A 57,671-nucleotide genomic window follows, 5' to 3' on the forward strand; every position below is an offset into this window, starting at 1 on the left:
TAAGCTAAAGAAGGAGCTACTCTAGCCAGTTCGGCTAAATATTTAAACATGCAAGCGAAGAAGCGAAAAATAGCTTCTCTTCTTAAAGTTGGTCAGAAATAAATCAAAACTTGGTGCAGAGTGGGAGCATTGACAGTTTCGTTCATATCAGGAGGCCCCCCGGCATGCCCGCGGAAAGCGAAGCACCCGGAGCGGAAAGCAACAGGCCAGTTAGCAGGTACAAATATTTAATGAAAAAGCGGTAGTTTAGATTCAGACATAATAAAAAATTGCCGAGAAAATACCCTTTCTCGACAATCTGAGACCTTTTTAAAAGTCTCTTTTCTCTTTCATTACTATTACTGTTTTACAATTTTCGAGGGGTTATTAATTTTATATAGCACGGCTACATCCACGATGAATTCTTCCTCAACGTCTTTTCCTTTTGGCAATTTTTTGTGTGCAACCTTTCCGTAAAATTCGAGCTTGTCCCCTGCTGCCAGCTCAAATTTTTTGAGGGTCTTGCTATGGCTGCACCAAGCAAAATCAAGCACAAGAGGTGACTCCTGAACAATCGTTACATTCTCTAAAATGACCACTTCATCATTTTCTTCGGTGAATCCATTGTAGGTCATGGCAAACTGTTTAACGGTTGCAGTGAAATGAACCTTATCTGCTGGTAGATCAAGCTTCTTTGCCTTCTCTTTTTTCGGTTTCTTTGGTTCTTTCGCTTTTTTCGGCTCTGGAGCTATAGGAGCCTCAGCAGCCGGTTCAGCTTTATCTTCAGATTCAGTTACCAGAATCTCTTCCAAAGTGGAATTTTCCGTTTGCGTATCTTGGGAAACAGCTCTTTCTCCTTCTTTTTCTTCAACCGTAAACATACTCTCTTTTCCAAAACTCCCTTGCTGCATTTCCTTTAAATATGCGGGATGGATACAGCTTAAATTGCCATCCTGAAATTCTATAACAAGGGTATTCAAATCATTTTCACGACCATGAATCTCATAACCTTTAATGGATACAAGCCGCTGATAGTTACGCTCCTTGTACCAAAACTCTTCCTTTGAAGCAGATAACCCCCACTCCCGAAGCTTTTCCCTAAAATGCTCATCATCGCGGAAAGTTTCAAATTCCCCTTTCGGAGGAATATAATGAGTTAATTCTGATTGTTCCATTTGCGGGCGTTGGATAACCATCGTTCCACTTCCTTCTTCTGCATTAAGTAATTAAATTATATCATGTTCTGGGAATAACATTGAAGATTAGAACGTGGACGGCTCTCTACCCTCTTTCCCTTGAAAAAAAATCAATACCGCTTAACCATTCCGAATGCAATGCTGACAAAATAAACAAGACATCACTGTGTCACTGCCTTTTCACAAAGTCTCCTATTTCGGCGATGGCTTGTTTAGCCTCGGGAAGGAGGTCTCCGGTTAGCTGCCAGACATGCCACATGCCTTGCCAAACTTTAAAACGCACCGGAACTCCATACCTTTTTGCTTGTGCCGCGAGCATTTCTGCATCGCTTAGTAATAATTCCTCACTGCCCACTTGAATAAACAAGGGTGGAAGACCAGTTAAGTCCGCATATACAGGGGAAATAAACGGGCTTGTTAGGGGTTCATCTCCTGCATAAACCCGTGCTGCTTTTTTAATGCCATTCGGTGTAAACAGAGGATCTTCTTGTACCTTTTTCGTATAACTGCCCCCGCTGCTCGTCAAATCGACCCAAGGAGACAGACAAATGATCGAAGCCGGGCAACTGATCCCCTCTTCCCTTAAAACAAGAGCTAATGCAAGACTTAATCCCCCACCGGCAGAATCCCCTGCAACGAAAACATTCCCAGATTCAAACCCCTGCTCTAACAACCATTTATAGATCTTCACCGCATCCTCAATCGCTGCTGGGTATGGATTTTCGGGTGCCAACCGGTATTCAGGGAGCAACACCCTCACCCCTGCTGCCTTTCCAATTTTCCCGGCTAATGCCCGATGGGAATCCGCTGAGCCATAGGTATAAGCACCGCCGTGAAAATAAAGCAGTACCTTATCCTCAGCTACAAGCTTATTTGAAAGCCATTCCGCTTTTGTTCCCTCTATATACACTTTTTTCACCTTACAATTCCTCGGAACCCTTGTCCACATTAAGGAAGCCCGGTCCATGGTGCGGCGCTTTTCTTCAATGCTTGTTCCGACCGTTCTAAGAATCGCACGGTTCATGATCTTTTTAAAAATAACACTGCGAAAACTTGCCATTTTTGCTCTCCCCTATTATAAATCCAGTCCTACCCTTCATTTTGTCCATTCCGGACTTTTCTTAAAATCCGCAATCCCGGCAACAAAAAAGCACACCACTAAAAAAGCAGTATGCCTTCCTCCATTTATTTATCTACAATTCTGCCATCCTCTGTTATAAAAAATACTTTATCCTTTTCATTCCGTTTTTTTTCATAATAGGTGACTTGTATAAGAACAGGAAAATGAACCGATTTTAAATAGTAGCTTAGCCTTTTCATTTTTTCGAGCTCAGCAGCTTGTTTCACTTTTTCCCATTTGGCTTTCATAAAAATGGTAATCGAGCAGCCAAGCTGGGATGAATGCATTTCTTGATAGGTCGGAATATTGGGACCTATAGATTCTCCTCGATCAACAATTCGCTCAGCGGTAAAAGTTGTTTTGTCTAAACGGGGAAATAGTCCTTTAATGGTTTTCTTCAGATTGTTTGATAATTCACTTTCCCAAAAAACTTTCGGGAACGAATCTGAATAGCCAGAAGCAGCATCTATATCCTCTTCCACTGTAAAGACCAGTTCAGGATGTCCCTTTGGATAGGAATAGGCCTGATACGTTTTACTTAAAAAATTATAATCAATATTTTTCATAATAAATGCAGTATGATATTTTTGGGTCAAATAGGTGTCCATATTCTTTCTTTGATGATGCTTCTCCCACGGTGTTCCATTGAACCCGGCATAAACAAAAAGACTAAGCATAACAATAAGAAATGAAATGATCCTTAAAAGAACTCTGCTGAACCTTATATGCACCACCTCTATAATTCAGAATATTTATAATATTTTATTCAATTTTGAAACTCATTATTCCTTCTAACTTTTTTAGAAAAATTGTCTTTTTTATGACATTGTTTAAAAGTAAAATAGATATATAAGATTCCTCATCAAAGGAGGCTCATATGACTAAAGTTCTTTTTTATATCTTATGCCTGATTTCCCTTACCGCCTGCAGTCTTTTTTCAAATGATGATTCAAAACCTGTTAAAGAACACACTGGTAAAAAAATCGAAGAACACCAAGTAGCCCCACCGGATCATAAAGAACCGCAGTCCTCGTTATTAGAAAAAATCATTACACTTGCCAAAGAAGGTAAAATACCATCAAGTCATTTTGCCGTACACACGAATTCAATAAACGATGTTAAAAAACAATGGGGGCCTGCTGCAAATACCGATCGTGTCGGAGGAATTTATTATGCCAATTACCCTGCAAAACACAGCGTATTTGGGTATAATGTAAAAAATATATTGGTAGATATCCGTTCTTACGATGAGCAGCTTCATCAGTTAACGTACGCGGAAATCGTTAAAACAGTAGGGGAACCTGATTATCACAAAACAAACCAAACCGACCAAATCTATGGCTATAAAATCACACAACAATTCGAGCTTCGCTTTATCATTCCGAATAAAACCGGAAAGGTTGATCATATTTCTGTTTTAAGTCCAAATGATACAGGAATAACCACCGCTCCTTACATCCTTCCGATAAAAGGAGTATCGAAAAACTTATCAGAGACTGCCTGGCAAAATATGCAGGAATGGCGAAATGAAATGATTCCCATTGCAAAAACCCATCAAAATTCCGTATTCCTTAATGGCCCTAATCGAAAAAGAGTTGCGCTAACATTTGATGATGGTCCTGATAACCTGAATACACCCCGCATCATTGAAACACTGGCAAACTACCATGTGAAGGGGAATTTCTTTTTTATTGGGGAGAAAGTGAAAAAGTATCCTGAGGTCGTCAAAAAAGCCTACACCAATGGAAATCTTGTGCTAAGCCATAGTTATTATCATCATGATTTAAGCAAACGTTCTGCTGCTGATATTAAAGCCGATTTAGCACAAACCGAAACTGCGATAGATGAGGTAATTGGGAAGAGACCGGCCCTTTTACGTCCGCCTTATGGTGCTGTCAATAATACCGTTATCACCACTGCAACCCAAAACGGGTATAAACTTGTTCTATGGTCAATTGATACACTTGATTGGTCACAAATGGAAAGCAGCAATATTGAAAACAATGTCTTGAAAAATATTCGAAATGGCGACATTATTCTCATGCATTCGGACGATGATAAAATACAAACAGCTAAAGCCTTGCCACACATCATTGAAGAACTAACTCAAAGAGGCTTCGAAATCGTCGACCTCCAAACACTACTTGGACAAAAGGCTTATAAATGAAAAAGCGTCTCACCTTTTAGGGTGAGACGCTTTAAATTTGATAAAACGAAACCGTATTTTCCCGTAATTTTTCTGAAACCTCACCAACGGAAAATCCTTTCATTCCTGCAATCACACGAATCGATTCTTCCATCATGTTCGGATGGGTCAGCTTCCCTGTGAATGGTCCTTCAAATGGCCATGGCCCATCGGTTTCAATCATCATTTGTTCCAACGGATAGACGGAAACTAATTGCTGGATTTCTGCTTCATAAACAACATCCGGCGTCACCGAGATATAATAGCCGTTTTCGATCATCCTGGCAATTGTCTTTTTGTCGCCTTTAAACCAATGAAAATGAGCTTTTTTCAATGAATACTTTTCTAACAGATCACAAACAATCGGAGCATCATCATAGACTGCATGAAGAACAATCGGTTTCTCCCATTCTTTCGCCCTTTGTATAAAATCCTCTAATAATTCGATATACTGCTGATAGTCTTGAGGCGAAATTTTTCCATCAAGTCTCCTATAATAAGGAAGTCCAACCTCCCCAACTGCAATCATTTCCGTTCGATGCTCGTCCATCCACTGAAAAAGCCTTTTCCGCTCCTCGACACCTGGAAGCGGCTGTTCAGGATGAAATCCGAAGGCAGGTCTAACCTTATCAAACTCTCCAGCCAATTGAAGATTTCTTTTACAAGAATCAAGATCAAACGAAACGGAAACAAAAGCATCGATCAAACCAGACTCACCCATGATAACTTTAATTTCTTCGTCTTTATAGTGATCCAAATGAATATGGGCATCGATCATTTTCATCGCAATTCCCCCTGCCCCGTTAACGTAAAATGAACCTTCCGTTTCCACTGCAAAAATGGCTCTTCCAGCAGGATGCTCGCGTCCCGAGGTCTGGCAAAAGGCACTTCCATTTCACTGATCACCTTCGAAGGCTTTTGCGATAACACAAGAATCCGGTCGGAAAGATACAAGGCTTCCTCAATATTATGGGTAATAAACAGAACCGTGCGTTTGTGGGACTCCCAAACAGACAACAGCCATTTTTGCATCTCAAAACGTGTCAGTTCATCCAGTGCTGAAAAAGGTTCATCCAAGCAAATCACTGCTTGCGGACTTAATAATGCACGGATAAAAGCAGCACGCTGTTTCATCCCACCAGAAAGCTCATGCGGATAAGCTTTTTCATAATCGGCAAGACCGGCAATCTCAAGCATATCCTTCGCCTTATCAATCTCTTTCTTTCCTTGAAGCTCCTGCCCAAGTACGACATTATCGAGGATGGTCCTCCACGGAAGCAGCGATGGAGTCTGCGGCATATAACTAATCAAACCGCGTTTTCCGTTAATAACCTTATTTTCCAGCAGGATTTGACCATGATCCGGTGCCAGCATCCCGCCAATTAAATTAAAAATCGTACTTTTTCCGCTGCCGGAAGGACCAATGATGGAAACAAACTCATCTTTTTTGATGGAAAAATCCATCCCTGTCATCACTTCATTTTCACCAAAGCTTTTCGAAACATCTTTTAGCATAAGATGGCTCATTTTCCTTCATCCCCTTTCACCTGCCAGCGCACAACACGGCGTTCCACCAGCACAATTAGTAGAAAAAATAATAGACTTAATAGCATGATCGCAAAAATCGCAACAAACACACGATCGGTGCGAAACGATGAGGAAGCCATCGTCATATAGACACCAATTCCTTGTTTAGCCCCCAGCCATTCAGATATGACAGCCCCCATCACACTATAGGTTGCCGAAATTTTCAAACCGGAAAAAATCGATGGCAGGCCAAAGGGAAACTCCAGTTTCCAAAAAACCTGCGTTTTCGACGCACCCGCCATCATCATGTAATGCCTTAGTTCTGCAGGCGTCTGTCTAAACCCGTCCAAAGCCGCAACGGTAATGGGAAAAAAGCAAACAAGTGTAATCACAATCATTTTCGGCAGCAGCCCAAATCCGAACCAAATCACTAAAAGCGGGGCAAGCACAATGGTCGGGACATTTTGGGAAAGAATGAGCAGCGGGTAGAATGAATCTCTTAAAACCGGTATTAAATAAAGAACCACCGCTACCACAAGACCAATAACCGCACCGATTACAAAACCGAATAAAGCAATTTTAGTTGTCGAGAATAAATCCGGGTAAAATTCACTCCAGCCGCGGAAGGCTTCAGAAAAAATCTTTGTTGGTGCCGGCAGCAACCATTCCTCAATCTTTGCGGTTTTCACAACAATTTCCCATATCACGAACAAAAGGAGGAGAACCAAAACTGGTCTCCACCCTTTTAAAAGCAGTTTTTTCATATTAGCGATACTTCTCCGTTAATTGATCCATCGTGATTCCTGATGGCTGATACAATACCTTGATTTGAGAAATTACGTTTTTGCTGCCAATCTCCATCATGCGCTCATTCATTTTCGTAATAATACTAAAAAGTTGCTCCAGTTCTCCCTCCATTGTCGTCTCCAATGGGTGGACTTCATATTTTACTCCCGACTCCTCAATGACGCGAATCGCTTCATCCACATATGGAATGACGTCTTCTCCATCTTTTGTTTTTGGCAAGATTTGAATGCTGACTAAGGCATTGCCCATCTGAAACCCCTCCATTATTTAGGTAAAAATTCATTCGTAAATGCTTTATCCGCATCTAGTTTTTTATCAAGAAGTTTGTGGTCATACATCCATGTAGCATAGTTTTCCCAAACTATCTTTTTCTGTAATCCCCACTGTGCGGCATCATCCTGGTACTTAGGAGATAACCATTTCTGACTTGCTTTGACAAGTTTTGGATCTAAATCCGGTGCCGCTTTGATGAGCATGTCTGCTGCTTGATCAGGATTTTTAATTGCAAACTGATAGCCTTGTGATGCTGCCTTTAAAAATGCCTTAACGGTATCAGGATTATTAGCAATCATCTTTTCGTTTGTTTCTAGAACTGGTGTGTAATAGTCAAGCTTTTTGGAATAATCGGTTAAATAAATCATGTTGATTTTTTGATGGCGAAGTTCTGCTTCGACACCTGTCCAGCCATAATAAATCCAAGCAAAATCAACATCTCTTTTCACCGCAGTGAAAAAGTCAGTATCTCCCATATTAATAATTTTCACTTTATTTGCATCTGCATGTTCTTTATCCATTAAAGAAGTGATGACGGACTTTTCAACAGGAGAACCCCAGCCGCCATAAGTCTTCCCTTCAAAATCTTTTGGTGTCTTAATATTTTTGGCAACAGGTGACGCAAAACCGGATGTATTATGTTGAATGATGGCTGCAATCGAAACTAGCGGAACTCCTTGGACGCGTGCCTGTGTAATGCCTTCTTGGTAGCCTACGCCAAAATCTGCTTTTCCTGATGCGACAAGCTGATCGGCACCTGTTTCTCCCGGTTGAATAATATCAACATCTAAGCCTTGATCTTTAAAATATCCCTTTGCTTTTGCCACATAAAGCCCTGTATGGTTCGTATTTGGCGTCCAGTCAAGAACGACAGTAATCTTTTTCAGCTTTTTCGTATTTTCCTTAGCCGTATCTGTTTCTTTTTTGCTGCTGCAGCCGGCAATTAGGAAAACGGTTAATAGTAGAACAAGCCACTTCTTCATTTTTTAAAGCCCCCATATGTAAAATTTCTATCAAGAAATAAACAAAATCGAAAACGCCCATCTAGCTGCTATATGCATCATAGAACAAATTTTCTCTGAAAACAAATAAAGCACCCAGGTTAAAGCACCCGAGTGCATATTGGCAAACAATTTATTTGTTTAAGAATATGTTCCCTCCGCCGGTCCTAACCAGATCAGGTTCCAAGGGTTATCGTTTTAGAACGAACTCTCAACCAGCAACACCGGCTCCCCTACATTTCACTGTATGAAGTTTATTTCCATACTCATTATAACAGAAGTGTTTTCATTTGCTAGTATTATTTTTAAATGACATCATATCCTTGATCATCGATGGTTTCTTTAATTTTGCCAAGATTAACGACATTTTGATCGAATTCAACATCAACTGTGCCTTTATCTAGATGAACTTTTACCTTTTTAACACCTTGCAGCTCACTAACGCTGCCTTCTACAGCATTCACACAATGGCCGCAAGACATGCCTTTAACATTTAAGGTAATATTTGCCATTAAGAAAACCTCCATTATTTTTTCATTAACTTTTGAATCGTTACGAGAACCTCATCAAGAACTTCCATATCTCCTTCTTGAATCCTTTCCAGTACACAGCTTTTCAAATGTCCCTCTAGTAAAATTTTTGCTACACTATTTAAGGCAGATTGGGTTGCGGAAATTTGTGTGATCACATCATCGCAATACGTATCTTTTTCAATCAAGCCTTTAATTCCACGAATCTGTCCTTCAATCCGATTGAGACGTGTTACGAGATTGTTTTTCACTTTATCCGAATGATGGCTTTTTCGGTGACTGCCATCTGAATTGCAGCAGGCGTCATGCATTATTTCTTCTTCATGATTATTGTGGTTAACAGACATCCGCACGCCCTCCTTTTCCTTATTATATCATACCCTGGTATCGTAATAGCGTAACAGATGATTTACTTTCGGTCCCCGATTTTTTCCATAAATGTCTCTAGCATTGGAAGGGAAAATTGGCCATTAACAAGGTTAAGGATGCTCGTCTCTTCTTTCCTTTTGTTCTCCTCTTTGATGACCGCTATTTCTTTATGGAGCCGTTCCATTTTCTGATCCAAATGAGCAGCCATTGTCGCGGCTTCCTTTAACTCAACAATCATCCTTTCAGGAACCTCTTCATTGTATTTATAATAAATTTTATGCTCTAGACTTGCCCAGAAATCCATCGCAATCGTCCGAATTTGTACTTCAATATATACATGTTCCTCCCGGTCAGACATAAAAATTGGGATTTCCAAAATTAGATGCAGACTTTGATACCCATTTGGTTTAGGGTTTTGAATGTAATCCTTATATTCCACAATCCTAACGTCTTTTTGACCAGCGATCATCTTACTAATTTCATAAATATCGGGGAGGAAGGAACAAGTAATCCTTATTCCTGCAATATCCTTAATATTTTCCTTGATGCTGGCAAACGTAAAATCTAAGCCTTTACGATACATCTTTTTCATAATGCTTTCAGGTGATTTTAAACGCGATTTAACATGTTCAATTGGGTTATAATCATGAATAAAATTAAATTCATCCTGAAGAATATTTATTTTAGTATTCATTTCATCTAAGGCAAATTTATAGGCCATCATAAACCTGGTTAATTCAACCTTTAAATCTTTAATCTCTTTTATATTTAGGAATTGTTCAATTTCCAACCGAAAACTCCCTCTCTCTCCAAACTTTAGATAGTTTCATTCTTGTCGTTCGTTTGTAATCTCTTCAATATGTCTGGCGGAAAAACCAAACGGCAGATGATTTTGGCAATTTCACGATATTCAGCAGGATTTCCTGAGTGCTCTACTTTCGCAGTTGCATTCTCAGCCAGCAGCATAATGGACCATGTGAGGGTATTTAAATCTAAATCCTTCCATGTAAGCCCCAGCTCACTTGCCTTTTGCAGCCCGGTATAGATTCGATTATGAATTTTCACCTTCGCAGCAGCGATAACCTCTGAAAGCCCGGGATCCTTTAACAGCAATTCTGGTAATACTCGGTGCAACCCAAGATGATTCAACCGAATACCATAAGATTCTAGGAGTTCAGCCAACCGGGCTTCCGGATTGCCGTTCTCCCAGCTTGGTTCAGGCGGCAAAAGCTTTTCAATTTTATCCTCTAGGAGTGACATTAATAATTGGCGTTTATCCAAAAAATACCGATAAAAAGTCCCAGTGGCGACCCCCGCATTGGCAGCGATTTCCTTTGCGGTTGTTTGTTCGTATCCCTTCGAAATAAACAATGCATGCCCACTTTCCAGTAAAGCATTCCTTTTTTGCTGGGCCCGCTCCTGTTTTGGGATAAATGGAAAATCACCAACCAATTGGTCTTCACGGTCTGACATTTTAACACCTCAATTCCTATCATAACATAAATTCCAAAAAAGTGAACCGAGGTTCACATTTCCATTGACAGTTATTTTCATTCATGTAATACTTGAACCATAGTTCATGTTGTATCTGATTCTTAGTTGGCACCCCTTGACTAAATGAGAGTGGATATGACATGAACATAATTTTTTAAAAATTTTTTTGAAGAAAAGGATTTTTTAAATTTCTAACGAATTATTTAATAAAATTACTTTAGGATTGGAATGTATAGGCACCTGTCGGAATGATTTCCATATGATGAGAAAAATCATAAATTTCCGATGCTTCTGCCTAGTGTTTTCTGGTTTTCATCCTATATAATATCACCATACTACCTTGGAAGGTGTGAATAATTTGGCAGCCAATTCTGAACCGAAAAAAATTGATATTAATTCAACCATTTCCTTAAAAGGAATCGTGAAAGCTATCTTTAATGATACCATTCATGTGCAAATTGGTGGAAAGATTATTACCTTACCAAAAGGAGATTTCCTGCTGGATAAATCAATGAGTTAAATAGTCATTCTTTTTAATAAGCCCATTACTTCCCATTGAAGTGATGGGCTTATTCTTGTTTTTGCTGTGTTAAAAGACAAACCATTCAAATTCTATTATTTGGAACTTCAGATGATTTTATTGCTAAAACATGCTCATATTGGAAGAAATCTGCCATTATTTTAAGCATTACCGAGTTAACCTCCTGACAATCAGAAAAGGCGCTCCATACCATGGCATACACTGCTATATCCACTTTGTGAATACAAATACATAGATGGTAAGATGAATTTGTTCAATAAAAAACCTAACGGAGGGGATTTTTTATCAATCCATTAGAATTGAATTACACGAGTGAAATGGAAAAAGCCATGCACAAAGCCCATGGAGTTGGCTATCAAGTTTATAGCCAAAAACATTCAGTGAGAATTAAAGTTGAACATAAGCGGGAGCAAAATTACCGGGAAAGTAAAAGATTGCTTGCAGAAATCAATAGCAAACTTCATGTATTCGCAAACGAATGAATAGGAAAAGGGAGCCGGTTTAAAATATACCTGTTCCCTTTTGTGTTTTATTCATTCCTTCTTATAACAATCACATGTCATCACATGATCATTGACCATTCCCACGGCTTGCATAAAGGCGTAACAAATCGTTGGGCCGACAAATTTAAAGCCGCGCTTTTTTAGATCTTTACTTAATCTTTCACTAATTTCGGTTGTGGCAGGGACTTCTGATAAATCCTTGAAGTGATTTTGAATCGGTTTTCCATCGACAAATGACCAGATATAGGCACTGAACAAGCCAAATTCCTCCACCACTTTTATAAACGCTTTCGCGTTCGAAATCACGGCATTTATCTTAAGTTTATTTCTGACAATCCCTTCATTTTGTAAAAGCTCTTCCATTTTTCGCTCATCATAGTGAACAATTTTCTCAGCCTCGAAGTTGTCAAATGCCTTCCGGTAAGATTTTCGCTTTTTTAAAATCGTATACCAGCTTAACCCTGCTTGAGCTCCTTCAAGGTTCAAATATTCAAAAAGCAGGCGATCATCATAGACTGGGATCCCCCATTCATGGTCATGGTATTCGATATATAATGGATCCTGATTTACCCAGCCGCATCGATTCATTCTTATCCCCCTCTTCATTATCCAAATCACTATTAAAAATAACACAAATTCATTTTTTATTAAGGCTATTTTCGCATAGATTGTTGTTTTTCGTATAAGTTCATCAACCCGTATAACTATATGCTTCGTGGCATCTTTTCGTATGAATATTTGCGAAAATTGCCTACAAACTTAGTAAATGAACCTTATTAAGCTCCAAAAGCAACAAAGTTTACGAAAAGAGCCTTTATTAAAAAAGTCCGAAAACTAAAAATAATTCTTCTATTATGAACAAAAATATGATAATTTAATAGTATTAAAGGATTTCATGCATCAAAAATCAAAAATGAAGGATTTAATTCACTAATTTACTACCTTACTAATTCTCTAATCCACTAAAGTAGAAAGGGTGATGGAATGAAACAGCTTCCGTTTAAGCTTTTGGTGAGAGAAAAATTCCCCATACTATCAACTGGCCAAAAAAAAGTGGCCAATTATCTAATAGAAAATCTTGATGAGTCTACATACAAAACAGCCTTTCAAATTGGAAAGAAGGCCGGTGTTAGCGAAACAACTGTCATAAGACTTTCCTTTGCGTTAGGTTTTGAAGGGTTTAGCAGCATGCAGACGACCATACAAAATCAACTGCTTCAGAAGCATCAAACTGAACTTCTAGAAAGCAATCAGCAAGAAGAATTCAATGATCCTTTAAAAAAAGTCATTGAAAGTGAAGTCCATATTTTAAGACATATGCTGAACCCTACCAACACAAATGAAATTTGGAATGCAGTAGATGCTCTCATTAAGGCGGACCAAATATTAATTACCGGGTATTCTCTCTCCCACGCGGCAGCCTACTGGTTCTCTTATATGCTTAGTACATTAAGGGAAAACGTGCACTTATGTTCCCCTAACGGAAATTTGGTTGAGCAATTTTGTAATCTTACAAAAAATTCGGTAGTTGTCGTTTTTTCATTCCCGCGCTATTCAAATGAAACGATTAAAATAGCCGAACTTGCAGCAAACCACGGTATCAAAATGATAGCGATTACTGACCGTCTCCTCTCACCGATTGGGCAAATTTCAGATATTGTCGTAACGACGGAAGAGAATGCTGAATCTGGAGTGAATTCAATCGCATCTGTCATTAGTTTACTTAATCTGATTATCGAAGGAATCAAACAAAAAGATCAAAAACGTATCCATACCCATCAGCAAAAACTAGAAATGCTCTATTCAAGCTTTCATGTTTTTAATGAATAAGCCTTAAAGGAGGTGGCTGTAAATTGAAAGCGATTCCAAAAAAATGCCTTCCAAAAAAACAACTACAGCGAATCGTTTAACATCTAAAAGTAGATTTTCTATCGAACGTGAAAAAATTTTTACCCGGACGCACTCCCAGCGGTTCCGGTCAAAAATTTAATAAAATAAAAGAGGTGTTTTATGTCAAATACGGCAAAGAAATTTCAAACATCAGAACAAATGGGACAAGCTGTTCAACATGAACATTTGGAAAGAAAACTGAAAACAAGACATTTAACGATGATTGCCATGGGTGGAACGATTGGTACCGGCTTGTTTTTAGCAAGCGGCGCAACCATTCATGATGCCGGCCCAGGTGGAGCAATTGCTGCCTATCTGATTGCAGGTATCATGGTGTACTTCCTTATGGCCAGCCTTGCTGAAATGGCCGCATTTATCCCTATATCCGGTTCTTTTAGTACGTATACAGCTAGATTTGTTGACCCTGCATTAGGTTTCGCCGTTGGTTGGAACTATTGGTATAACAACGCAATTATTCTTGCGCTTGAATTATCTGCATCCTCGTTAGTCATGAAATACTGGCTTCCTGATGTGCCGGGCATTGTTTGGAGTGCGAGCTTCCTTGTTCTTATTTTTGGCTTAAACGTTTTATCTGTTAAAGGCTACGGTGAATCAGAATTCTGGTTCTCCATTATCAAGGTTGTTACAATTGTTCTCTTCATTATTATTGGTTTATTAATGATTTTTGGAATTATGAAAGGTTCTACCGGTGGTTTCGAAAACCTTACTAAAGGCGATGCACCATTCCACGGCGGGCTCATATCCATCTTCAGTGTATTTATGGTCGTAGGTTTTGCCTTCCAAGGAACAGAAATGGTTGGGGTCGCTGCCGGAGAAAGTGAAAATCCAGAAAAAGATATGCCAAGAGCCATTAAACAAATCTTCTGGCGCATTCTTTTGTTCTACGTTTTAGCGATTTTCGTTATCGGTTGTTTAATTAGCTATAAGGATCCTAATCTAATAGGCGGCGACCTAGAAAACATTGCTGTGAGTCCTTTCACTCTTGTATTTAAGCATGCAGGTTTAGCGTTTGCTGCTGCTGCAATGAATGCCGTCATCCTTACCTCTGTATTATCTGCTGGAAATTCATGTTTATACGTTGGTTCTCGTGTCCTTTGGACATTGGCTGAAGAAGGAAAAGCACCGGCATTTTTGAAAAAAGTTAATAAAGGCGGCGTACCAGTTAACGCGCTTTATGCTACTACACTTGTTGGAATGCTTTGTTTTTTAACTTCCCTTTTCGGAGACGGTACCGTTTATAATTGGCTCTTAAATGCAGCAGGTTTAGCTGGTTACCTTTCTTGGTTAGGTATTTCGATTACCCACATGCGCTTTAGAAAAGCATATAAAGCACAAGGAAGAAGTATGAAGGACCTTCCATATGTGGCAAAATGGTTCCCATTAGGACCAATTCTAGCAACCATCCTCTGTTTAGTGGCTACACTTGGAACGAATTACGGGGCATTTATTGGTGATAAGATTGATTGGTATGGTATACTTGTTTCGTACATTGGACTGCCATTATTTATTGTTGGCTACTTAGGCTATAAATTAGTAAAAAGAACAAAAATGGTTCCACTTAAAGAGGCAGATTTCAGTAGAGAATAAATTTTCCCCTAACGCCTTGTTCCCGCAAGGCGTTAGTCTTTTTTACATACTAAGAATGATGCAGGAAAGGAGAATGAAAAAGCGATGAAAATCATAGAAATTACTTTAAGACATATGAAAATGGATTTACTTTATCCGTTTGTTACCAGCTTCGGGGCAGAAAAGGACCGGGATTTTATTCTGGTTGAAGTGAAAAACGAGGATGGGCTGACCGGATGGGCTGAAAATGTTGCCATGCCTACCCCCTACTATAACGAGGAAACCGTAAAAACAAACTGGCATATGCTGGAGGATTTTTTAATGCAGCTGTTACTAAACCGCGAATTCAGCCATCCCAATGAACTCTCAGAAAAACTATTTGCTCATATTCGCGGGAATTACATGGCAAAGGCATGCTTAGAAATGGCTGCATGGGATTTATATGCCCGAGAACAAAATATTTCTCTTGCCAGTGCTCTTGGCGGAACGAAAAAAACAATCGATGTCGGTGTCAGTATTGGCATTAAAGATTCCATCGACGATACGCTCAAGATTATTGAAAAGCGCCGCTCAGAAGGCTATAAACGTTTTAAATTAAAAATTAAGCCAGGCTGGGATGTTGAATTGATTGATAAGGTTCGGAAAGTATATCCGGATATCCCGTTAATGGCGGATGCAAATTCCGCTTATACCTTAGAAGATATGGACCTTTTAACTGCCCTTGATGGCTATAACCTTATGATGATTGAACAGCCCTTAGCCTATAACGATATTATTGATCATGCTGAACTGCAGGCCAAATTAAAAACACCGATTTGCCTTGATGAAAGCATTCATTCATTTGCAGATACCCAGAAGGCGTTAAAGCTTGGGAGTTGTAAAATTATCAATATCAAGGTGGGCCGTGTCGGCGGGCTGACCGAAGCAAAGAAAATCCACGATTACTGTATGGAACATCATGTTCCGGTATGGTGCGGCGGAATGCTTGAGTCAGGCATCGGCAGAGCCCATAACATCGCTCTGACTTCTTTGCCAAACTTTACGCTTCCAGGTGACACAGCGGGTTCCGCACTTTATTGGGCAGAGGATATTATTGAACCGGAGGTCATAGCCGAAAACGGAACAATTACCGTTCCTGACGGGCCGGGGATGGGATATGTGCCAAGTATGGAGAAAATCGATAAATTTACTCTCTACAGTAAAACCTATCGATAAAATGGATGAGGGTGTCTTGGGCACCCTTTTCATAATTACTAGAATAAACCTGACTTTACAAGTCAATTAAACCCAAATCTTTTACTTTTACAATTGCTTCAATTCTACTATGTACTCCAAGCTTTTGAAACAGGTTTGTTAAATTATATTCCAATGTCCTTTGCCCAATGAACATGGTCTGGGCAATCTCCTTGTTTGTTTTTCCTTTAACGAGTTCTGTTAAAATTTTATTTTCCTTTTCATTAAAAGAAATCCCTTCCTTAGAAGGTTTACGCAAAAGTGATGATTCAAATCCACGGTAAATCTCTTTCAACAAAGTAAACGGAATAATGACCTCCCGATTGATGGCACATCGTATTGTCCTAATTAAATGGTCCTTCGTAGAAGTTTTGGAAATAAAGCCAATTGCACCTGCCTCTATTAAAAGATTCATATACGGAAAGATTTCATTATCTGTATAAATTAAAATAGTGGCGTCAGGTTCAATGGCTAACACTCTTTTCGTTAATTCAAATCCGTCCAATTCAGGCATTTGAGAATCGAAAAGCATGACATCAAATGATTGGGTTTTTACCTTTTCTAAAGCCTGTAAACTAGAAGACTCAAACTGGACCTTTATATCCTCTTCTTTTTCAAGAATTAACTTAGTACCTTCCCCCATCAAAGGATGATCATCGACAAGCAAAATGTGAATCATTTAAACACCTCTAAATACATTTTTACATAGTACCAAAAGTAATTATACTTCTGTATTGTTTTTTTGGATACTCTTGATTCAGGATATTTTTTATGAAAAAAGCCTCCCCACCGGAGAGACAACCTAATGTATTCAACTATGTAAGGGTTATAGAAAGGCGTCCAAAGAAAAACCTTTTGATTCAAAACTTTGCCGTAAACGAAGGATGGCGCGGGAATGAATTTGAGAAATTCTCCCTTTTGTTAAATTCAAAATTTCCGCAATTTCTATTTGAGTAAGACCCTCGTAATACAATAATGTGATGACAAGCCGCTCTTTTTCCGGCATCATATCAATACATTCAGCCATTAATTTTTTAAATTCTCCCATTTGCATTTGTCGTTCTTGGGAGATGCTTTTTTCATCACACAGTTGATCCAAACGGCTCTGTTGTTTTCCGTCATCTTCATATGCATTCATTGGTTCATTAAGAGAAAGCAAGGTTGACAAGGATAATACAGCCATTGCCTGATCTACTTCTCCCATCGGCATATCCAAATATTGACTTATTTCCTCCTCGCTTGGAGATTTCATCAATGTTTGTTCAAGGTGGCGAAGAGCCTGATTTAGTTTTTTCGCTTTTTCCCTTACTCCTCTGGGCACCCAATCCATTTGACGAATGCCGTCAAGCATTGCCCCCTTAATCCGCCAAAGACCATAAGTCTCGAATTGATACCCTTTACTATAGTCGAATTTTTTGATGGCCTCAATCAAACCAATATAACCCAATCCGATTAAATCTTCTTTAGGAATCATATATTGAGGGATGCTTTGGGACATACGATTAGCCATTTGCTCTACCAAATACATATATTGTTTTACCAAATTTTCCTGTGAGTTCGAATCATTCCCTTCTTGATACGTTCTCCATAAAATATAATGCGGAATGTTGTTTTTGATAGCTGGTCTCAAGCGTTATCCCTCCTTGTTACTCTCTGTCCATGATTGCATTATTTGTGCAATGGTTTCCGGGTCTTTTGCCCCCTCCCCATTATGTAAAGAGTGGAGAGGAACTGCCTGAAACGAAGACTCATTCGCTTGCTTTTCTCCGATACGATTTAAATAGTCTTCTGTTTCCCACTCCTCTTCAATAGATGGGTCCTCCAACCGCTTTAAAGTTTTCATTACTGAAATTTGATACAATATAGACCGTAAAATATAACCAAAAACAAAGAAAAGAAGAAAACCGATTCCGGATCTGAATATTGATGTTTGCCAAGTGTTATTCCCAATTGAAAAAACAAAAGTAAGTAGGAACGCCGCAACACCAAAGATTACATTTACTATCCAATTTGCTGCCATATAACCCCATCCTTTATGACGATTTCCCTAGAGACAGAACTTTTTCAAAAAAACCTCGAATCCCTTTCGATGAAACCGATGAAGCCTCATTTATTTCTGGCAAATAAGAATATACAATCTGCTTCATATTTTTTGATGCTGTACAATTTGGATACGTTATAAAAAAGGGCGTTTGTGCTTTAACAGACTTCCTTACATGTTGATCCTCCAACAGATAGCCTAGTGTTTTTAATTCCAGCTTCAAAAAATTCCAGCATGTATTCTGCAATCTTTTTGAAGTTTCTACTGCCTCTCGATAGGATTGGGCACGATTAATTACTAAACGAAACTTCGGAAATTGGTCAGTATATTGCACGATTGTTTTCAAAACTGCATATGAATCGGCCATAGACGTTGGCTCAGGTGTGGTAACTAATATCGTTTCATCTGAAGCTAAAATAAAATCGACAAGCTCCTTTGAAATACCGGCACCGGTGTCAAGTAAAATAAAATCAGCGTAGGTTTGAAGTTCTTGAAGCTGGTTCACAAAAAAACTAAGCGTCCTATGTTCAAGCTCCATAAGATCATCTAGCTCCAAACCACCGTAAATATATTCGACACCACCCATTCCCTTTTCAATCACGTCCAATATCTGTTTCCTTTGTTGGAGAACATCTAGCAGTCTATACCGCGGAGCGATGCCCATAAGAATATTAATATTAGCAGTAGATAAATCTAAATCTAAAATGACCACTTTTTTACCGATCGCTATTAAGCCTAATGCAAAATTAAGCGTAAAATTTGATTTGCCAACTCCGCCCTTTCCACTCGTAATGGTAATCACGCGAGAAGATTGTTTTTTTTCCTGTTGATTATTGTATCTTTGCATATATTCGCGAAGACTTTGAGCTTGATCCATCTTTATTCCCTACCTAACAATTTTCTTGCTAGCAGCGGTGCATCGATTGCCACAATATCTTCCGGAACACTTTGTCCATTCGTAATATACGTCAATTGGTATGGATATTTATAGGCGATATTAAGAATCGAACCATAGCTGGTTGTTTCATCAAACTTTGTCAAAATCAAGCGATTGACCGGGCTTTCGGAGAACTCATCTAACAATAATTGCAAATCTTCATATTTAGTGGTCAAGCTTAAAACCAAATATTGATCACTTTCGATTGGAAGATTCATATATTCCATAATCGACGTGCGATATTCAGCATCCTTGTAATTACGACCCGTTGTATCCATATAAATAAGGTCATAGCTTTCTAGTTTTTTTAATGCCTTTTCTAATTCATCTATTGAGCGGACCACTTCAACCGGTACACCTAAAATAACAGCATATGTTTTGAGCTGCTCCACAGCAGCAATCCGGTATACATCGGTCGTAATCATCGCCACTTTCCGCTTTTGTTTTAATACTTGCTCTGTTGCAAGTTTGGCAATTGTTGTGGTTTTTCCAACACCAGTCGGTCCAATTAAATTAATCATCCTAGTCTTGTCTTGGACTGCAATGGACTCTGGAATCCGCTTTTCAATAATCTCGACAATAATGGAACTTATTTCATTCTCAATGGCTTGATCGTTCAAACTATTTTTTGACTCAAATTTCAATAGGATTCGATTGAGAATATATTCAACCACTTCTTCGCTGACACCCTGTTTTTTTAAATGGTTGTTCCATTTTACGAAACCTCGAGGCAACGAGCTTTTCTGGCTATCGCTAATGATATAGTTCATCATCATTTTTCTCATTTGCTGCATTTCTTCCAATAAAATATCTTCATTTTTCAAATCTTTAGTGGAAGAAACTGTCTTTTCTTTAGGAGCGATTTCCTTAGAATAATATTGATATAGTTTCTGAGGCTGCTTATGAAAAACGGTGGTATTGGTTTCTAAATCTTCTGTTTTATTTTCCTGAACCATTTTGTTCCGATCAGTTTGTATAGTCTTTTCTATTTGCGGTAATGTAAATTTTGGTTCCGGGGCACTCGAGTCCTTTTCTACTGAGTATGCCGTCACTTCAAATTTTTGTTTCGTAAAAAAGCCGAAAAGCCCGCCTGTTTTTACTACCTTTGTGTTTACAATAATGGCATCCTCCCCTAATTGCTGACGGACCATTTTTAGGGCAACTGGCATGGACTCTGCTACTATTTTTTTCGTTTTCATATGTTTACCACTCCAATACTTTGAATCTCAATATCAGGCTCTAGCTCTGTATAGGAAAGAACAGGCACATTCGGCATGATTTTATCAACAAATTGTTTTAAATACATCCGAATGTTTGGAGAGGTGAGGAAAATAGGCTGGCTGCCCGCATTGACAACCCGTTCAATTTGCTCCTGTAATTCAGCAGAAATTTTCCTGGACATTTGCGGATCCATGGAAAGATAATGGACCCCCGCCTCTGTTTGTTGTATATAATCAGATATCCCTTTTTCAAGCGTTGCCCCGGCCGTTAAGACATGAATAACTCCATTTTCTGCATATTGCTCAGTAATTTGACGTGTCAGAGATTGACGTACATACTCCGTTAAAACTTTAGGTTCCTTTGTATAAATCGCATAGTCAGCTAATGTTTCGAATATCGCAGCTAAATCCCGAATGGATATTTGTTCGCGAAGAAGATTCTGCAATACCTTTTGAACCTCTCCTACCGATAGTAAATTAGGAACCAATTCCTCTACTAAATTAGGATGTGTTTGTTTCATATTATCAATTAATTCTTTTGTTTCTTCCCTGCGAAGCAGCTGGTAAGCAAATTTCTTTAATACCTCCGTTAAGTGAGTAGCTATCACAGATGGCGGATCCACAATCATATATCCTAAAAGTTCGACTTTTTGTTTCTCTTCCATATTCACCCAGATAGCAGGAAGACCAAACGCCGGTTCAACCACCTGAATACCTACAATTCCCAATTCTTCTGCACCTTGGGTCATGGCAAGGAAATGATCCAGGTATACTTCCCCTTCGGCAATACGATTGCCGCGGAATTTTAAAACATATTGATTAGGCGGCAATTGCAAATTATCCCGGATACGAATGGTTGGAATGATCAACCCTAGTTCAATTGCAAATTGCCTCCGGATCATCACGATTCGATCAAGGATATCTCCGCCTTGTTTTTGATCTGCAAGTGGTATTAACCCATAGCCAATCTCTAATTCAAGGGTATCGAGCGGAAGCAGATTAACAACTTTTTCGGGACTACCGTTATCTTTTTCCATCCCTTCCATTTCAATTTGTTCATTAAGTAATTCTTCCTTTTGGACCGCTTTTTGCATGGTATAAGCACCAATTGATAATGCACCAGCCACCGGAAGAGTTAAGAAAATCCCTATCGGTGTAAAGATTCCTAAAACTAGGATCGTTCCTGCCACAATGTAAAGAAGTTTCGGATAGTTAAAGATTTGCTGCATAATATCCGAGCCCAAATTTCCATCAGAGGCTGCTCGGGTAACCGTTATCCCTGTTGCAGTTGAAATCAGTAAGGCAGGGACCTGGCTGACCAATCCATCCCCCACTGATAATAATGTGAAGGTGCTGGCAGACTCAGCAAAGCCCATGCCATGAATAACCATTCCAATAATAAAACCGCCGATCACATTGATTAACAGAATAACAATCCCGGCAATGGCATCCCCTTTAACGAATTTACTGGCACCATCCATTGCGCCGTAAAAATCCGCTTCTTGTTCAATTTTCTTACGGCGGGCGCGGGCATCCTGCTCACTGATCAGGCCTGCATTCATATCGGCATCAATACTCATTTGTTTTCCTGGCATAGCATCCAAGGTAAAGCGGGCTGCTACTTCTGCTACCCTTTCAGAACCTTTTGTGATGACAATGAATTGAATAACAACGAGAATGAGGAAAACAACAAAACCTACAACCGGATTTCCACCGATTACAAACGAACCAAATGTCTCGATTACCTTTCCTCCGTCTGCCTTTGAAAGAATCGAACGGGTTGTCGACACATTCAGCGCCAAACGAAATAAGGTTGTGATTAATAATGCCGTTGGAAAAATGGAAAAGTCCAATGGCTCTTTGCTGTTCATGGCCACTAACAAGATTAATAATGACAAGCAAATATTGAAGATTAGTAGAAAATCCAATAATAAAGTTGGCATTGGAATAATCATCATTGCGACAATCATGATGACAACAATTAGTACCGAAAAATCTTTTGTTTTCATGTCATCATCCCCTTATAACGACCTTCCTGATAGTACACATAAGCTAAAATTTCTCCGACAGCATTGAATAATTCCTCCGGTATTTGTTCACCAACATCAACAGAGGCAAATAACGCACGAGCCAAAGGTTTATTTTCGACTGTCATAATTTTATGCTGTTTCGCAATTTCTTTGATTTTTAGTGCGATATAATCCTGTCCCTTCGCAATGACCTCAGGTGCGTCCATAGCTGTGAAATCATAACAGATGGCTACAGCAAAATGCGTAGGATTCGTAATAATCACATCGGCCTTTGGCACTTCTTGCATCATACGATTCATAGATAATTGTCTTTGTCGCGCTCTTCTCTTTCCCTTAATAACGGGATCCCCTTCCATCTTTTTGTATTCGTCTTTAATGTCCTGTTTTGACATACGGAGCTTTTTTTCATATTCAAACTTTTGATAAAAGTAATCCGCTGCGGCCAAGACGGCCAAACAAATACTGACGGTGATTCCAAGTTTAAGTGTTAGAGAACCGATGATTTTAGATGCGTCTAAAAGGTTTTTATCCCCAATGGTAAACAGTGCATCTTTCTCCTGCCAAATCATGATGGAGACAATAGCAGAGGTGATGACGATTTTTAAGATTGATTTAATCATTTCCACCAAGGACCTTAATGAAAATATCCTTTTCGCTCCCTGAAGGGGATTTATTTTTCCAAAGTCCATTTTGATTGATGACATATTGAACATAAATCCAACTTGGAAAAAATTAGCCAAAACTCCCGCTACCAATACAATAATTAGAAGCGGAGCTACTAATTTGGCCGTATCGAGCAACAACTGATTAAATAGTGACTGGGTGCTGGTAATGGAAAGATTCAAATGAATATATTCCTCGAAACAGCGGCGGTAGAGATTAAAGCACCCTTCAATAAAGCTTTTCCCACCAATTAAAAAGAAAGAGAAAGATAGCAATAATGTCAGGGCTTGCGAAACTTCTGCACTCTTTGCAACCTGTCCTTTTTTCCTTGCTTCCTGACGTTTTTGCGGGGTGGCTTTTTCCGTCTTTTCCCCAGCCATGTTTATCCCCCCATTATTTTCAGAATCGTGTCCATGGATTGAAACATCGTATCAAAAAGGACTCTTAATAAATAAAAAAAACTTGGCAATATAAAAATATAAATCAAAAAATGCAGCATAATTTTGATTGGCGGTGCAACGGCAAAAAAGTTCATCTGCGGCACGGTTCTTGCAATGATGCCCAAACCAACATCGACAACAAACAGCGTCCCGATAATCGGTACAGCCATCATAAAGCCAATCATAAACATTTGAACGATACACTGCAGCAAAAAAGTAGACAGACGGCCATCCATCCAGGCAGGAACAGCTGCCTGCAGGCCAATCCAATCAAAACTGGTTAAAATCCCTTTAATCAAAAGATGATGGCCGTTTGTAGAAAGTAAAACTAAAATGGCAATAATATTTTGCAATCGTCCTGTTAATGGTGTATTGGTTTCAAAGGTTGGGTCAAAAAGACTTGCCATTGAAAAACCAATTTCAAGATCGATTAAGGAACCCGCTAGTTGGACTGAATAAAGCAAGATATTGGCCACAAGCCCTAAGATAATCCCCACCATAAACTCTTTGAAGATTAATAGAATCATTGTTCCTAGTTCCACGGAATGGATCGGGTCCTTCACCATCCCAAAGCATAGAATACTAAGAACTCCGCTAAAACCAATTTTGTATAAAGCTGGTATCTGCCGGCCCGAAAATACCGGAGCGGTCACCATAAAGGTTGTAATTCGAACAAATACAAGTAAAAAGGTCCACCATAAAGTCGCATCCATTGAATTCACTTACCCAATATATTGTGAAAGATTCCCCAACAAGTTTTGGGCAAATTCCACTACATGCTGTAACATCCATGCACCAAAAATTAAAAGGGACAAAAAGACTGCAACAATTTTTGGCACAAAAGCAAGCGTTTGTTCTTGTATTTGTGTGGTAGCTTGAAAAATACTGACCAATAAACCGACTACTAAAGCCACTCCGGCCACCGGTGCAATGACAATCAAAATCGTATAGACAGAATCCTGAGCAAGCCGTAAAATCATTTCCGTACTCAAAGATAGGACCTCCTTATTGGAAACTCATTAGCAATGATTTAACAATTAAATGCCAACCATCAACCAAAATGAACAGTAGAATTTTAAACGGCAATGAAATCATCACTGGAGGAAGCATCATCATCCCCATCGACATCAATACACTGGAGACAATCATATCGATGACAAGAAAAGGAATAAAAATCATAAATCCCATCTGGAAAGCGGATTTTAATTCGCTTATGGCATAAGCAGGAACTAACGCTCTAAGCGGGATATCCTCCACCTTTTTCGGCATCTTCATATTCCCATAATCTAAAAACAGCTCTAAATCCTTCTCCCGAGTCTGTTTGGACATAAATTCCTTTAAAGGAATACTGGCCTTATTGAATGCCTCCTGCTGCGTCATTTTTCCTGCCATGAATGGCTGCAATGCTTGATGATTCATTTGCGAAAAGGTCGGGCCCATGATAAAAAACGTCATAAATAAGGCGAGTCCTACTAGTACCTGATTGGGGGGGATTTGCTGAGTGCCAAGAGCATTGCGAACAAACCCCAGAACTACAATAATTCGTGTAAAACATGTCATTAAAACAAGAATCGCCGGCGCAATAGACAGCACGGTAATCAATAAGATAATTTTCACTGTATTGGATACATCGCCAGAGCTTCCGGATCCAAAATCAATTCCCGGAAGAATGGATTCCGTTGGACTTGCAGCATACGCTGCTGAAACCGCACCAAGTAAAAGAATCGGAACGAGGAGGGCTATTTTTCGTAACATAAGCCTACTCCTCCCCATTTTCCTGCCGGATTTTTTGCAGATGTTTTCCAAACACGGTGTTCCACACTTTTTTGGAATCATCAATTAGATCTTTCGTTGAAGGGACCTCAACTTGATTTTCAAAGCTTTTCAGAATTTGTTGAAATTCTTCTCCTTGAGATATGGTACGGAGTAAAGTGATACTATCGCCAACTCCGAAAATATAAATGGTTTGTCCTATCAAGACCACTTGTAACGAGCGGTTATTTCCAAGTACTTGTCCCCCTAATGGGAGAATGGGCCCAGTCGTTTGCATCATGTTGCCTCTTTTGGATAAAAAACGCAGCAATACAACTAATAATCCAATAACCAAGATAAAGGAGACGATAAATTTGGCAAAAAGGGGAAATAAGGAAGGTGTCCCGCTATCCACTGTTTTTACAGCTTGCGATTTCGGGTTTTCCTTTCCATTATGGATAGTGTTATAAATGGAAGAATCGCCTGCAGAATTGGATTCTGCAGCGAATGTTGTGGATTGGAACGTTATTAAAGAACAAAACATTATAAACAAGATCATGGTGTATTTCATGATTTTCTCCTTCCTTGGAGTTCAGGCTAATTATTCAAGCTTGCCGTGATTTGGGCTGCCAATTTTGCATCCTTATTTGCGATTTCTGCTAAGATTTGTGAACGATTACTAGTATTAAGATTTTTTAATAGATTCATTGCTACCTGGGCGTTCGATTGCATCATGGATTGAATAATTCCCGCAGCTTGCGCAGTCGGCATTCCGGCAATTGTTTCAGATAATGTATCCAATGGTGTTTCTAATTTTTTTACCATTGCATGTACACGTTTCATTAGAGCCGCTTGAGTCGGTTCATTTAACGTCCCGATATTGTTTACTAAATTGGTAATTTGAGCGGCTTTTTTACTATCCTTCATTCCGCCAAGTATACTGCTTTGCAAGGTTGGATCGAGCATAGACATGGTTAAGGAAGCATCTTCTAATGACATCGCTTCAAACATTGCACCCGCTTTTGATGGGGGAATATCTGCATAAACACTGGAAACTTGTTTTTTTTGATTTAAAAACTGTTGACTTTGCTTCGTTTTAAGCTGTTGTTTTAAATCATCATTGCTTTTTTGTAAATCGTATACCTTTTTCAAATTGGAATTTAGTTGTTTTTTTAAATCTGCGATTGTTTGATCCCGATCTTTTAAGGCTAAACTGCTATTTAAATATTTTTGTTTCCATACATCTTGCCCTTGTCCGCTAGATTGGGCAGTAGAAACGGAAGCCGGCTTAGGATCAGGAATGATTTGGTTTAAAATCGGAACTTTATTCCCCCACTCCTGTAAAGTCTTTCCTACAGGTATGCCCAAGAATTTGACAACCACAACAACCAGGACAATGGTTAATAGTAGTGGAATTGCATATAAGGAAAGGGTACTTAGTTTCCCATGTTTTTTTTCTTCTTCCATTTGAATCTCTCCTATATTCTCCGGGAATATCGTAATACAGCCATTTCATCTAACATGGCTTGCTCTTCTTGATCCAATTGTTTTTGAAAAGCTGCCTTTGATTTAGCCCTCCATTGATCCCACATTTTTGCTTCCTTTGTTTTTTCAATCAGGATCTGGTGATTTCGTTCTACTTGCTGTTGAATTTGCTGCGATTGATGCTCCAACTGTTTCATTTGCAGGTTTACATGTTCGATTTCGTTTTGCAGCTCCAAGATTTCCCATACCGTTTTCCGGTTCACTTCATTGTATTGATTGAAAACCCTTTCCTTTTCTAACTCAAGCCCTTCCATTTGTTCTTGAAGCTCTACTTCCCGAAGTTTGGAGGTACCAAACTCCTGTTTGGCCGTTTCTTTCTCTTTTTCTTTAAAATCAAGTATTTTTTGAAAAGAAAACTCAAATTTCATCCAATCATCGCTCCAAACTGTGAAATTAAAAAGGATCCGGTATCCTCTAGCTGGGAGGGTTCATATATCCCTTGTTGCAAAAATTGGTCGATTTGAGGTTTTAACCTTATCGCTAAATCAATATCGCGATTAGAGCCCATTTTATATGCCCCAATATTTATCAAATCTTCCGCCTCTTTATAGGAAGCTAGCAATCTTTTAAAATGACGTGCAGCAGTGATATGTTCATTGGAAGTGATTTCGGTCATAACCCGGCTCACACTGTTTAACACATCGATGGCGGGAAAAATTCCTTTCCCTGCAATGGCTCGGTTAAGAACGATATGACCATCTAAAATTCCACGAACTGCATCCGCAATCGGTTCATTCATATCGTCACCATCTACTAAAACCGTATAAATGGCTGAAATGGTTCCTCTTGGCCCAGTTCCGGCACGTTCGAGCAATTGGGGAAGCATGGCAAACACGGATGGCGTATATCCTTTGGTCGTAGGCGGTTCCCCTATCGCTAAACCAATTTCCCGCTGCGCCATCGCAAATCGTGTAACTGAATCCATGACGAGCAAAACATTCTTGCCTTGATCACGGAAATACTCAGCAATCGAAGTAGCGGTTAACGCACCTTTAATTCGAATCAAGGCTGGTTGGTCAGATGTTGCAACAATCACAACTGATTTTTTTAAACCTTCTTCTCCCAAGTTTTGCTCCAAAAAATCAAGCACTTCCCGTCCGCGTTCTCCGATTAAGGCAATCACGTTGACATCGGCTGTCGTATTTCTTGAAATCATTCCAAGCAGCGTGCTTTTTCCAACCCCGCTACCTGCAAAGATCCCGACCCTTTGTCCCTTTCCCATTGTCAGCAAGCCATCAATGGCTCGGACACCGACACCTAAGGAGGAGTGAATCCTCGGCCTGCTTAACGGGTTTGGAGGGACCGCATGGGTAGGCACCTCATCTAGACCGAGTGGCAGGGGCTTCCCATCAATAGGCTGGCCCAAACCATCCAAAACCCTTCCTAACAGTTGGGTCCCGGCCTTTACGACCAATGGTTTTCCGCTTGCCACCACGTCACAGCCGGGTCCTATTTCCCGAACTTCGCCAAGGGGCATTAAAAGAACCTTGTTTTCCCTAATTCCTACTACCTCAGCTTGGATCGGTGTTTCAGATTGAGAGGGATAAATGGAACAAAGTTCGCCAATTCTGACATCAGGGCCTTGAGATTCAATGGTAAGTCCAATAATTTGTGTAATCTTCCCATTTACCCTTACCGGATCAATACCGCGAATAAGCCTAACATAGTTTTCAGCTGATAGTTTCACGTTCCGGCTCCCTTCTTGCCTCTAAAACGACCTTTTTAATTTCCTCCAATTGGGTGTCAATTCGTGCATCCACACTTCCATAGGCCGTACGGATCATACATCCCTTCGGTGATACGGAATGGTCAGGGATAATTTTGATTTCAGTTTCACCGTTGACAACAGCCAATAGGTGCTTTCGCTCGGATTGAACAAACTCGAAATCATCTGGGTGAACACATACGGTTATGGCTTCCTTCTCCTTGACACGATGAATATTCTGTTTAATTAACTCAACAAATTTTTCAGGGTAACTCGTTAATTCTTGTTTAATAACTTGCGAAGCAATCGCAAAGCTCAATTCCAGTAAAAATGGTTCTGCTTCAGCGATTATGGCCTCTTTTTCTTCATAGGCCTGTTGCAGCAGATGTTGAATTTGAGCTAATTTTTCATTATATTCTTTCAGGACGAAAGTCTCTCCCTCTTGTTTCCCCAGCTCAAATCCTTCTTGATACCCTTGTTGTTTAACTTCAGCTGACATTTCATCAAGTTTTAGATGATTTTCATCCCACCACTGGTTAATCTTTTCAGCTGCCACTGTTTCGATCGAATGGGCATTTTGCTCTGCTTGGGCAATAATCGCTTGAGCTTTTGCTTCGGCCTCTTCAATCAATTGATTTCCATAAACCTTCTCATCATCAATAGAGAGCGGGTTCTCATCATTTGGTTTATTTTTTTCAACAATAAAGGGCTGGGTAATAACTTTTACTTCATTTCCTATAGAAAGATGGGAGGCTTTAAAAACCTTAGAATAGGACATCATCGGTTCCACCTCGGGCAATCACAATTTCTCCTATGTCTTCTAAACGACGAATAACGGAAACAATTCTTCCCTGGGCTTCTTCAACATCCTTGACTCGAACTGGTCCAAGATATTGCAATTCTTCTTCAAACGTTTCAACCATCCGCCCGGACATGTTCTCAAATATAACCTTTTTAACTTCCGGACTGGCAGCCTTCAATGCAAGGAGTAAATCCTGATTATCCACTTCCTGAATGACACGCTGAATGGCACGGCGATCAAGATTAAGGATATCCTCAAAAGTAAACATCCGTTGCTTGATTTCCTGTACTAATTCCTGATTCTTTTTGGCCAAGTCCTCTAAGATGCTCTTCTCCGTACCGCGATCCACTCCATTAAGAATGCTGACAATGGAATCAATTCCTCCCACCACACTAAAGTCTTCACGGATCGTAGCCGTTAGTTTTTGTTCTAATGTATTTTCGACTTCCTTGATCACATCCGGTGAGGTTTGTTCTAATAAAGCAATCCGTCTTGCAACATCGGATTGTAACGCCTCAGGGAGTGATGAGAGAATCATAGATGACTGCTGTGGCTCTAAGTGAGCTAAAACGAGTGCGATCGTTTGCGGATGTTCACTTTGCAAAAAGTGGTAGATTTCCATTGGATCAATTCGGCGCGCAAACTCAAAAGGCTTCACTTGAAGCTGTACCGTTAATTTCTGAATAATTTGTTTTGCACGATCTTTCCCCAATGCCTGCTCCAGAACTTCCTGTGCAAAAGCAATTCCACCCATTGCAAGGTAATCCTGCGCAATACACATTTCATGAAATTCCTTTAAAACCTCTTCTTTTTCTTTAGGATCAACCTTATTAATATTGGCGATTGCCAGGGAAAGCTGTTCAATTTCCTCATCTGGCAAATAATTAAAAACCTTCGATGAAGCTTCTTTTCCCATTGAAATAAGCAAAATTGCTGCCTTCTGCCTTCCGTTCAACTTTAATGATGTAGACATGAAAAATTACAACTCCTCTTCATGTAGCCATGTTCGAATAATCTTAGAAAAGTCCTCAGGTCTTTTATCCAGCAATTTTCGCAATTGATTTTCTACAGTCATTTCCTGCTCTGTAAAATAATCAGTCTCTGCAACAGGCGGAGAAGTAAAATTCATTTCCTCCTCTTGCTCCAGTTGCTTTTGTTTTCTTCTGCGCAATAGCCACCATACTAGTCCCCCCGCTGCTAACAAACCGGCACCGATTGTGCTTCCAATTAAAATTGGATGACCATTTGATGCGTTGCTTAGCGCAGCATTGGCTGCAAAGGTATGAGGGAAAATGGTAATACGCTGGTCAATCTGTTGCTGGGATAAATTCGGATGACCAAGTGCCGTTCGTACCGTATTAGAAACAATGTTACGAATATTCGCTAATGTCGCTTTCGGTATCTTTTTAGGAGAAGAAGGGTCAGGTTCAACTCCGACATTGATCGTAATATCCTCAATTTGGTACGGACTTTTTAAAATTTCATTATTAATTCGATTAACTTCATAGTTGACTCTATTTTGCAATTCTTCATAAGAACTTTCCCCGCCAGAGTTGGAACCGGTATATCCAGGAACATCGCTGGAACCCGTTCCCGTGACACCGCCAGAGTCTGCTCCTTTACCGGTAGAGGATTTGGAAATCTTCTCTGAGCTAATGACAATCCCATTATTATTTTGATCAGTCGGCTTTACCAACTTCTCTACGGTTTTGACTTTATCAAAATTAATTTTGACAAAAGACTGGACATAGACATTATTGGTTCCTAGAACCGTTCCTAGCAAACTTTGAAGATTTTGCTGAATATCACGTTGAATATCCCGCTGAATCTTTTGCTGTTTATCATATTGATCCAATGTTTGGTCTTCACTATCCGAATTTTCCAATGCTAAGGTCTCACTATACTGGTTCATAATCGTGATGTTATCAATTGGAAGATTTGGCACGCTGCGAGAGACAAGGGTGTAAAGAGCCCTTATTTGCTGCGAAGTTAATTGTACTCCTGGTTCCACATCGACCATAACAGATGCGCTGGCTTGCTGGCCTTGATCTTGTTTTACAAACACAGAATTATCAGGCAATGTCAAAATAACATCTGCATTTTTAATCCCATCAACATGTTTAATGACTTCTGCTACTTCATTTTGCATAGCTTCACGTTCAAGAATATTATATTGACGATCTGTGGCACCAAATGAGAGATTCTGGCCAAAAATATCATAGTTAATTTTATTGTCCTTTGGATATCCCTTTGAAGCTAAATTGACTAATAAATCCGGCGCATCTTTACGGGGAACGGACAACATGGTTCCGCTATCAGATATTTTATAATTTGTAAATCCTTCTTTATCTAACTCCGCTTTAATATCCCCAACTTCACGCTGGGTCAATTGACCTGTATACAATGGTACATATTGAGGACGGGATGCAAAAAATATAAAGATAGAAATGGAAACAAAAAGAAATAAGAAGGTACCAATGATCATCCACTTTTGCTTCTTGCTGCGCGCTGCCCAGTATGTACTAAATTTGTCCTTTGTTTGTTTAAGTTGATCTATCCATGATCGGTTCATTTCTCACCCTGCCCAGCATATCATCATTCTTTAAATTTGCATCCGCATAATTTCTTGGTAAGCTTCCACAGCCTTATCCCTAACTGTAACCGTCAGTTCCAATGCTAATTTCGCCTTTTGCGATGCAATCGTAACATCATGTACATTATCAACCATTCCTGCTGCCGTTTGTGCGGTTAGATTAGATGCCTGTTGAACAGTATCATTTACATTCCCTAAATATCCTTGAAGAACATCGGCAAAGGAAGTTTTTGGTTTAGTTTGAACTGGATTTTGACTTAGTTTGATAAATCCGCTGTTAATCCCTGATACATTCATTTATGTACCTCCTAACGCCCGATTTCTAAGGCTTTTAACATCATTGATTTTCCTGTATTAAAGGCGGTAACATTCGCATCGTACGCCCTCGATGAAGAAAGAAGGTCGACCATTTCTTTTGACAAGTCAACATTCGGCATCATCACATATCCGTTCGCATTGGCATCCGGGTTGCTTGGATCGTATACCATATTAAATGGGGTTTGATCTTCGACAATTCCCGTCACTCTTACCCCCTGCAGGGAGGATTGTGCCTGGGATTGTTCCTGCATTTTTCCCATTAATACTGAATTAAAAGAGTTTTCCCTTGGTTCCATCGTAACCATTTTGCGGCGATACGGCTCCCACTTTCCGTTTACCATTTTAGCTCTAGTTGATGAGGCATTTGCAATATTCGAAGAGACTACATCCATCCGCAGACGCTCTGCTGTTAATGCAGACGCACTTATATTTAAAGAATCAAACATTTCCCCTAACTCCTTCCGGTAATGGCAATGGATAATTGTTGAAATTCACTATTAACCTGTTGTGAAAGAGTGTCATACCAGAGCGCATTTTTTCCCATAAGGGTCATCTCTTTATCAATATCCACATTATTCCCGTTATTTTGGATAACTGTTCCGGTATCTTCGATTGTTTGGGGGGCAGGTATCACACCTGGAGAATTCCCAATCACTAAATGATGGGGATCTGTGCGTTTTCCTGTAAAATTCATTTGGTCAGCTAAATGCTGCTTCAAAACATCCTCAAAAACTACTTGTTTCGATTTATAACCGGGAGTCTCTGCATTTGCAATATTATTAGAAACAACTTGTTGGCGTAAACTAGAAGCATCTAATGCAGATTGTAATAGGTTAATATTATTCACGGGGGTTCACTCCTTTTTACCTACAAGGTTCCTTTTGATAGTTTTTGATAAATATCAAAATAATTTTTACATTCTTCAACAATATACTACAAAAAATGGGTTTAAATCTATATTTTTTTCAGATTAGCAGAATATTCCTCAATTCTAATCTGGTTAAAATAACGAGAAACGCCAGAAACCCAATAATTATTAAGTCCTGTTGGGTCATTTGCTGCACCTTGGGGGGCATATTTAGCGCCAATTTTAGCAATACTGTTTAAACCGTTGCCCAGATAATTCTTACTTAAATTACGGGCCATATCCATGATACTTTCTTCGATAGTGGAATACGACTTTAATCCAGTGACCCCCATCATTCCCGCAATATTATTTTTAATTACGGCCGCATGGGATGTTCCATTACCTGATTCATGTTGCGCAATGGCTGCCAGTAATGCTGGATTGATATTATATTGCTGCCCTGCCTGAACAAAAACCTCTCCCATACCTTTTAATTTCCCATCAAGTACTTGATCTAGTTTTTCTGGATTCACCATTTGAAACCGGAGCGAGTCATTACCGCCAATAGGCAGTTTTTGATTATTTACATCTGGAGTGATCGATGGAACTTGATTGGGTATGTACGAACTAAACACTGGCTGCCCGGTTAATGGGGCAGAAGTCGAAATCATCGATGGAAGCGAAGGTTGACCCACAGATTGGTAAGTTGTTTCCGCTTGCATTTGGTCTAAAAATTGATTTAAAATGGCTGAAAAAAGAGCACCGCTCAAGTTGCCTGTGGGCATGGACTGAGAGGGTGTTTTTGCTGACTGGGATAAAGTGTTTACTAGAATGGAATTAAGAAACCAATTATCATCTATTTTCAAAGTAATACACCCTTTCGCGATTATGTAATGATCTAGTAGCAAAATACCTGCATATTCTTACCTATAAAAAAAGCGTGACCACCCTACTGAAATAAGTGACCACGTATTAATTGGGTGTCTGTTGATGCTGTTCATTTGCAGTAAGTTTCGACAAAGACATTATTCTTAAATTGTTTTTTTAAACAACCCTTGTATTTCACTTAAAAATTCATTCGAAATCCTTGATACCTGTTTTAGTTGTCCATCCTCAATTTTGGCCTCCACTAAAACAATCGTATTGAGGTTATTCTCCTGTTTTAAGGCAAGAATTTGCTTCCCTTCGTACACAATGTTTTCTACCATATAAAAAGTCTCATTGATTGGGCTGCCCATTAAGATTTTAATCGGCTTTCTGAAAAATGGCTTCCTCTTTTTATAGTCGATAAATTGATATAACTTCCCAAGGGATTGATTATCTTTTTTTGTCGTTTTTTGCAGCTTCATGAAAAATCTTCCTCTTTATTAAACTTATTGTGAAAGATATTTTCGTCTTCTTTGACTGAATTAAAGCTAGTAATGAAAGCCTGGTACCATTTTCATAACTATCCGAACATTACAGATGCAAAGTATGTCGAAATACATCATATTCTTATTTTAAATGATAAATGGAAAGATTTAACCGAAAACACAATGCGTTCTAACGAAAAAACATTGCGGGAAAAATAAAATAAATTGCGTGACCACGCAAATAAAAAAATGCATAGTCACGCAATTTATCATAAAGTTATTTTATTTTTTTAACATATTCTAATATTAGTTTTTCCGATCCAAGAATACCCCACTTGTTTGATTGATATATGGCAGGTATTTTTTTGATATTTGTCGATCCCTTTTGATTTGATTGAGAGCTGATTGAGTTTCATTCATATTCCCTTTCAGCTGTGAGGTAAGCTGGTCGTCAAGAGAAAGAGTATCTTTTATGGTTTTGATAAATTTTGAAGAATATTTAAAATCAGGGTAATCTGCTTTAAAGGATTCGACCTTCATCATCATGTTGCCGCGGCGGCTTAATAAGATCTCAAACTCCTCAAAGTCACCGCTGTTCAGCTTCCGTTCCATTTCAATTGTCAGTTCATAAACCATTGAAATCATTTCATCCATTATGATCCCTGCATATTCGTTTTATTTAGTTTCATGGCTGTTGACCATGTTTCTGTTAATTCGACTGCATAACCTTCAATTTCCTCAAGAATATCCATACTTTTGTTTAGATTCGCTTCAATTAAACGGTTTTTCATATAGTCATATAAGGATAGTAAGGATGCAGAAATCTCGTATTCCTTGTTCAAGGATACCATTAACTCACTTAGTATATCTTGGGCCCTTAAATTATATTTATGAGATTCTTCTAAATTCTTATTTTGAAGAGAATTTTTAGCCAAGCGAATAAATTTGACCATTCCCTGAAATAACATCAATGTCAAATCTTCAGGCTTTGATGTAGTGACAGCCTGTTTTTGATAGGCTTGATAAGGATTTCTTAAAGTCATGATTAAATTGCTCCTTCCTAATCCAGTTCTTCCTTGTATTAATTATCGGATACTTTTAAAAAAAGTTTAAGTTTTCATCAAAAAAATCCCACTTAAAAGAAAAAGCTATTCCAATTATTATTGGAGTAGCCTTTTTTAGATTAACTACCTACTTGAACAACAATTCCAAACCCGTCAATAATGTAGTTTAGCCTTTGATTGTAGGCTTTTAGGTTTTGTATTTTGGCTGCATCTCCCAATTTATTGAATGCATTTATTTCTTTTGCCAGCTTTGAAACTTCTATTTGCAATTCATCATTCCGCTTTTTCTCAAGGCGCAATTGTTGTTCTTTTTTTAATAATTTTTCCCTCAGTTCTTCTTTTTCATGATGAAATTCTGATCTAAGATATTCAATTTGCTGAACTTCTTCCTGATTCTGCAGGGCCATATTGGTAAGCTGAAAAAGACTTCTTAAAAGTTCATTTAAATGAATCCCTGGAAGTTGTTGGATGTTTGAAATCAATCCGGATAAAACATCTAGCAAATCATCATCTTGGTGATGGTTCTTTTTAGATACTGGTGATGTTTTGGGAATGACTTCAGTGGAGACAACCGGAACTTCATTATACGGAATGGTGGTAACATGCAGGGGCTCTAAGATGCGGGCTTCTTTCTGTTCTTTTTTCTTTAGAAGTGAATAATATTTATAATTTACAGATTGATAGCCTCGGTCAAAAAGTTCAGCAAGTTCCTCCAATATTTCCGTTATATTCAATGCTCCCTCTTCTTGCCGTTCCTTAATATATTGAAACATAAATTCAATTTCGTTCTTACTCCACTTTCGGTTCACTTTTTTAGACTCATCTGACGGCTGGGTTTGATCATCCTCTTTATTCATCCCCATCATCTGAAAATGATTAAAATAATAAACCAAAGTTCCAGGCCTTACTTTATGATCATGCTCCAGATTATGTAGGAAAGCTTCATCTGTTTGATATCCTTCATGATTCCTTACAGCTTGTTTCAATTCGAATAGTGCAGTTTTTAACCCCATCCCAATACCTCCTAATTAATTGAATGAAAATGTACCTATCTTGGAATATGACAATTTTCAAATCGAAAATAATTTTGAAAAATTTTGATGTTGAGTATAGGTTCTAATATATGTATTCGCACTGATTGAAATCTTTTTGGGTGTATATCAAACAAAATTTATTTTGGTAAAGTATTCCTTTACACTATAATTATATTAATTATGTAAAGATTTGTAAATATATTATACTTAAATCACTCTATTTATTTTGATTTCCTACTAAAAAAACTCTTTCTTTTAAAAAGAAGAGTTTTTTAGTAGGATCCATTTTATCTGCGTCTGTCTTTTTCAACCAATCGCATTTGTCTTTGTTTTTCGAAACAATGCTGAATAACTTTCATTTGATCACGCTGCGTTAAATTGGTAAATTCAACAGCAATGTTTTTTCTTTCCGGTTTTTCTATCAAATTTACTCGTCTAATCATTCCACTGAAAGTAATCGGATCAAAATCCTTGTTTTGGGGGTTTGGAATATACAGGGTTCCGGAAATCTCGTCACCAATCTCTAGAATATTATCCATTTCATCCGAAAATAGCAACCCGCCTACACTAATATTGATGGTGACTAATTCCTTTTCATTTACAATTAGGCGTAAATTGCTGTTGACTCGAAAATTTTCCCTGCGCTGGATTCGGATAATCTCATTCTCTTTCGGTTTTGTTAACCTGTATAAAGGGATTTTCGTATCTTTTGTTTTTGCGATGATTTCGGTTTGGAATTTATATTGGTTTTCCTCCTCCAAAAAAAAGACATCGATTTGAGTCCCGCTTGCCAACATTCCAATGATACTTCGATTGAGTGGAACAGCGATCAGGATTTCGTGTTCCCCAATTTCCGCTATAATCGACCGGCAGGAATAATCCCGATCTTTTATCAAAATCTCAATATTCTGGCCAACTTTGGGATACATTTACTCCCACTCCTATTAATTTATTGATAATTCCAGTTTAATGGTTTTTTGCCAAAATTGGTAGTTTTTAAAAAAATTGAACTGCAAAATTTGCAGTTCGCGTTTACTTTGATTAACGTAAGAAGTCAAGAAGTGAAGGCTGGATAATGCGGGCCCCGATTGATAGTGCTGCACGCTGCACATTCTCCTCCGATTTTAAGTTGATAATCACCTGGGACATATCTGCGTCTTCTTCGTTAGATAAAAGACTTGTAGTTGAAACTACTAAATCATCTAGTCGTGATTGACTTAATTCCATACGGTTTATCCGTGCGCCTAATTCAGAGCGTTCTTTTAAGATATTATCAATTTGAGCATCTAATTTTCCCAAAACGTCTGAGGAGTCAGAATTCGAGGAACTGAAACCAGTTGAGATATCTGAAAGCAGCTTAAAAATACCCTCGTCCCCATTAATATCCTTTCCAAAAACATCCGTCCCCTGAACATTTATTTGCACATTATTTGTTTGCCCAACTTGGACATCAATTTTTCCATCCTTCCCATTAAATGTTTTCGTTGTGGTTTGATAAGGAGGGTTTTTAATATCCGTCCCAGCAAAAATATATTTTCCGGCAATCTGCGAATTAGCTACCTCTCCCAGATGCTCTTTTAATTGATCAATTTCTTGAGCAATCGCCGTGCGGGCACTTGAATCATTCGTCCCATTAAGGCCTTGCACCGTAAGTTCCCGGACACGCTGTAGCACAGAGTTTACCTCATCAAGGGCATCATCTGTCGTAGTCATCCAAGAAGTTCCATCATCAGCATTGCGTTTGTATTGGTCCACCTCATTCAGCGAGGAACGGTAATACATTCCGCGAACAGCTGAAACAGGGTCATCCGACGGTTTATTTATTTTTTTACCAGAGGATGCCTGGTCCTGATATTTTTGCATGGCTTTATTGGTTTGAGATAAATTAAATAACATATTTTGATTAAGCATGCCTTGTGTAACGCGCGTACTCATAAAAATCCTCCTATAGACCGACTCTGCCCATTCCATTAATGATTTTATCCAAACATTGATCCATGGTCGTTACCATTCGTGCAGCAGCATTATAGGCCTGCTGATATTTAATCATATTGGCCATTTCTTCATCCAATGAAACGCCGGAGACAGACTGGCGGCGATTATCAATCTGATTCACAATCACATCAGAGTTCCCTTGCATACGCTGTGCTTCCTGTGAATCTATTCCAAGTTGACCAATGATATTTCGATAATAGTCATCAATAGTGGAAGTGGTTCCGTTGAAATCAAGATTTCCTGTAAATTTCAAATTAGCGATCGCTTGAGCATTTTGTCCATTTCCAGTTATTCCTTCATTTGCAGCTGCGATTAAATCCAATGAATCCATTATAGCCGGATTTATTTCTATGTTTTTAGCCGAAATATCAACTTTAGTGGGATCTAAAATATTTCCTGTAATGGGGTCAATCCCTTTAAAGAAATCATCGCTTGGGGAAACAGCATTAAATGTTCCTCCACTATTCTGTAAGTGATAACCACTGCTATGGATTTTATTAATACTATCTGCAAATGTTTTCGCTAACGTATCGATTTTATTATGCATTTCAGGGATCGTTTTTTGATAGGATTCGATTCGCCCCTTTAACTCTCCACTATTCAACTGTAGAGGGTTTCCATTGAGGGTTATGTTCTCTGGATATTTTAATCCATTACTAAGGTCGAAGCCTTCAAGTTTATTGACATCGATTCCTTTCACTAGGAAATCTGTCCCAATCGCAACATCTACTAGCCCATTAGAATGATTGGTAACACTCACGTTTACGATTTTGGATAAATTATCAATTAAGACATCGCGCTGGTCATACAAATCATTTGGCTGGTAGTTATTCGCAACTAAGCTGGAAATTTGTTTGTTTAAATTGCCAATTTGATCGACGATATCATTAACACTTTTTACTTTAGCATCTATAACATGTAAGGTATCATCCTTCATTTGATCCAAAGAATCTGAGAGATAGTGAAAGGTTTCAGCGACAGCTACCCCTCTTTGTCTAACAACAGCACGGGCAGCTGCACTATCTGGGTTTTTGGAAAGCTCCTGCCATGAACTCCAGAACTGATCCATTGTCGACGCAAGCCCAGTATCAGATGGTTCATTGAGAATCCCTTCAATTTTACTGAGGGTATCACTTTTGGCATCCCAATATCCTAAATTTTGATTTTCACCGCGATATTGGACATCCAAATAATCTTCCCTTAACCGGACAAGCTTGTTAACCACAACACCTGTCCCTAATTGCATATTATTTCCATTTGCTCCAGGAAGGGATAGACCTTTATCGTCCTGCATCTCGGCTCGCTGCCTTGTATAACCGGTTGTATTGGCATTTGATACGTTTTGGCCTGTAACTGATAAAGCCGTTTGCTGGGCAAAAAGAGCCCTTTTTCCCAGCTCTATGCCATGAAAGGTTGAAGTCATTGTGTTTCCTCCGTTTGTCAAAAATACTAATTGTCCTAAACCTTGGCATCCAACAGATTTGCGTACCGTCTTCCTGATTTGGGTCCATATCCTATGTTCGGTACTTTTGGTACAAGCATACCCAATGAGTATTCAACATAAGAAAGAGAAGTCTGAATTAATTGTTGGTTGCTTTCATTTATATTCGTAATTTCTTTGATAAGAAAGCGTAATTGCTTGGAAATTTTATTCAAAGTTGATTTTGTAATAGGATTATTTTCGTTTTTTATTAATTCCTCAAGTGTTGGGGATGGATTGGTCAAACCCATTTGATTTAAATAGTTCTGAACAAAATTCTTTCTATCTAGTTCAAGTTTTTGTATTTCCCCTACACATGAGCTTTCACGTTGGATTAATTCCTGAAGTCGTAAAGTATTTCCTTCAATAAGAATGGCTCGCTTCTCTTTCACTAAATCGAGTAAATGTGTATGGGCGTCAATCATGGCTTCCAATGTTTGTATTAATTTTTCGTGCGATTCCATTTTTGCTGCCTCCTACAGAAATATTACTTCCAAAAATCAATCATTTTCTCCGCAACTTTTTTGCTATCCACTTGATAGGTTCCGTTATTAATCTGTTGTTTCAATTCTTGAACACGCTTTTGCCGCTGTGCTTGTTCACTCATTGCAGCTTGTGAAATTTCTTTACCGCGGGATGATATTTCCACTTCCGCAGAAGAAGATGAAGATTTTTTCGTTATATTTTCCGTATTTTTACGGTTTAGTTGTTTTTGGTAGGAATAAAAACCATAATTCGTATCATTAATTCGCATGAACAGTCCCTCCTATTCTCTTTTTATATCGGTTAATCTAAAAAAAAGTTTAGTTCATTTAAAAAAGAAAATAGTTCCAATTCCATTAAGGAATCATATCTTTATAGATTGTATCAAAACTAATCCTATTCTTCATTACCTATTTTGGATGATGTAAATTTGATCAATACAGCCTTTTAAAAAGCACAAAATGCGGAAAGACTCGATTTCTTTCCGCAACCTGTTCTATAAAGACCATTTCAAAAATAATCAAAGCTTCAGGTTTGGTTATTTACATGGATGCCAATAAAGTCGATTTGCAGCTGTTGTTTTTGACGAAGATAAACCTCTGTTTTCCCTGGTGTATATTGATGAATCGGTTTATGCTGGGTGGAATTGATTTCAACTCCGCCTTGTTTCCAGTCAATATGGAGTTCTGTTGGTACATAGTTAATTTTGACGGAACCGTAGCTTGGGATGAATACAATATTGAATTCTTGCGGCGGCGGACTACCCTTTTCTGTTGCTATTGCCACAATCGCATCTATCTTTTTCTCAATCGCTGCGAATTGGTCCCCTTCCTGGGCAATTTCAGCTATAGCTTCAAATCCTTCTTGCTTTGAGAATTCGGCCATATCCTCACTGGATACAGGTGTACTTTTCAAATTTAATTCATTCCATGCCTGATCTTGATTGATCTCAAGTCGTGATGGCTGACGGTCAATGGTCATCACAGCAGGAACCTGTTTAATCGATAAATCTGCGGGAACTTGTTGAATTTCTTGGGTAGGTTGTGTGGTTCGCAGGCCAATTTGTGCATAGGTTTGCTGCAGGCGGATTTGTGGAAGATGCATGAATTCACCTCCTGGTTGATTAAGTTTCCTTCTCTCATTACGCTTTTTTATCGACCAAAAGACCTAAATACTTCTCCATAGCAGCATACATATCAAGTAATTTTTTTGGAGGAATTTCTCTAATGACCTCATTGGTTGTATCATCTACAATCGCAACATAATATTTTTGTAAATCATCGTGGAATTTAAATTTCAGGTGTGTGTTGGATGCTTTTAAAAAGTCATTCATGCTATCGATAACTTTTTCAGTTTTTTCTCTTGTATTGCCTTTCGGTTCAGGCTGTTCGTGTTTTTCCGCTGAAATTGGTTTTGTTTGCGAGATTGCTTCCACCTGTTTCACTTTAAAATCATTCGATAGATTGTTAGAATTGGTTAATTTATCTAACATATCCAGCCCTCCTTTAACTCTTTATATCTATTGGTATTATCGGATGAATCTGGAAAATGTTTAATATATTTTTAATTGTAAAATAATTGCCTGACCCATTTTTTGGCCAGGCAAATGTAATTTTATTTATTTCAATTTGAATTTCCTAATTTCATCATCCAATTGCTCGGATAACTCTTTTAATCCATTGGCATGCTCTGTAAAGGAATTCATGGTAGCAGAGATTTGTTCTGCTGATGCTGCTACCTCTTCTGTTGCGGCAGCTGTTTGTTCAGAAACAGCAGTGATGCTGTCCATTTCTTGATTAACAGAATCTTTATTTTGCTGGCTTTCCTTGACAGATCCTTGTACTTCTTCTACTCTTTGCGCCAGATCTCGAACAGCTGCTAAAATTTCGTTAAAAATGACCTGCGTTTCTTTTACGGCAACATCCTGTTCGGTCACGACCTGATTGGTTTGTTCCATCGCGGATACCGCCTTCTTTACGACAGCTTTAATTCGATCAACAATTCGCTTGATTTCATCCGCTGATGCCTTCGATTGATCCGCTAATTTTCTCACTTCATTTGCGACAACGGCAAATCCTTTTCCGTGCTCCCCTGCTCTTGCAGATTCAATCGATGCATTAAGAGAGAGTAAATTGGTTTGATCCGTAATTTTGGTAATGGCTTCAATAATCGTGTTGATTTCCTCCATCCGTACCTCTACATCCTTCACAATAGAGGTCACTTCATCCGTGGAAGATTTGGTTTCTAATGATTTATCTGAGAGGAATACAACCTGTTCTAAGCCTTTATTACTTAATTCCATGGAACGCTCAGAAAAGCTATTCATGTCCTCAGTAACAGTAGAAATCCCATCCAATTTCATTGATAGCTCTCGCATTTGTTCAAAGCTTACATTTACATTTCTAGCCTGCAGTGTAGCCCCTTTGGCAATCTCATCAATGGCTAAAGCAACTTCAGACAAAGAAGCGTTCGCCTCTCTCGTCATTAAAGATAAATGGGCAGAAGTTTCCATCGCCGTTTTTGAGGAATTACCTACTTTTCCAAGCGAGATCGATAATTGATCCATCATGTTATTGTAGCTTTCTTCCAGATCTTTGAACTCATCCCTTGTTTTCACAGAAACGCGAGCAGTTAAATCTCCCATTGAAGCCGTTTCTAATGCATCCTTTACGGTTTGAATATTTCTGGCAATCTTTCTGCCGATTATATAGGCGGTGAGTGCAGACAATACCCCAAAGATTGCCGTAAGAATCCAGCCGATATTTCTAATTTTCATTGCATCCTCAGCGATTTCCGAACGATCTAAAGTCGAAACAAATTTCCAGCCTGTTTTTTCATTTGTCGTAAAAGAAGAGAATTTCTCTGTTCCATATAAGGTATAATCACTGCTTCCTTCATTCAAATTTTGCACATCCTTCCAAAGTGCAAGCTTCGTCATATAATTGGAACCAATTTTCTTTGCATCCGGATAATAAATTAATTTTCCCTTCTGATCAATTAACGACATATACCCTTTTTTCCCAATCGTAATTTCCTTCATCGATTTTGAAAAGTTCCCCATATCCAGGTCAATGGCGGCGACACCTACCAATTTTCCACTTTTATCTTTAACCGCCTGGGCAATCGTTAATACCAATTGTCCCGTACCTTCGTCAGGGTAGGGCTCGCTATAATATACCTTTCCGTCCATTTTAACCGCATTCTTGTACCAATCTTGATGGGTCGGATCATAGCCGTCCGGCAGCCCGGTATTGGGTGCACTTAACATATCTTTTTCCGTCGAGGCAAAATAGACAAAGGCATATTCTCCATTTGATTTTAATGTATCCTCTAATAATGTGTATCCGTTTTTTGCGTTTTGCTTATTTTCGAAAAAGCCAGTGAAATTCTCGTTATCTACCAGGAGTTTAAGTTGATTGGTCACACCTTCCATTTTATAATCCAAGCCCTTACTCGCTTGTTTAGTGATTTGGAGTGTTGAGCGTGAAACTTGATCATGGATCACGTTTTGCGTAACCTGATTGGAAATGAGTGCGATTGAAATCGTTGGAATTAATGCAACAGCGGTCATACCGGCTATTAATTTGGTTCTCGCACTATTCCATTTGAACGATGATGTATTTCCATATTGTTCCATAAGTACCCCCATCTTTATTTTTATAGTTTTTGATAGTTAAATCAAATTTTGATATCATGCCTCATTAGTAACAATCGGAACATATTAAAATATGTTTAGAAATTTTGCTGTTATAGGACAAAAAAATCCCACCTTTTGAAATAAAAGTGGGATTTTTTTGAATGCTCAACTATTCTAATTTGAATTTTTTAATTTCATCGTCTAACTGCTGTGACAAATCTTTTAATCCATTGGCATGCTCTGTAAAGGAATTCATCGTTGCTGAGATTTGTTCTGCTGAAGCCGCTACCTCTTCTGTAGCGGCAGCTGTTTGTTCCGAAACAGCGGTAATGCTGTCCATTTCTTGATTTACCAGATCTTTATTGTGCTGGCTATCCATAACAGATACTTGTACATCATTCACTCTTCCAGCTAATTCACGAACAGCGGATAAAATCTCGTTGAAAATGGCGTGCGTTTCTTTTACAGCCACATCCTGTTCGGTCACAACCTGATTCGTTTGTTCCATTGCAGATACTGCCTTTTTTACAACCGCTTTAATGCTATCAACAATTCGTTTGATTTCATCTGCTGATGCTTTGGATTGATCGGCTAATTTTCTCACTTCATTTGCGACGACCGCAAAACCTTTTCCATGCTCCCCTGCTCTAGCAGATTCGATGGATGCGTTGAGGGAAAGTAAATTGGTCTGATCCGTGATTTTGGTAATGGCCTCAATAATCGTGTTGATTTCTTCCATCCGTACTTCTACATCTTTGACAATGGACGTTACTTCATTTGTAGAAGATTTTGTTTCTAATGATTTATCAGAAAGGAATACAACCTGTTCCAAGCCTTTATTACTTAATTCCATGGAACGCTCAGAAACACTGTTCATCCCCTCTGTTACAGAAGATATTCCATCTAATTTATTTGAAAGCTCTCTCATTTGTTCATAGCTTACATGTACGTTTTTCGCCTGTAATGTTGCACCTTTGGCGATCTCATCAATAGCAAGCGCAACCTCTGACAAGGATGCATTCGCCTCTCTCGTCATCACCGATAGATGTGCAGAAGTTTCGGTTGTAGTCTTCGATGTATTTCCTACTTTACCAAGAGAAGCAGACAACTGTTCCATCATGTTATTGAAACTTTGTTCCAGGTCTCTAAATTCATCTCTGGTTTTAACCGAAACACGGGCTGTAAAATCACCTCTTGATGCGGTCTCTATTGCATCTTTAACAGAAAGAATATTTCGTGCAATCCGTCTGCCAATGATTAAAGCACTGAGTGCTGATAGAACACCAAATACCGCGGTTAGAATCCAGCCGATATTTCTAATTCTTGTCGCATCTGCGATGATTTCAGACCGATCTATTGCGGAGACAAACTTCCAGCCCGTTCTTTTATTAGTGGTATAAGCAGAAAATCTATCGATTCCATTTAATGTATATTCAGTGGTTCCTTCTTGATCTTTACTCACATTCTTCCAAAGGGCAAACCTTTTGCCAATTTTACTAGGATCAGGATTAGAAATAAATTTTCCGTCTTGACCGATGACCGTCATATACCCTTTCTTACCAATTGTAATCTCATTAATCGATTTCGCAAAATCGGTTATGAACATATCAACTGCAGCGACACCAATCAAATTTCCCTTTTTATCCGATACCGACTCAGAAAGGGTTATAATTAATTTATTCGTAATTGCATCCACATACGGCTCGCTATACGTGACCTTTCCAGTATTTTCAACGGCTGCTTTATACCAAACACGTTGTGTTGGATCATAGCCTACTGGTAAGTCATCCTTTGGAGCTAGAATCATTTGCTTATTGGTTGTGCCAAAATAGACAGACGAATAATCGCTATTGGATTTTGACGTTCCCTCTAATAATTCGTCTACACCATTGATGTTCTTTTTATCTTGATAAAACTCTGTAAAATTAGGATTGTGAGCTAGAACGTCAATTTGGTTGGCAGCACCTTCCATATTGTAATCCAAGCTCTGACTGGCCTGTTTCGTAATTTGGAGGGTAGTCTTTGAAACTTGATCGTGAATAACATTTTGTGTGACAGTATTGGAAATCAGCGCAATGGAAATCGTCGGCACGATTGCTACAGCGGTCATGCCCGCGATTAACTTCGTTTTTGCACTATTCCACTTTGACTTAGATGAGCTTCTTTTCTGTTGTTCCATATTTATCCTCCGTCATGTAAAAGTATAAAAAGTTTTTTATTCCTATTATAATTTTCGGAAGTTTTCAAAAAAAGTTTAGTAGAATCAACAAAATATTAATCGAAAAGAATCCAAATTTAAAGTTTAAACTGGTTAATTAGACTCTTTAAATTTTGTGCCATATTCGTAAGATAACCTGATGCAGAAGCTATTTCTTCCATCGCAATCAATTGCTCTTTTGACGATAAAGCTACATCTTTTGAGGAATTTGCTGAATTATTGGCGATCTGTGCTACTTCCTCAACAGATGAAGACACTTTTTCAGTGTTTTCTGACATGCTCAATGATACGGAAGTAAGTTCCTGGGTTTCTGCAGCAACATGATTGGTTGCTGAAAGAATGTGCTCAAACACTTTTCCAACATGGTCAATTTGCTTTAAGCCTTCATTCATTTCTTTATTTACCTTATCCATTGCTTGCATAGTGTGAACGGATTCATGTTTGATTACTTCAATCAATTTTGATACCTGTTCTGCAGACTGGGCTGTTTGGATGGCTAATTTTCTTACTTCATCTGCAACGACCGCAAACCCTTTACCTTGGTCTCCAGCTCTGGCGGCCTCGATGGCTGCATTCAATGAGAGGAGATTCGTTTGATCGGCAATATCTGAAATCGATGAGGCGATCTTGGCAATTTCATTTGAACTTTCTGTTAATTGTTGAACGATTGATGCTGATTCATTAAAAGAATCATTAATCTTTCCCATTTGGTGGGTCGCTTTTCGAATGGAGTCATTCCCTTGTTGTACCTCTTTCCCCGTTTGTTCGGAATGAAGAGAAATAACTGACACTGTCTCAGCGACACGCTTTATTCCTTCCGCCATTTCCTGAACTGCATGAGCAGACTCGATGGTGCCCTTAAGCTGCAGATCTGAACCACTCGCTACTTCTTGGACCGCAGCAGATATTTGATGGGTTGCCTGGGTGGTTTGTTCAGAACTGGCGGATAGCTGTTCTGCGGAAGCAGCCACTTGTTCAATTGTTTGAACCACTTCTTTGATTAAATTTCGAAAGTTTTCGATCATCTGATTCATCGAATCACCCAGTTTGCCTATTTCATCTTGGCGACGGCTAACTTCAGGTGTGACCTCAATCGAAAGGTTTCCATTTGAAACCTCCCCAGAAATGGAAACTAAATGTTGAATTGGTTTGATCATCAAACGATAAATCATAAAGGATAATAAAATCAGCATGACCAAAAGGACTAAACCAATGATAAAATTAACGTTTAATAATTGATCTTTTACTTTTTTACTTGTGATTTGTTTTTGATTGATATGTAAAACTCCAATTGATTTTCCTGAGAAATCAGTTAAGGCTGTACTCATTTGGGCGTTTTCGCTTGCATGAAGGCTAGATATTTCAAATAATTTTACTTTTGGATTTTTCTTTATTTCTGCTAGATTGTGAATTAAGTGGTTTCTCGTAATCTCTTTTGTTGTGGATAACATGGATCCATTATTCGTTAATAAGGAAACATCATCTTCAAGCGTATCTTTAATTTCTCCTAATGCTTTGTAATCAACAATTCTGCCAAAAATTAAAATACCGGTCGGATCAGCCCCTCCAACTTCGTTCGTAATTTTAGAAGCGGCAATTACGGCTAAACCTTTTGAAGTTTCAATTAAACCGGAAAATTCACTCTGGTTATGTAATTTCTCTACAATCCCCTTATTCGCCAAAGTTCCCATGAACTCTTTCACATCGCCAACCTGCGAGATGACATTTCCATTAAGATCGGTTGTGGAAATAAAGGAAACATTCGGGTTCGCATCCATTTCGGAATTTACATTTTCATTGATCCACTTGATATCCTTCTTTTTAACTGCTATCCGATTGTCTTCCCAGTGAGAATTCGATTTGATAATGCCAAGTAAATTTTCGCCAGCCTTTCCTAGTAAATGTTGCGATGCTTGATTTGAGATCTGCACCCGCTCTTCTTCCATTTGGGTTAAATCCTTCTTTATTTCCGAATATAAATAAGAGCCTGCAATGGAAATCGGTAGGACCAACAGGAAAAGAAGGAAAACCAGCATTCGAACAAGAAGTGATTTTGAAATTTTGATTTTTTTCATAGATAGCCTCCAATAGAAAAATAGTACTATAGTAATAAAACTTTTGTCATACTAAAATTTATAACAGGTTTTCATATAATGTCAATTTTTATCGAAAAATACAGGAAATTCATAATTAACCTTGCCTTTTTGATATGAATTATCCATATAAATCAATAAAAAACGCTCTTACTTTTTTATAAGAACGTTTTTTACATTGTATGTTTACTAGATTAAAGCCTTGATCGTTTCAACACCATTGTTTTCAAGCATATAACGGTCCGCTGCCTCCGAACTAAGTGGTTTACTGTAATAAAATCCTTGGACAGCGTCACATTTTAATTTTTGAACATGTCTTAACTGTTTTTTCGTTTCAACACCTTCCGCAATCACTTCCATATGTAAGGCATGGGCTAAATTGGAGATCGCATTTGTCAGCGCCTTACTGCTTGGATTGGTATCAATGTCAAAGATAAACGAACGGTCAATTTTCAACGTATCTAATGGGAGCTTCTGCAAATATTGCAAAGAAGAATACCCCTTGCCAAAGTCATCAATCGTAATATGGATTCCTTTTTCTTTTAGTTGATCCAGTATATGTATTGCCGATTCAATGTCATACATCATCATGCTTTCTGTTACTTCTATCTCCAGGCAATTCGCAGGTACTTGATATTCATCCAGTACATTCTGAATTTTATCGACAAGATCATTCTGTAAAAATTGCTTGGCCGATAAATTTACCGCAACTTTGCAATTTTGAATCCCTGAATCGAGCCACTGTCTTATTTTTTGACAGGCATGTTTGATCACCCAATCTCCTATCGGTAAAATTAACCCGGTCTCCTCAGCAATTGGTATAAACTCTGCCGGAGGTATGATTCCCAAATCCGGATGCTCCCATCGTAAGAGCGCTTCCATTCCCACCACTTTATGATTTTTTAACTGAATCTGCGGCTGGAAATGGAGATTAAATTGATTTTTTGCTAAGGCACTGTATAAACCATTTTCGATCATTAATTTTTCATACGAGCCGGCCGAATAATCCAAGCTAGCTTTTTCAACTTTATAATGTCCCCGTTTTTTAGCTCGATACATCGCTGTATCCGCGTTCGTAATGAGTGATTCAATTTCATCCCCATCATACGGATATAAGCTGATGCCGATACTCGGATTTACATAAATCTCTGTTTCTTTTAATTGAAAAGGCTCTTGAAAGGCAGCCAGGACTTTATGTAACCGTAAATCAGCATCGTTTACCTGCTGCAAATCTGTCAATAAAAATACAAATTCATCTCCGCCCATTCGCGCAACGATATTCCCCATACCAATACATGATTTTAATCTTTGTGAAACCTCTTTTAAAAGCAAATCTCCGTAGGTATGACCAAGCGTATCATTGATGAATTTGAATCGATCCAAATCCATATACAATACCGCCAACAGTTGATTCGTTTCATTTGCTTTTTCAATTGCCCTTTGCAAATGCCGCTGAAACAAGTACCGATTAGGAAGCTTGGTTAAAGGATCTAATCCACTCATTTTAATGTCAGCCAAAATCAATCCAATTTGATCCTGACCCTCAAGATGATTAACTTCAATCCAATATGAAATTTCCTGCCCCTTTTTCGTTTTCAAATAGGTTTGCCCATATTGATTCATTAGGATGGATTTTAAGTCGCTCATAAACCATTCAGCGTTGACACCCATGACCTCTTCTTTGGAAAAACCGCTTTTTTCTAAAAATGCTTGATTGGAGAAAATAATTGTCCCTCTTTCATCTAGGATGACAATTGTGGTTTGGAATTGATTTAAGATAGCATTGTCCATAAGGATCCCTCACAAAGAATATTTATTATAGAATATTTCCTAAACTGTTTAAAAACCTTGACCTATATCAAGGTTTTTAAGTTTTACTACTGTCAAAATAGAGTTAAATCTTAGTAATGGAGGAAAATAATAATGGATTTATTTACGTATGAAGACATGAAAAAGATTAATAGAAAAAGATTAGGTGCCATGATCCCATTAGAACTCTTCAGATCTGTCCGCTTAATTGGAATGTATCAAGGGTTACCGATGAACGGGAAAAACACAACGGTGGCCGTAGGAAGGAAGATTGGTCAATGTCTACCTGTCAATAAAATCGACGATGTACTTTCCCATTTCCAAGAGTTAAAAATTGGGATCCCAACCGTACTGGAATCCAATGAAAATGAATATCTCGTAAAAATTGATGATTGTTTCTGCAAAGGACTCCCTGCTCATCCTGGGAATAAAGTTTGTGATCTAGAGGGCGCAATTTTAGAAGGGGCCATTTCACGCTTCTACAATGGAAGGGTAATGGTAAAAGAAGAAAAATGTAATGTAAACGGTGATAGCCATTGCGAGTATCGGATTCGGTTGCTTTAATTTATAAATTTATACATACACTGGGCAGGTATTACTGCCCGGTAATATTTTGTTTGAACATTTACTTACTAAAAATCTAAGGAAAATTGTGTTATGTTAGGAGGCAAGAAATTTCATTGTGGACGGACGCATAAAAAATCCAAAACATATGGTATTAACATGAATGGGTGAACATACTCTAATTAGGTGATATAGGCAGAAAATTATTGATGTTTGAGTTCACGAAGCTTTTTCTCATGCTGTAAAGTTTTTTTAGCAGTAAAGTCTAAGGTTTCTTGGGCTTCCGTAATCTCTACATGAAATCCATCCATTTTTTTCTCCATTCGATCTAGACGCTTTTCAATACGATTAAATCTTTCATCTACTTGATCAAATTTTTGTTCAAATTTCTTTTCCGTTTGTTTAAATTTCTTATCCATATTTTCTGAATGTAACTTTAATGTACTTAAAATTTCCTTCAATATTGTCCCTTGTTCCATCATCATAAACCTCCTCATATATCATCTAAGCTAAGTATACTGATCCTATTATAGGAATTCAATTTAATATACTATTCAATGCAAGTAGAAAAGGGTAATTGTTACCATTTTGTAAACAGAGATTCGGGGATTCAAATAGACAAAATAAACTAGAGAAAAAGACTCTAAAAAATCGGAGAGCACTGAAAAACCTTCGATTTTCCAGTGCCCTCGTTTTTCTATGATCTATTTTTCTTATTTACAGGAAAAAGTGAAAACATTGCAAATTCAATATCCCCCTTTAATTTTTCTTTTGAAATTAAACAATAAAGTAAATAGTCCGATATAAATAAGAAGAAACTAGAAAATTGAGAGGGGAAGAAAAATGAAATTAAAAAACAAAGATCGAAGTCGACTGCGTATGACAATGTCTGCACTCTTTGTGTTTATGCTTTTGTTTTACACTTTCATACCATACACAGGGGCGAAAGCTGCAGGCGAGATAAGGATTAATCCTGTAACGCAGGTCAATGGAAGTAATTCGATTGTTACAGAAAAAAGCATTAATGGGTCTGATACTATTCAATTGAATCTTACATTAGATAATAACCTCGACTGGGCACATGATTTTGCTTCAGAAAGAAAAGATCAATTGGTCATTAATAGTATGGAAGCAGATATTGATAATAGTGATTGGAATACATATAAAACTGGCAATGTATTAGCTAGCGTAAGCAGTGACAACAAAACACTGACAATTAAATTGAAAAATGATGCTGCCTATAACATTACCAACAACCAAACCGTCTCTATGAATCTTTCTGCTGCGTTGATTGAAAATTGGGAAGGTACAGTTGCACCTGTGTCCTTTACAATTTATGCGCAACCCAAAATTACAATGGGCGGTAGTATTATGAATAATACTACAAAAGGAGATCTTATAAAGGGTGGCAAAACAATAGATTTTAATTTAGTAAACGCGACTTGGGACCAAACTAAAATTACACAATTAGGCGGCTTAAATCAAATTTTAGATCAGTTTTATTGTGGTACAGATCGATGGTACGTTGCCCAATATCTTAAGTTAGTAGACCCTAATAATTATGTGTCGTTTGAAAATGAAAATAAAACATTGAGATTGACACTCCCGGCCATTCCGGATAGTAAAATTACTCAAGGGAATATTACTTTTCAACCAAATGAAACAACAGATAAGCTTTCTGGAACATATAATATTGATTCCGTAGGTGGGGATATAGGAATTCTTGATGAAACCGGAGCTCTTGGATTTTCAATCGATACAACAGATACTCCAACACTTTCAGTAACAACATCCATGACGGAACAAACAATTACATCTGGTTCAGCAAGTAAACTAATAATCGAGCTTAACCCTGCTAGTACCGTCACCTGGGACTTAGCAACTGTTGATAAAAAGAATGCATTAATCGATGCACTCGTCGCAGCTGATCAGGCAGACCAGTGGGATAAGATAAAAAATACATTAAAAAATAATCCTACCAAGGTTGTTATTGATAGTTCCAAGAAAAAATTAACTATTACTATTCCAATGGTTGCGGGATATTATCTCACCAAAGATCAATCGATTTCTCTAACGGTTCCTTATCAAGTTTTATCGGATAATGTAAATTTAGGAAAAAAAACATTTACGGTCAATGCCACACCTAAAGTGCTAATTTCAGGGACAGCTACACCAACTGTTTCTCAATCAGATATTAGCAAAGGCGGCAAGACACTTATTGTTACATTAGTTAATGCAACTTGGGCAAACGATATTGCGACAAATACTATTAAACGTGAAAAATTGTTAAGCGGTTTTAAATGGATTAATTCTGATCCAAATTTTTCTGACCCAACTCCAAAGCTAAACGCACAAGCCCAAGTCGTAAGAACGAACAATCAGGTTGTGACGATAACACTTCCGCCGATTGATGGTTTTAAAATTCCCAAAGATATGTCAATTGATTTTAACCCAACAACAATCAGTACTTATATTTCAACTGTCCAAGGTACATTTAGTAAAGCAATAATCAATAATGCTGTTACTATCAAGCCTATAGGAAATCAAACAGCAACAGTAACCGGAATGACAAACACGAATCAATTCGATATCGCATCAGGCGGCAAAACGATAACGATTACATTGAAAAATGACACATGGGTGAAAAATGTCGAAACGAATTCTAATAAAATCACTATTTCTGATGATCAAGGTAATACATTAAGTTATAGCCAAATTAATCGAACGAGTGATACTGCAGTCACTCTTACATTAGATCCAAAAAATTTAAACATAACAAAGGATGCCACAGTTGATATTTTAATTCCAAATCAATTAGTAAATACATCAAGTACTGATATTAAAGTCAAATCTGCATTTAAAATACTTGCAGTGACAGCCAATTTATCAGTAACTGGTATAACATTAGCCCCTGCTGATATTCAAAAAGGTGGCAAAACCATTACCGTTAAATTGAATAACGCAACTTTCAATAATTATACCGACCCAAATTTTAAAACTAATTTTATTAACTGTTTTTCCAGCACCGGAACAAATTGGGGCATTTTAAAAACGGCAATACTAAGCGATCTAACCAAAATAAAAGCAACCAAAGATACAGTAACGTTTACTCTGCCGCCGGTGCCAAATTACCAATCTGTATCTAGTGAAACAATTTCGTTGACAATAGCTCAAAGTCTAATTATTAATGCAAATAGAGGCATTCCAGCCGACAAATCGATCACAATCGGACAAGTAGCAACAGCACAGCTTAATCCGACTTCATTATCGGAATCAGACATTCAAAATGGTGCTACAATTTCGATAACATTAACAGGGGCTAACTGGGACCCCACTCTAAAGACGAATAAAAGTAAACTTTCAACACTGATAAAAGGCTTTTCAACGACAGATCAAATAAAAGAATGGACACTTGTTAGCAGCGCGTTTCAATCTTCAACTACTCAAGTAACAATTAGTAGTGATAAAAAAACATTATTTTTAGCCATACCTGCGCTATCAAATTACTCAATCATTCGAGATCAAAAAATAGATGTAACGATTCCTAAATCAGTTTTAGAGAATTATAACTACGATATTTCTGCGGAACAAATGAAGATTAATGTTCCAGTCGTTAAAGCAGACCAATCATTTAGTAACCTGCTGAATGATGATTTCGCTAAATATATAGAAGACAATGGAATAAATAATATTCGAGTGATTGTACCAGAGAAAAAGGTCAATACCATCACCGTCAACACAGTTGACTTTCCTGGCAGCAGTAGTATAACGACCATTGAAGCAACTACAACTTCCGATGTTAAAAAAATGAAAGTAACCATCAAAGGGAAAAATGGAGAAGTTACGAAAGAGCAGAACGGGGCAGGAAATTTCAAATTTGTATTTTCAAACCTTGAAAAAAATAGTGATTTAATCGTATCGGTATACGGTAATAGCAGCTCCGATCCATTACAGCAGGATATTTATGCTAAAATTCCTGGTAGCTCTATAACGTATAATGAAGTTCCGAAGACATCCCTTGCCGGTTCCTATTCTTTATACAGGTTTATTACAGATAAATCACTAGTAAGCAATATTTTTAAATATTATTCTACAAATGATTTAAAAATTGGAAAAAAATAATTAGAAAGCTGGACCATGAAGCAAACCCCAATGTGCTTATAACAAGTTGGGGCTGCTTATGGTCTATTTTTATTATTTTTATATAAAACGTAGCTTACCAAAAAAGGAAAATCCATTGAAAAACACGTGTAAAAATTTCATTTTACCAGATTCATTGGATCGGAAATCCATTAAATAACCTTATAATAAAATAAGAAAGGAGAGCTCTCATTTTTTAAGTGAGAGACTCTCCTTTTTGGTTGCAAACTTTTCCTCAATTATAGAATGGGCATTTTTTAATCAACTGTATATTTCATTGTTTGCAATAGTTTGTTATTTTCATCGTAAGCGTAAACGGAAAGAATCGTTCCGGTTTTAACGTTAGCGAGTCCATATGTAAATGTATAATTCCCTATGTAATGCATTTCCTCTGAACCCAGCTTTACTTTGTATACATCTGCGCTTGTGGTGACTGTAATATTGGTGAAGATACTACCTGACTGGTTAGAAATGGATCGGATTTTCGAATTAGCCGTTTCCACAATGACTCCATTTTTGTATTTTTTATCACCTATCCTACCCGTAAATTTAACTCCTGATTTGTAGTATACAGACTTATAGGTACCAGTGAATAATATACCGTTACTATACAATATTGAGTTATACGTTTCGTATCCTGATTTCAAACTGCCATTGTAATACAGTTTATTTTTATATACCGTATATCCCTTTTTCAAGCTGCCATTGTAGTACAATTTTTTACTGTATACTGCATATCCTTTTTTCAAAATACCATTGTTGTACAATTTATTGCTGTACACCGTATACCCCTTTTTCAAGCTGCCATTGTTGTACAATTTATTGCTGTATACTGCATATCCCTTTTTCAAGATACCATTGTAGTACAATTTTTTGCTGTACACTGCATATCCTTTGATTATTTTTTTTCTTTTAGCATCGACAAGCTTACCATTTAATACTTTATATGTATAAGTTGTTTTTGCATATACATAATTAGGATGATTTTTAACAGGTACAACAACAATGGCTGCGAATATGGATATACCAATAACGGACGCAGTAGCCATCTTCAAGAACCTTGATTGGTAGTTTTCCATAACGATATTCACCTCTCCAATTTCATTTTATTCGTCTGTTCTGACACTTCTTTTACTGATGTGAAAGATTTATCGAATATCCATTTACATTTTCAAATATAGGGATTTTCTTCTAATATGGTTATAATTTCAAATCAATATTGCCGCCTAAATGAGGCTGGGCAGCGTGTTGGATTTGAGCTGCATTGGTTGAACCGATCAAATTTTGAATTGCTTCTCCCTGCTGTTCAACATTTCCGATTGTCATTCGCATCACACACACAAAGACCTGCTGCTGCAGTTGTCCTTGGCTCATTAACATTGACATTAATGGGATATCCATTTATGATACCTCCTTTCGCCTTAAGTGGTCATAAAAATCAATGAAAATTGGATTTTTTATGCCATTGTCTATTCCTCTTTTTAAGACTTCCTTCAACATCATTGGATGAAAAGGTATAAATCCGGTCTGTTCTAAAGTGCAATCATCTTTTTCATTCCCGTAATAGAATAGTAATAGTATTGGGCTCGGATAATTGCTAAATTGATTTGCATCGGAAATGGTAGTTGAAATAAAAATGACATAGGAATGGTTTACGACCACTCGAATTCCTTTCGATGGATTTTTAAAATCAATCGTTTCAACCATAGGAACAGGTATATTATGTAAATTGAAAAGTATAGCTATAAATCAGCTGCTGCTTCATATAATCGCCGGTCCACTGAACGATAGAGTTGGCTGCTCCATGACAAAAGCCAGGATAAAAAAGCTTCCTCTGGTGTACTTGTTTCAAATTGGAATAGATTTGGCGTTTCAAGATCATAAGCCCGGCTATCACTTACAGTATCTAGTAATTGTTCGACATCATGATTTCCTTGATAATCCTCCCAATACCCCCGTCCAAGCAGCGACTCAAGGTGCATAGGAGGAAATATAACCGAACTGTGGATATCTAATATCCTGCCTTGGTCATCCGGGTATAGCAATAAAAGCCGGTCATCTCCCTGCTGAGCGATGATAGTCGGAATGGTATCAATCTGTTTCATATAACCGCACTTTTTCTTGCATACATAAGCAGGATAGGCATCCATAATGAACCCGCCATCTTCCGTTTCCCGCAAACTCTCCCAGGCATCCTCCAATAACTCAGACCCGCAGCGCGGACACAACGATGTATTCATTATTAACCTCCTCTCCCCGTGACACTTATAACTACTTAAAATCTGTTAAGTTCTATATCTATAAGTGGAATAAAACCATTAAATTCTTCGATTATTCCTTCTAATTCTATTTGAAGAAGATCATGATTTTCAACCTTCTCAATACTTATTAAATCGTATTCTTTCGAAACATAGGTCCGGGATCTTGGAGATTTTTTCAATTGATATTGTTCGATGATACTCTTAATTCCGCTCGCATGATTTTTTTCCAATTGGTCAATGAAGGCTTTTCTTGCCTGTGTTTTTCCAGGACCTTCAATATCAATCATGAACTCAACTGGTTTTGCTAAAACTAATTTTTTTTTAGAAAGAGAAAGTTCAAAATGGATGTCCAGCCCCTTATCCTTCCATTCCTTTTTACTCAGCTGATGATAACCTCGGTCTAGGCTCGTATT

Annotated in this window: 64 protein-coding genes and 1 riboswitch (1 of these 65 running past the window's edge); of the genes, 9 read left to right on the forward strand and 55 right to left on the reverse strand. The window is 38.2% G+C overall.

Annotated features, from left to right (window positions below; all coding sequences use genetic code 11):
* Nucleotides 1-338: 338 nt before the first annotated feature.
* From J2Y67_RS16605 to J2Y67_RS16615, 3 genes are all read right to left on the reverse strand, one after another.
* A complete protein-coding gene (locus J2Y67_RS16605; RefSeq protein ID WP_310175942.1) occupies nt 339-1,175 on the reverse strand; it encodes a hypothetical protein in 837 nt (278 codons plus the stop codon).
* A gap of 169 nt (nt 1,176-1,344) precedes the next feature.
* On the reverse strand, nt 1,345-2,235 hold the full coding sequence (locus J2Y67_RS16610) for an alpha/beta hydrolase (protein WP_310175943.1): 891 nt from the start codon (nt 2,233-2,235) through the stop codon (nt 1,345-1,347).
* A gap of 125 nt (nt 2,236-2,360) precedes the next feature.
* Nucleotides 2,361-3,029: a YfjL-like protein gene (locus J2Y67_RS16615; RefSeq protein WP_463675865.1), complete on the reverse strand. Its 669-nt coding sequence runs from the start codon at nt 3,027-3,029 to the stop codon at nt 2,361-2,363.
* Nucleotides 3,030-3,172: 143 nt separating this feature from the next.
* Between J2Y67_RS16615 and J2Y67_RS16620 the strand changes: the two genes are divergently transcribed.
* Nucleotides 3,173-4,462, forward strand: coding sequence for a polysaccharide deacetylase family protein (locus J2Y67_RS16620; RefSeq protein WP_310175945.1), 1,290 nt, complete (start codon nt 3,173-3,175; stop codon nt 4,460-4,462).
* A 31-nt stretch (nt 4,463-4,493) separates the two neighbouring features.
* On the opposite strand, the gene J2Y67_RS16625 is transcribed toward J2Y67_RS16620, so the two are convergent.
* The 9 genes from J2Y67_RS16625 to J2Y67_RS16665 all read right to left on the reverse strand — a co-directional run bounded on the left by J2Y67_RS16625 (nt 4,494) and on the right by J2Y67_RS16665 (nt 10,460).
* Complete coding sequence (locus J2Y67_RS16625) at nt 4,494-5,264, reverse strand: TatD family hydrolase (protein ID WP_310175946.1); 771 nt, start codon at nt 5,262-5,264, stop codon at nt 4,494-4,496.
* A complete protein-coding gene (locus J2Y67_RS16630) occupies nt 5,261-6,007 on the reverse strand; it encodes an ABC transporter ATP-binding protein (RefSeq protein ID WP_310175947.1) in 747 nt (248 codons plus the stop codon). The genes J2Y67_RS16625 and J2Y67_RS16630 overlap by 4 nt, the downstream gene beginning before the upstream one ends.
* Entirely contained in the window at nt 6,004-6,771 is a 768-nt protein-coding gene (locus J2Y67_RS16635) for an ABC transporter permease (protein ID WP_310175948.1), read from the reverse strand. Before J2Y67_RS16635 ends, J2Y67_RS16630 begins: the two co-directional genes overlap by 4 nt.
* Before the next feature lies 1 nt (nt 6,772).
* Entirely contained in the window at nt 6,773-7,063 is a 291-nt protein-coding gene (locus tag J2Y67_RS16640; RefSeq protein ID WP_310175949.1) for a thiamine-binding protein, read from the reverse strand.
* 14 nt (nt 7,064-7,077) lie between these two features.
* Nucleotides 7,078-8,070: an ABC transporter substrate-binding protein gene (locus tag J2Y67_RS16645; protein WP_310175950.1), complete on the reverse strand. Its 993-nt coding sequence runs from the start codon at nt 8,068-8,070 to the stop codon at nt 7,078-7,080.
* Nucleotides 8,071-8,224: 154 nt separating this feature from the next.
* Nucleotides 8,225-8,333, reverse strand: a riboswitch (TPP riboswitch).
* A gap of 60 nt (nt 8,334-8,393) precedes the next feature.
* Nucleotides 8,394-8,600 (reverse strand): copper chaperone CopZ, encoded by a 207-nt coding sequence (copZ, locus tag J2Y67_RS16650; RefSeq protein WP_310175951.1) that lies wholly within the window; start codon nt 8,598-8,600, stop codon nt 8,394-8,396.
* 14 nt (nt 8,601-8,614) lie between these two features.
* Nucleotides 8,615-8,929 carry a metal-sensitive transcriptional regulator gene (locus tag J2Y67_RS16655; protein ID WP_310176041.1) on the reverse strand — a complete coding sequence of 105 codons (315 nt, stop codon included), beginning with the start codon at nt 8,927-8,929 and terminating at the stop codon, nt 8,615-8,617.
* 98 nt (nt 8,930-9,027) lie between these two features.
* Nucleotides 9,028-9,711 carry a GTP pyrophosphokinase family protein gene (locus J2Y67_RS16660; protein ID WP_396954095.1) on the reverse strand — a complete coding sequence of 228 codons (684 nt, stop codon included), beginning with the start codon at nt 9,709-9,711 and terminating at the stop codon, nt 9,028-9,030.
* Between the two features lie 92 nt (nt 9,712-9,803).
* A complete protein-coding gene (locus tag J2Y67_RS16665) occupies nt 9,804-10,460 on the reverse strand; it encodes a TetR/AcrR family transcriptional regulator (protein ID WP_310175953.1) in 657 nt (218 codons plus the stop codon).
* 379 nt (nt 10,461-10,839) lie between these two features.
* Here J2Y67_RS16665 and J2Y67_RS16670 point away from each other — a divergent pair, with 379 nt between their 5' ends.
* On the forward strand, nt 10,840-11,001 hold the full coding sequence (locus J2Y67_RS16670; protein ID WP_310175954.1) for a hypothetical protein: 162 nt from the start codon (nt 10,840-10,842) through the stop codon (nt 10,999-11,001).
* Nucleotides 11,002-11,321: 320 nt separating this feature from the next.
* Entirely contained in the window at nt 11,322-11,504 is a 183-nt protein-coding gene (locus J2Y67_RS16675; RefSeq protein WP_310175955.1) for a hypothetical protein, read from the forward strand.
* Between the two features lie 51 nt (nt 11,505-11,555).
* Here the strand turns inward: J2Y67_RS16675 and J2Y67_RS16680 are convergent, their stop codons facing one another.
* A complete protein-coding gene (locus J2Y67_RS16680; RefSeq protein ID WP_310175956.1) occupies nt 11,556-12,113 on the reverse strand; it encodes a DNA-3-methyladenine glycosylase I in 558 nt (185 codons plus the stop codon).
* Between the two features lie 396 nt (nt 12,114-12,509).
* Here J2Y67_RS16680 and J2Y67_RS16685 point away from each other — a divergent pair, with 396 nt between their 5' ends.
* The 3 genes from J2Y67_RS16685 (at nt 12,510) to menC (ending at nt 16,217) form a co-directional block, all read left to right on the forward strand.
* Nucleotides 12,510-13,355 (forward strand): MurR/RpiR family transcriptional regulator, encoded by an 846-nt coding sequence (locus J2Y67_RS16685; protein WP_310175957.1) that lies wholly within the window; start codon nt 12,510-12,512, stop codon nt 13,353-13,355.
* Nucleotides 13,356-13,535: 180 nt separating this feature from the next.
* Nucleotides 13,536-15,023, forward strand: a complete 1,488-nt coding sequence (locus J2Y67_RS16690) for an amino acid permease (protein ID WP_396954094.1) — start codon at nt 13,536-13,538, stop codon at nt 15,021-15,023.
* 84 nt (nt 15,024-15,107) lie between these two features.
* Nucleotides 15,108-16,217: an o-succinylbenzoate synthase gene (gene menC / locus J2Y67_RS16695; protein ID WP_310175958.1), complete on the forward strand. Its 1,110-nt coding sequence runs from the start codon at nt 15,108-15,110 to the stop codon at nt 16,215-16,217.
* A 55-nt stretch (nt 16,218-16,272) separates the two neighbouring features.
* On the opposite strand, the gene J2Y67_RS16700 is transcribed toward menC, so the two are convergent.
* The 22 genes from J2Y67_RS16700 to J2Y67_RS16805 form a co-directional block, all read right to left on the reverse strand.
* Entirely contained in the window at nt 16,273-16,914 is a 642-nt protein-coding gene (locus J2Y67_RS16700) for a response regulator transcription factor (protein ID WP_310175959.1), read from the reverse strand.
* A gap of 147 nt (nt 16,915-17,061) precedes the next feature.
* Nucleotides 17,062-17,865 (reverse strand): sigma-70 family RNA polymerase sigma factor, encoded by an 804-nt coding sequence (locus J2Y67_RS16705; RefSeq protein ID WP_310175960.1) that lies wholly within the window; start codon nt 17,863-17,865, stop codon nt 17,062-17,064.
* A 3-nt stretch (nt 17,866-17,868) separates the two neighbouring features.
* A complete protein-coding gene (locus J2Y67_RS16710) occupies nt 17,869-18,255 on the reverse strand; it encodes a hypothetical protein (RefSeq protein ID WP_310175961.1) in 387 nt (128 codons plus the stop codon).
* 13 nt (nt 18,256-18,268) lie between these two features.
* A complete protein-coding gene (locus J2Y67_RS16715; protein WP_310175962.1) occupies nt 18,269-19,153 on the reverse strand; it encodes a MinD/ParA family protein in 885 nt (294 codons plus the stop codon).
* 2 nt (nt 19,154-19,155) lie between these two features.
* Nucleotides 19,156-20,412: a flagellar biosynthesis protein FlhF gene (gene flhF / locus J2Y67_RS16720; RefSeq protein WP_310175963.1), complete on the reverse strand. Its 1,257-nt coding sequence runs from the start codon at nt 20,410-20,412 to the stop codon at nt 19,156-19,158.
* Entirely contained in the window at nt 20,409-22,442 is a 2,034-nt protein-coding gene (gene flhA, locus J2Y67_RS16725) for a flagellar biosynthesis protein FlhA (protein WP_310175964.1), read from the reverse strand. Before flhA ends, flhF begins: the two co-directional genes overlap by 4 nt.
* Complete coding sequence (flhB, locus tag J2Y67_RS16730; protein ID WP_310175965.1) at nt 22,439-23,506, reverse strand: flagellar biosynthesis protein FlhB; 1,068 nt, start codon at nt 23,504-23,506, stop codon at nt 22,439-22,441. Before flhB ends, flhA begins: the two co-directional genes overlap by 4 nt.
* Nucleotides 23,507-23,508: 2 nt before the next feature.
* Nucleotides 23,509-24,279 carry a flagellar biosynthetic protein FliR gene (gene fliR / locus J2Y67_RS16735; RefSeq protein WP_310176043.1) on the reverse strand — a complete coding sequence of 257 codons (771 nt, stop codon included), beginning with the start codon at nt 24,277-24,279 and terminating at the stop codon, nt 23,509-23,511.
* Between the two features lie 9 nt (nt 24,280-24,288).
* The gene (gene fliQ, locus J2Y67_RS16740) at nt 24,289-24,558 is read right to left on the reverse strand and encodes a flagellar biosynthesis protein FliQ (protein WP_310175966.1); all 270 of its coding nucleotides are present in this window, start codon (nt 24,556-24,558) and stop codon (nt 24,289-24,291) included.
* Between the two features lie 13 nt (nt 24,559-24,571).
* Nucleotides 24,572-25,321, reverse strand: a complete 750-nt coding sequence (fliP, locus tag J2Y67_RS16745; RefSeq protein ID WP_310175967.1) for a flagellar type III secretion system pore protein FliP — start codon at nt 25,319-25,321, stop codon at nt 24,572-24,574.
* Nucleotides 25,322-25,325: 4 nt separating this feature from the next.
* A complete protein-coding gene (locus tag J2Y67_RS16750; protein ID WP_310175968.1) occupies nt 25,326-25,889 on the reverse strand; it encodes a flagellar biosynthetic protein FliO in 564 nt (187 codons plus the stop codon).
* Between the two features lie 26 nt (nt 25,890-25,915).
* Nucleotides 25,916-26,785 (reverse strand): MotE family protein, encoded by an 870-nt coding sequence (locus tag J2Y67_RS16755; RefSeq protein ID WP_310175969.1) that lies wholly within the window; start codon nt 26,783-26,785, stop codon nt 25,916-25,918.
* Between the two features lie 11 nt (nt 26,786-26,796).
* The gene (gene fliJ, locus J2Y67_RS16760; RefSeq protein ID WP_310175970.1) at nt 26,797-27,231 is read right to left on the reverse strand and encodes a flagellar export protein FliJ; all 435 of its coding nucleotides are present in this window, start codon (nt 27,229-27,231) and stop codon (nt 26,797-26,799) included.
* Nucleotides 27,228-28,550, reverse strand: a complete 1,323-nt coding sequence (fliI, locus tag J2Y67_RS16765; protein ID WP_310175971.1) for a flagellar protein export ATPase FliI — start codon at nt 28,548-28,550, stop codon at nt 27,228-27,230. The genes fliJ and fliI overlap by 4 nt, the downstream gene beginning before the upstream one ends.
* Nucleotides 28,534-29,358, reverse strand: a complete 825-nt coding sequence (locus J2Y67_RS16770; protein ID WP_310176044.1) for a FliH/SctL family protein — start codon at nt 29,356-29,358, stop codon at nt 28,534-28,536. The genes fliI and J2Y67_RS16770 overlap by 17 nt, the downstream gene beginning before the upstream one ends.
* The gene (fliG, locus tag J2Y67_RS16775; RefSeq protein WP_310175972.1) at nt 29,333-30,343 is read right to left on the reverse strand and encodes a flagellar motor switch protein FliG; all 1,011 of its coding nucleotides are present in this window, start codon (nt 30,341-30,343) and stop codon (nt 29,333-29,335) included. The genes J2Y67_RS16770 and fliG overlap by 26 nt, the downstream gene beginning before the upstream one ends.
* Nucleotides 30,344-30,349: 6 nt before the next feature.
* Nucleotides 30,350-31,942: a flagellar basal-body MS-ring/collar protein FliF gene (gene fliF / locus J2Y67_RS16780; RefSeq protein ID WP_310175973.1), complete on the reverse strand. Its 1,593-nt coding sequence runs from the start codon at nt 31,940-31,942 to the stop codon at nt 30,350-30,352.
* A gap of 30 nt (nt 31,943-31,972) precedes the next feature.
* Nucleotides 31,973-32,260 (reverse strand): flagellar hook-basal body complex protein FliE, encoded by a 288-nt coding sequence (gene fliE, locus J2Y67_RS16785; protein WP_310175974.1) that lies wholly within the window; start codon nt 32,258-32,260, stop codon nt 31,973-31,975.
* A gap of 11 nt (nt 32,261-32,271) precedes the next feature.
* The gene (gene flgC, locus J2Y67_RS16790; protein WP_310175975.1) at nt 32,272-32,727 is read right to left on the reverse strand and encodes a flagellar basal body rod protein FlgC; all 456 of its coding nucleotides are present in this window, start codon (nt 32,725-32,727) and stop codon (nt 32,272-32,274) included.
* A 5-nt stretch (nt 32,728-32,732) separates the two neighbouring features.
* Nucleotides 32,733-33,128, reverse strand: a complete 396-nt coding sequence (flgB, locus tag J2Y67_RS16795; protein WP_310175976.1) for a flagellar basal body rod protein FlgB — start codon at nt 33,126-33,128, stop codon at nt 32,733-32,735.
* Between the two features lie 107 nt (nt 33,129-33,235).
* Entirely contained in the window at nt 33,236-33,994 is a 759-nt protein-coding gene (locus J2Y67_RS16800; RefSeq protein WP_310175977.1) for a glucosaminidase domain-containing protein, read from the reverse strand.
* A gap of 165 nt (nt 33,995-34,159) precedes the next feature.
* The gene (locus tag J2Y67_RS16805) at nt 34,160-34,477 is read right to left on the reverse strand and encodes a hypothetical protein (protein ID WP_310175978.1); all 318 of its coding nucleotides are present in this window, start codon (nt 34,475-34,477) and stop codon (nt 34,160-34,162) included.
* 72 nt (nt 34,478-34,549) lie between these two features.
* On the opposite strand from J2Y67_RS16805, the gene J2Y67_RS16810 reads away from it, so the two are divergent.
* The gene (locus tag J2Y67_RS16810) at nt 34,550-34,699 is read left to right on the forward strand and encodes a hypothetical protein (protein ID WP_310175979.1); all 150 of its coding nucleotides are present in this window, start codon (nt 34,550-34,552) and stop codon (nt 34,697-34,699) included.
* Nucleotides 34,700-34,786: 87 nt separating this feature from the next.
* Here the strand turns inward: J2Y67_RS16810 and J2Y67_RS16815 are convergent, their stop codons facing one another.
* From J2Y67_RS16815 to J2Y67_RS16880, 14 genes are all read right to left on the reverse strand, one after another.
* On the reverse strand, nt 34,787-35,134 hold the full coding sequence (locus J2Y67_RS16815; RefSeq protein WP_310175980.1) for a flagellar protein FliT: 348 nt from the start codon (nt 35,132-35,134) through the stop codon (nt 34,787-34,789).
* The gene (gene fliS / locus J2Y67_RS16820) at nt 35,134-35,523 is read right to left on the reverse strand and encodes a flagellar export chaperone FliS (protein ID WP_310175982.1); all 390 of its coding nucleotides are present in this window, start codon (nt 35,521-35,523) and stop codon (nt 35,134-35,136) included. Before fliS ends, J2Y67_RS16815 begins: the two co-directional genes overlap by 1 nt.
* A gap of 140 nt (nt 35,524-35,663) precedes the next feature.
* Entirely contained in the window at nt 35,664-36,557 is an 894-nt protein-coding gene (locus J2Y67_RS16825; protein ID WP_310175983.1) for a hypothetical protein, read from the reverse strand.
* Nucleotides 36,558-36,865: 308 nt separating this feature from the next.
* The gene (locus tag J2Y67_RS16830) at nt 36,866-37,507 is read right to left on the reverse strand and encodes a flagellar brake protein (protein WP_310175984.1); all 642 of its coding nucleotides are present in this window, start codon (nt 37,505-37,507) and stop codon (nt 36,866-36,868) included.
* Nucleotides 37,508-37,619: 112 nt separating this feature from the next.
* A complete protein-coding gene (gene flgL / locus J2Y67_RS16835) occupies nt 37,620-38,513 on the reverse strand; it encodes a flagellar hook-associated protein FlgL (protein ID WP_310175985.1) in 894 nt (297 codons plus the stop codon).
* A 10-nt stretch (nt 38,514-38,523) separates the two neighbouring features.
* A complete protein-coding gene (flgK, locus tag J2Y67_RS16840; protein ID WP_310175986.1) occupies nt 38,524-39,996 on the reverse strand; it encodes a flagellar hook-associated protein FlgK in 1,473 nt (490 codons plus the stop codon).
* A gap of 35 nt (nt 39,997-40,031) precedes the next feature.
* Complete coding sequence (locus tag J2Y67_RS16845; protein ID WP_310175987.1) at nt 40,032-40,517, reverse strand: flagellar protein FlgN; 486 nt, start codon at nt 40,515-40,517, stop codon at nt 40,032-40,034.
* Nucleotides 40,518-40,540: 23 nt separating this feature from the next.
* Nucleotides 40,541-40,807 carry a flagellar biosynthesis anti-sigma factor FlgM gene (gene flgM / locus J2Y67_RS16850; protein ID WP_310175988.1) on the reverse strand — a complete coding sequence of 89 codons (267 nt, stop codon included), beginning with the start codon at nt 40,805-40,807 and terminating at the stop codon, nt 40,541-40,543.
* 257 nt (nt 40,808-41,064) lie between these two features.
* Nucleotides 41,065-41,640, reverse strand: a complete 576-nt coding sequence (locus J2Y67_RS16855; RefSeq protein ID WP_310175989.1) for a DUF6470 family protein — start codon at nt 41,638-41,640, stop codon at nt 41,065-41,067.
* Between the two features lie 37 nt (nt 41,641-41,677).
* The gene (flaG, locus tag J2Y67_RS16860) at nt 41,678-42,028 is read right to left on the reverse strand and encodes a flagellar protein FlaG (protein ID WP_310175990.1); all 351 of its coding nucleotides are present in this window, start codon (nt 42,026-42,028) and stop codon (nt 41,678-41,680) included.
* A 126-nt stretch (nt 42,029-42,154) separates the two neighbouring features.
* Entirely contained in the window at nt 42,155-44,173 is a 2,019-nt protein-coding gene (locus J2Y67_RS16865; RefSeq protein WP_310175992.1) for a methyl-accepting chemotaxis protein, read from the reverse strand.
* Nucleotides 44,174-44,342: 169 nt separating this feature from the next.
* Nucleotides 44,343-46,352 (reverse strand): methyl-accepting chemotaxis protein, encoded by a 2,010-nt coding sequence (locus J2Y67_RS16870; RefSeq protein ID WP_310175993.1) that lies wholly within the window; start codon nt 46,350-46,352, stop codon nt 44,343-44,345.
* A gap of 116 nt (nt 46,353-46,468) precedes the next feature.
* A complete protein-coding gene (locus J2Y67_RS16875) occupies nt 46,469-48,466 on the reverse strand; it encodes a methyl-accepting chemotaxis protein (protein ID WP_310175994.1) in 1,998 nt (665 codons plus the stop codon).
* 207 nt (nt 48,467-48,673) lie between these two features.
* Complete coding sequence (locus tag J2Y67_RS16880; protein WP_310175995.1) at nt 48,674-50,275, reverse strand: sensor domain-containing protein; 1,602 nt, start codon at nt 50,273-50,275, stop codon at nt 48,674-48,676.
* 132 nt (nt 50,276-50,407) lie between these two features.
* Between J2Y67_RS16880 and J2Y67_RS16885 the strand changes: the two genes are divergently transcribed.
* Nucleotides 50,408-50,857, forward strand: coding sequence for a V4R domain-containing protein (locus J2Y67_RS16885; protein WP_310175996.1), 450 nt, complete (start codon nt 50,408-50,410; stop codon nt 50,855-50,857).
* A gap of 203 nt (nt 50,858-51,060) precedes the next feature.
* Here J2Y67_RS16885 and J2Y67_RS16890 read toward each other — a convergent pair whose 3' ends face one another.
* The gene (locus J2Y67_RS16890) at nt 51,061-51,339 is read right to left on the reverse strand and encodes a hypothetical protein (protein WP_310175997.1); all 279 of its coding nucleotides are present in this window, start codon (nt 51,337-51,339) and stop codon (nt 51,061-51,063) included.
* Between the two features lie 361 nt (nt 51,340-51,700).
* Here J2Y67_RS16890 and J2Y67_RS16895 point away from each other — a divergent pair, with 361 nt between their 5' ends.
* Complete coding sequence (locus J2Y67_RS16895) at nt 51,701-54,979, forward strand: hypothetical protein (protein WP_310175998.1); 3,279 nt, start codon at nt 51,701-51,703, stop codon at nt 54,977-54,979.
* Between the two features lie 275 nt (nt 54,980-55,254).
* Here the strand turns inward: J2Y67_RS16895 and J2Y67_RS16900 are convergent, their stop codons facing one another.
* The 5 genes from J2Y67_RS16900 to J2Y67_RS16920 all read right to left on the reverse strand — a co-directional run.
* On the reverse strand, nt 55,255-56,076 hold the full coding sequence (locus J2Y67_RS16900) for a hypothetical protein (RefSeq protein WP_310175999.1): 822 nt from the start codon (nt 56,074-56,076) through the stop codon (nt 55,255-55,257).
* 121 nt (nt 56,077-56,197) lie between these two features.
* Entirely contained in the window at nt 56,198-56,398 is a 201-nt protein-coding gene (locus tag J2Y67_RS16905) for a YjfB family protein (RefSeq protein ID WP_310176000.1), read from the reverse strand.
* Nucleotides 56,399-56,704, reverse strand: coding sequence for a hypothetical protein (locus J2Y67_RS16910; protein ID WP_310176001.1), 306 nt, complete (start codon nt 56,702-56,704; stop codon nt 56,399-56,401).
* A 35-nt stretch (nt 56,705-56,739) separates the two neighbouring features.
* Complete coding sequence (locus J2Y67_RS16915; RefSeq protein WP_310176002.1) at nt 56,740-57,237, reverse strand: hypothetical protein; 498 nt, start codon at nt 57,235-57,237, stop codon at nt 56,740-56,742.
* 35 nt (nt 57,238-57,272) lie between these two features.
* Nucleotides 57,273-57,671, reverse strand: the 3' end of a protein-coding gene (locus tag J2Y67_RS16920) for a PDDEXK-like family protein (protein ID WP_310176003.1). It continues 765 nt past the right edge of the window; only the last 399 of its 1,164 coding nucleotides appear in the window; its start codon lies off the right edge, out of view — the gene reads right to left on this strand; it ends in the stop codon at nt 57,273-57,275.

Source organism: Neobacillus niacini (genome assembly GCF_031456445.1).
GTDB lineage: Bacteria > Bacillota > Bacilli > Bacillales > Cytobacillaceae > Neobacillus > Neobacillus niacini_I.

Excerpts from the sequence above, each read along its gene's own strand:
- J2Y67_RS16875 (WP_310175994.1), bottom strand. The coding sequence starts at position 48,466 with ATGAAAAAAATCAAAATTTCAAAATCACTTCTTGTTCGAATGCTGGTT.
- fliR (WP_310176043.1), bottom strand. The coding sequence starts at position 24,279 with ATGGATGCGACTTTATGGTGGACCTTTTTACTTGTATTTGTTCGAATT.
- J2Y67_RS16830 (WP_310175984.1), bottom strand. The coding sequence starts at position 37,507 with ATGTATCCCAAAGTTGGCCAGAATATTGAGATTTTGATAAAAGATCGG.
- J2Y67_RS16685 (WP_310175957.1), top strand. The coding sequence starts at position 12,510 with ATGAAACAGCTTCCGTTTAAGCTTTTGGTGAGAGAAAAATTCCCCATA.
- fliF (WP_310175973.1), bottom strand. The coding sequence starts at position 31,942 with ATGAACCGATCATGGATAGATCAACTTAAACAAACAAAGGACAAATTT.
- flgK (WP_310175986.1), bottom strand. The coding sequence starts at position 39,996 with ATGACTTCAACCTTTCATGGCATAGAGCTGGGAAAAAGGGCTCTTTTT.
- J2Y67_RS16680 (WP_310175956.1), bottom strand. The coding sequence starts at position 12,113 with ATGAATCGATGCGGCTGGGTAAATCAGGATCCATTATATATCGAATAC.
- J2Y67_RS16815 (WP_310175980.1), bottom strand. The coding sequence starts at position 35,134 with ATGGATGAAATGATTTCAATGGTTTATGAACTGACAATTGAAATGGAA.
- flaG (WP_310175990.1), bottom strand. The coding sequence starts at position 42,028 with ATGTTAGATAAATTAACCAATTCTAACAATCTATCGAATGATTTTAAA.
- J2Y67_RS16805 (WP_310175978.1), bottom strand. The coding sequence starts at position 34,477 with ATGAAGCTGCAAAAAACGACAAAAAAAGATAATCAATCCCTTGGGAAG.
- J2Y67_RS16605 (WP_310175942.1), bottom strand. The coding sequence starts at position 1,175 with ATGGTTATCCAACGCCCGCAAATGGAACAATCAGAATTAACTCATTAT.
- J2Y67_RS16855 (WP_310175989.1), bottom strand. The coding sequence starts at position 41,640 with ATGCATCTTCCACAAATCCGCCTGCAGCAAACCTATGCACAAATTGGC.
- J2Y67_RS16900 (WP_310175999.1), bottom strand. The coding sequence starts at position 56,076 with ATGGAAAACTACCAATCAAGGTTCTTGAAGATGGCTACTGCGTCCGTT.
- J2Y67_RS16810 (WP_310175979.1), top strand. The coding sequence starts at position 34,550 with ATGAAAGCCTGGTACCATTTTCATAACTATCCGAACATTACAGATGCA.
- fliP (WP_310175967.1), bottom strand. The coding sequence starts at position 25,321 with ATGTTACGAAAAATAGCCCTCCTCGTTCCGATTCTTTTACTTGGTGCG.
- J2Y67_RS16865 (WP_310175992.1), bottom strand. The coding sequence starts at position 44,173 with ATGGAACAATATGGAAATACATCATCGTTCAAATGGAATAGTGCGAGA.
- flgL (WP_310175985.1), bottom strand. The coding sequence starts at position 38,513 with ATGAGTACGCGCGTTACACAAGGCATGCTTAATCAAAATATGTTATTT.
- copZ (WP_310175951.1), bottom strand. The coding sequence starts at position 8,600 with ATGGCAAATATTACCTTAAATGTTAAAGGCATGTCTTGCGGCCATTGT.
- J2Y67_RS16655 (WP_310176041.1), bottom strand. The coding sequence starts at position 8,929 with ATGCATGACGCCTGCTGCAATTCAGATGGCAGTCACCGAAAAAGCCAT.
- flhB (WP_310175965.1), bottom strand. The coding sequence starts at position 23,506 with ATGGCTGGGGAAAAGACGGAAAAAGCCACCCCGCAAAAACGTCAGGAA.
- J2Y67_RS16870 (WP_310175993.1), bottom strand. The coding sequence starts at position 46,352 with ATGGAACAACAGAAAAGAAGCTCATCTAAGTCAAAGTGGAATAGTGCA.
- J2Y67_RS16915 (WP_310176002.1), bottom strand. The coding sequence starts at position 57,237 with ATGAATACATCGTTGTGTCCGCGCTGCGGGTCTGAGTTATTGGAGGAT.
- fliG (WP_310175972.1), bottom strand. The coding sequence starts at position 30,343 with ATGTCTACATCATTAAAGTTGAACGGAAGGCAGAAGGCAGCAATTTTG.
- J2Y67_RS16665 (WP_310175953.1), bottom strand. The coding sequence starts at position 10,460 with ATGTCAGACCGTGAAGACCAATTGGTTGGTGATTTTCCATTTATCCCA.
- J2Y67_RS16885 (WP_310175996.1), top strand. The coding sequence starts at position 50,408 with ATGGATTTATTTACGTATGAAGACATGAAAAAGATTAATAGAAAAAGA.
- fliJ (WP_310175970.1), bottom strand. The coding sequence starts at position 27,231 with ATGAAATTTGAGTTTTCTTTTCAAAAAATACTTGATTTTAAAGAAAAA.
- J2Y67_RS16895 (WP_310175998.1), top strand. The coding sequence starts at position 51,701 with ATGAAATTAAAAAACAAAGATCGAAGTCGACTGCGTATGACAATGTCT.
- J2Y67_RS16635 (WP_310175948.1), bottom strand. The coding sequence starts at position 6,771 with ATGAAAAAACTGCTTTTAAAAGGGTGGAGACCAGTTTTGGTTCTCCTC.
- J2Y67_RS16690 (WP_396954094.1), top strand. The coding sequence starts at position 13,536 with ATGTCAAATACGGCAAAGAAATTTCAAACATCAGAACAAATGGGACAA.
- flgC (WP_310175975.1), bottom strand. The coding sequence starts at position 32,727 with ATGTTTGATTCTTTAAATATAAGTGCGTCTGCATTAACAGCAGAGCGT.
- menC (WP_310175958.1), top strand. The coding sequence starts at position 15,108 with ATGAAAATCATAGAAATTACTTTAAGACATATGAAAATGGATTTACTT.
- J2Y67_RS16905 (WP_310176000.1), bottom strand. The coding sequence starts at position 56,398 with ATGGATATCCCATTAATGTCAATGTTAATGAGCCAAGGACAACTGCAG.
- J2Y67_RS16880 (WP_310175995.1), bottom strand. The coding sequence starts at position 50,275 with ATGGACAATGCTATCTTAAATCAATTCCAAACCACAATTGTCATCCTA.
- J2Y67_RS16660 (WP_396954095.1), bottom strand. The coding sequence starts at position 9,711 with ATGATGGCCTATAAATTTGCCTTAGATGAAATGAATACTAAAATAAAT.
- flgM (WP_310175988.1), bottom strand. The coding sequence starts at position 40,807 with ATGCGAATTAATGATACGAATTATGGTTTTTATTCCTACCAAAAACAA.
- J2Y67_RS16700 (WP_310175959.1), bottom strand. The coding sequence starts at position 16,914 with ATGATTCACATTTTGCTTGTCGATGATCATCCTTTGATGGGGGAAGGT.
- J2Y67_RS16715 (WP_310175962.1), bottom strand. The coding sequence starts at position 19,153 with ATGGATCAAGCTCAAAGTCTTCGCGAATATATGCAAAGATACAATAAT.
- flhF (WP_310175963.1), bottom strand. The coding sequence starts at position 20,412 with ATGAAAACGAAAAAAATAGTAGCAGAGTCCATGCCAGTTGCCCTAAAA.
- J2Y67_RS16630 (WP_310175947.1), bottom strand. The coding sequence starts at position 6,007 with ATGAGCCATCTTATGCTAAAAGATGTTTCGAAAAGCTTTGGTGAAAAT.
- J2Y67_RS16610 (WP_310175943.1), bottom strand. The coding sequence starts at position 2,235 with ATGGCAAGTTTTCGCAGTGTTATTTTTAAAAAGATCATGAACCGTGCG.
- J2Y67_RS16910 (WP_310176001.1), bottom strand. The coding sequence starts at position 56,704 with ATGGTTGAAACGATTGATTTTAAAAATCCATCGAAAGGAATTCGAGTG.
- flhA (WP_310175964.1), bottom strand. The coding sequence starts at position 22,442 with ATGAAAACAAAAGATTTTTCGGTACTAATTGTTGTCATCATGATTGTC.
- J2Y67_RS16620 (WP_310175945.1), top strand. The coding sequence starts at position 3,173 with ATGACTAAAGTTCTTTTTTATATCTTATGCCTGATTTCCCTTACCGCC.
- fliS (WP_310175982.1), bottom strand. The coding sequence starts at position 35,523 with ATGACTTTAAGAAATCCTTATCAAGCCTATCAAAAACAGGCTGTCACT.
- J2Y67_RS16755 (WP_310175969.1), bottom strand. The coding sequence starts at position 26,785 with ATGGAAGAAGAAAAAAAACATGGGAAACTAAGTACCCTTTCCTTATAT.
- J2Y67_RS16750 (WP_310175968.1), bottom strand. The coding sequence starts at position 25,889 with ATGAAATACACCATGATCTTGTTTATAATGTTTTGTTCTTTAATAACG.
- J2Y67_RS16710 (WP_310175961.1), bottom strand. The coding sequence starts at position 18,255 with ATGGCAGCAAATTGGATAGTAAATGTAATCTTTGGTGTTGCGGCGTTC.
- J2Y67_RS16845 (WP_310175987.1), bottom strand. The coding sequence starts at position 40,517 with ATGGAATCGCACGAAAAATTAATACAAACATTGGAAGCCATGATTGAC.
- J2Y67_RS16640 (WP_310175949.1), bottom strand. The coding sequence starts at position 7,063 with ATGGGCAATGCCTTAGTCAGCATTCAAATCTTGCCAAAAACAAAAGAT.
- J2Y67_RS16625 (WP_310175946.1), bottom strand. The coding sequence starts at position 5,264 with ATGAAAATGATCGATGCCCATATTCATTTGGATCACTATAAAGACGAA.
- J2Y67_RS16645 (WP_310175950.1), bottom strand. The coding sequence starts at position 8,070 with ATGAAGAAGTGGCTTGTTCTACTATTAACCGTTTTCCTAATTGCCGGC.
- J2Y67_RS16825 (WP_310175983.1), bottom strand. The coding sequence starts at position 36,557 with ATGGGGTTAAAAACTGCACTATTCGAATTGAAACAAGCTGTAAGGAAT.
- fliE (WP_310175974.1), bottom strand. The coding sequence starts at position 32,260 with ATGAATGTATCAGGGATTAACAGCGGATTTATCAAACTAAGTCAAAAT.
- J2Y67_RS16890 (WP_310175997.1), bottom strand. The coding sequence starts at position 51,339 with ATGATGGAACAAGGGACAATATTGAAGGAAATTTTAAGTACATTAAAG.